Source organism: Pseudomonas sp. GX19020, from assembly GCF_023371075.1.
Lineage (GTDB): Bacteria > Pseudomonadota > Alphaproteobacteria > Rhodobacterales > Rhodobacteraceae > Pseudogemmobacter.
Genome location: NZ_JAMCCR010000009.1, coordinates 1 through 57,671, shown reverse-complemented (window position 1 = coordinate 57,671; position 57,671 = coordinate 1). Strand labels below are relative to the sequence as shown.

At 62.8% G+C, this 57,671-nt stretch carries 45 protein-coding genes (1 of these 45 running past the window's edge); 33 read left to right on the top strand and 12 right to left on the bottom strand.

Annotated features, from left to right (window positions below; genetic code table 11):
* The 14 genes from M3484_RS14555 to M3484_RS14485 form a co-directional block, all read left to right on the top strand.
* Positions 1 to 653, top strand: the 3' portion of a protein-coding gene (locus M3484_RS14555; RefSeq protein WP_249497428.1) for a P-loop NTPase family protein. The gene continues 37 nt to the left of window position 1, outside the view; only the last 653 of its 690 coding nucleotides appear in the window; its start codon lies beyond the left edge, outside the window; its stop codon occupies positions 651 to 653.
* 94 nt (positions 654 to 747) lie between these two features.
* Entirely contained in the window at positions 748 to 2,958 is a 2,211-nt protein-coding gene (locus tag M3484_RS14550) for an RNA degradosome polyphosphate kinase (RefSeq protein ID WP_249497427.1), read from the top strand.
* 87 nt (positions 2,959 to 3,045) lie between these two features.
* Positions 3,046 to 4,614 (top strand): Ppx/GppA family phosphatase, encoded by a 1,569-nt coding sequence (locus tag M3484_RS14545; RefSeq protein WP_249497426.1) that lies wholly within the window; start codon positions 3,046 to 3,048, stop codon positions 4,612 to 4,614.
* A 3-nt stretch (positions 4,615 to 4,617) separates the two neighbouring features.
* Positions 4,618 to 5,145: a GNAT family N-acetyltransferase gene (locus M3484_RS14540; protein WP_249497425.1), complete on the top strand. Its 528-nt coding sequence runs from the start codon at positions 4,618 to 4,620 to the stop codon at positions 5,143 to 5,145.
* A gap of 100 nt (positions 5,146 to 5,245) precedes the next feature.
* A complete protein-coding gene (locus M3484_RS14535; RefSeq protein ID WP_249497424.1) occupies positions 5,246 to 5,959 on the top strand; it encodes a molecular chaperone DjiA in 714 nt (237 codons plus the stop codon).
* 3 nt (positions 5,960 to 5,962) lie between these two features.
* Complete coding sequence (locus tag M3484_RS14530) at positions 5,963 to 7,045, top strand: endonuclease/exonuclease/phosphatase family protein (protein WP_249497423.1); 1,083 nt, start codon at positions 5,963 to 5,965, stop codon at positions 7,043 to 7,045.
* Between the two features lie 105 nt (positions 7,046 to 7,150).
* Positions 7,151 to 7,705, top strand: coding sequence for a hypothetical protein (locus M3484_RS14525; protein ID WP_249497422.1), 555 nt, complete (start codon positions 7,151 to 7,153; stop codon positions 7,703 to 7,705).
* 45 nt (positions 7,706 to 7,750) lie between these two features.
* Positions 7,751 to 8,338: a hypothetical protein gene (locus tag M3484_RS14520; protein WP_249497421.1), complete on the top strand. Its 588-nt coding sequence runs from the start codon at positions 7,751 to 7,753 to the stop codon at positions 8,336 to 8,338.
* A 27-nt stretch (positions 8,339 to 8,365) separates the two neighbouring features.
* Positions 8,366 to 11,938: a M10 family metallopeptidase C-terminal domain-containing protein gene (locus M3484_RS23690; protein ID WP_283258449.1), complete on the top strand. Its 3,573-nt coding sequence runs from the start codon at positions 8,366 to 8,368 to the stop codon at positions 11,936 to 11,938.
* A 366-nt stretch (positions 11,939 to 12,304) separates the two neighbouring features.
* On the top strand, positions 12,305 to 13,612 hold the full coding sequence (locus M3484_RS14505; RefSeq protein ID WP_249497420.1) for a nucleotide sugar dehydrogenase: 1,308 nt from the start codon (positions 12,305 to 12,307) through the stop codon (positions 13,610 to 13,612).
* 10 nt (positions 13,613 to 13,622) lie between these two features.
* Positions 13,623 to 14,594, top strand: a complete 972-nt coding sequence (locus tag M3484_RS14500; protein ID WP_249497419.1) for a Gfo/Idh/MocA family protein — start codon at positions 13,623 to 13,625, stop codon at positions 14,592 to 14,594.
* 1 nt (position 14,595) lies between these two features.
* The gene (locus M3484_RS14495; protein ID WP_249497418.1) at positions 14,596 to 15,501 is read left to right on the top strand and encodes a DapH/DapD/GlmU-related protein; all 906 of its coding nucleotides are present in this window, start codon (positions 14,596 to 14,598) and stop codon (positions 15,499 to 15,501) included.
* 13 nt (positions 15,502 to 15,514) lie between these two features.
* Positions 15,515 to 16,633, top strand: coding sequence for a DegT/DnrJ/EryC1/StrS family aminotransferase (locus tag M3484_RS14490; protein ID WP_249497417.1), 1,119 nt, complete (start codon positions 15,515 to 15,517; stop codon positions 16,631 to 16,633).
* Positions 16,634 to 16,676: 43 nt separating this feature from the next.
* Positions 16,677 to 19,829 (top strand): FkbM family methyltransferase, encoded by a 3,153-nt coding sequence (locus M3484_RS14485; RefSeq protein ID WP_249497416.1) that lies wholly within the window; start codon positions 16,677 to 16,679, stop codon positions 19,827 to 19,829.
* Positions 19,830 to 20,337: 508 nt separating this feature from the next.
* Here M3484_RS14485 and M3484_RS14480 read toward each other — a convergent pair.
* The 3 genes from M3484_RS14480 to M3484_RS14470 are packed head-to-tail and all read right to left on the bottom strand — an operon-like array spanning position 20,338 to position 23,092.
* Positions 20,338 to 21,285 (bottom strand): glycosyltransferase, encoded by a 948-nt coding sequence (locus tag M3484_RS14480; RefSeq protein WP_249497415.1) that lies wholly within the window; start codon positions 21,283 to 21,285, stop codon positions 20,338 to 20,340.
* Positions 21,286 to 21,311: 26 nt separating this feature from the next.
* Positions 21,312 to 21,980, bottom strand: coding sequence for an ABC transporter ATP-binding protein (locus M3484_RS14475; protein WP_092899593.1), 669 nt, complete (start codon positions 21,978 to 21,980; stop codon positions 21,312 to 21,314).
* Positions 21,977 to 23,092 carry a KpsE/RkpR family capsule polysaccharide export protein gene (locus M3484_RS14470; protein WP_249497414.1) on the bottom strand — a complete coding sequence of 372 codons (1,116 nt, stop codon included), beginning with the start codon at positions 23,090 to 23,092 and terminating at the stop codon, positions 21,977 to 21,979. The genes M3484_RS14475 and M3484_RS14470 overlap by 4 nt, the downstream gene beginning before the upstream one ends.
* A 312-nt stretch (positions 23,093 to 23,404) precedes the next feature.
* Between M3484_RS14470 and M3484_RS14465 the strand changes: the two genes are divergently transcribed.
* From M3484_RS14465 to M3484_RS14455, 3 genes are all read left to right on the top strand, one after another.
* Positions 23,405 to 24,244, top strand: a complete 840-nt coding sequence (locus tag M3484_RS14465; RefSeq protein WP_249497413.1) for an ABC transporter permease — start codon at positions 23,405 to 23,407, stop codon at positions 24,242 to 24,244.
* A gap of 89 nt (positions 24,245 to 24,333) precedes the next feature.
* Complete coding sequence (locus tag M3484_RS14460) at positions 24,334 to 25,695, top strand: glycosyltransferase family 4 protein (protein ID WP_349306279.1); 1,362 nt, start codon at positions 24,334 to 24,336, stop codon at positions 25,693 to 25,695.
* Between the two features lie 87 nt (positions 25,696 to 25,782).
* Positions 25,783 to 26,514, top strand: a complete 732-nt coding sequence (locus tag M3484_RS14455) for a DUF6270 domain-containing protein (RefSeq protein ID WP_249497412.1) — start codon at positions 25,783 to 25,785, stop codon at positions 26,512 to 26,514.
* Positions 26,515 to 26,525: 11 nt separating this feature from the next.
* On the opposite strand, the gene M3484_RS14450 is transcribed toward M3484_RS14455, so the two are convergent.
* Entirely contained in the window at positions 26,526 to 29,915 is a 3,390-nt protein-coding gene (locus M3484_RS14450) for a hypothetical protein (RefSeq protein ID WP_283258448.1), read from the bottom strand.
* Positions 29,916 to 30,166: 251 nt separating this feature from the next.
* Here M3484_RS14450 and M3484_RS14445 point away from each other — a divergent pair, with 251 nt between their 5' ends.
* A complete protein-coding gene (locus tag M3484_RS14445; protein ID WP_249497411.1) occupies positions 30,167 to 31,099 on the top strand; it encodes a glycosyltransferase in 933 nt (310 codons plus the stop codon).
* Here M3484_RS14445 and M3484_RS14440 read toward each other — a convergent pair.
* From M3484_RS14440 to M3484_RS14430, 3 genes are all read right to left on the bottom strand, one after another.
* Positions 31,096 to 32,145, bottom strand: a complete 1,050-nt coding sequence (locus M3484_RS14440) for a DUF2793 domain-containing protein (RefSeq protein ID WP_249497410.1) — start codon at positions 32,143 to 32,145, stop codon at positions 31,096 to 31,098. The genes M3484_RS14445 and M3484_RS14440 overlap by 4 nt on opposite strands.
* Before the next feature lie 165 nt (positions 32,146 to 32,310).
* On the bottom strand, positions 32,311 to 33,225 hold the full coding sequence (locus M3484_RS14435) for a DMT family transporter (RefSeq protein WP_249497409.1): 915 nt from the start codon (positions 33,223 to 33,225) through the stop codon (positions 32,311 to 32,313).
* Positions 33,226 to 33,246: 21 nt separating this feature from the next.
* Entirely contained in the window at positions 33,247 to 33,849 is a 603-nt protein-coding gene (locus M3484_RS14430; protein WP_249497408.1) for a LysE/ArgO family amino acid transporter, read from the bottom strand.
* Between the two features lie 95 nt (positions 33,850 to 33,944).
* On the opposite strand from M3484_RS14430, the gene M3484_RS14425 reads away from it, so the two are divergent.
* Positions 33,945 to 34,832, top strand: a complete 888-nt coding sequence (locus M3484_RS14425; protein WP_249497407.1) for a LysR family transcriptional regulator ArgP — start codon at positions 33,945 to 33,947, stop codon at positions 34,830 to 34,832.
* Between the two features lie 7 nt (positions 34,833 to 34,839).
* On the opposite strand, the gene M3484_RS14420 is transcribed toward M3484_RS14425, so the two are convergent.
* The 4 genes from M3484_RS14420 to M3484_RS14405 all read right to left on the bottom strand — a co-directional run bounded on the left by M3484_RS14420 (position 34,840) and on the right by M3484_RS14405 (position 39,640).
* On the bottom strand, positions 34,840 to 35,799 hold the full coding sequence (locus M3484_RS14420) for a lysophospholipid acyltransferase family protein (protein WP_249497406.1): 960 nt from the start codon (positions 35,797 to 35,799) through the stop codon (positions 34,840 to 34,842).
* A gap of 162 nt (positions 35,800 to 35,961) precedes the next feature.
* Complete coding sequence (locus M3484_RS14415; RefSeq protein ID WP_092899615.1) at positions 35,962 to 36,702, bottom strand: YebC/PmpR family DNA-binding transcriptional regulator; 741 nt, start codon at positions 36,700 to 36,702, stop codon at positions 35,962 to 35,964.
* Between the two features lie 128 nt (positions 36,703 to 36,830).
* On the bottom strand, positions 36,831 to 38,609 hold the full coding sequence (locus M3484_RS14410; RefSeq protein ID WP_249497405.1) for an SLC13 family permease: 1,779 nt from the start codon (positions 38,607 to 38,609) through the stop codon (positions 36,831 to 36,833).
* Positions 38,610 to 38,827: 218 nt separating this feature from the next.
* Positions 38,828 to 39,640 carry a TIGR00282 family metallophosphoesterase gene (locus tag M3484_RS14405; RefSeq protein ID WP_092899617.1) on the bottom strand — a complete coding sequence of 271 codons (813 nt, stop codon included), beginning with the start codon at positions 39,638 to 39,640 and terminating at the stop codon, positions 38,828 to 38,830.
* A 138-nt stretch (positions 39,641 to 39,778) separates the two neighbouring features.
* On the opposite strand from M3484_RS14405, the gene M3484_RS14400 reads away from it, so the two are divergent.
* The 14 genes from M3484_RS14400 (at position 39,779) to M3484_RS14335 (ending at position 56,455) form a co-directional block, all read left to right on the top strand.
* Complete coding sequence (locus M3484_RS14400) at positions 39,779 to 40,426, top strand: hypothetical protein (protein WP_249497404.1); 648 nt, start codon at positions 39,779 to 39,781, stop codon at positions 40,424 to 40,426.
* Complete coding sequence (gene ybgC / locus M3484_RS14395; RefSeq protein WP_249497403.1) at positions 40,419 to 40,817, top strand: tol-pal system-associated acyl-CoA thioesterase; 399 nt, start codon at positions 40,419 to 40,421, stop codon at positions 40,815 to 40,817. The genes M3484_RS14400 and ybgC overlap by 8 nt, the downstream gene beginning before the upstream one ends.
* A 136-nt stretch (positions 40,818 to 40,953) precedes the next feature.
* Positions 40,954 to 41,652: a protein TolQ gene (gene tolQ / locus M3484_RS14390; RefSeq protein WP_092899623.1), complete on the top strand. Its 699-nt coding sequence runs from the start codon at positions 40,954 to 40,956 to the stop codon at positions 41,650 to 41,652.
* An 18-nt stretch (positions 41,653 to 41,670) separates the two neighbouring features.
* A complete protein-coding gene (locus M3484_RS14385) occupies positions 41,671 to 42,132 on the top strand; it encodes an ExbD/TolR family protein (protein WP_249497402.1) in 462 nt (153 codons plus the stop codon).
* Positions 42,133 to 42,146: 14 nt separating this feature from the next.
* Positions 42,147 to 43,427 (top strand): cell envelope integrity protein TolA, encoded by a 1,281-nt coding sequence (gene tolA / locus M3484_RS14380; protein WP_249497401.1) that lies wholly within the window; start codon positions 42,147 to 42,149, stop codon positions 43,425 to 43,427.
* Entirely contained in the window at positions 43,427 to 43,918 is a 492-nt protein-coding gene (locus tag M3484_RS14375; protein ID WP_249497400.1) for a hypothetical protein, read from the top strand. The genes tolA and M3484_RS14375 overlap by 1 nt, the downstream gene beginning before the upstream one ends.
* Positions 43,919 to 44,048: 130 nt before the next feature.
* Positions 44,049 to 45,380 carry a Tol-Pal system beta propeller repeat protein TolB gene (gene tolB / locus M3484_RS14370; RefSeq protein ID WP_249497399.1) on the top strand — a complete coding sequence of 444 codons (1,332 nt, stop codon included), beginning with the start codon at positions 44,049 to 44,051 and terminating at the stop codon, positions 45,378 to 45,380.
* 119 nt (positions 45,381 to 45,499) lie between these two features.
* Positions 45,500 to 46,036, top strand: coding sequence for a peptidoglycan-associated lipoprotein Pal (gene pal / locus M3484_RS14365; RefSeq protein WP_092899633.1), 537 nt, complete (start codon positions 45,500 to 45,502; stop codon positions 46,034 to 46,036).
* Position 46,037: 1 nt separating this feature from the next.
* Entirely contained in the window at positions 46,038 to 46,862 is an 825-nt protein-coding gene (gene ybgF, locus M3484_RS14360) for a tol-pal system protein YbgF (RefSeq protein WP_249497398.1), read from the top strand.
* Positions 46,853 to 48,145 carry a tRNA lysidine(34) synthetase TilS gene (gene tilS, locus M3484_RS14355; protein WP_249497397.1) on the top strand — a complete coding sequence of 431 codons (1,293 nt, stop codon included), beginning with the start codon at positions 46,853 to 46,855 and terminating at the stop codon, positions 48,143 to 48,145. Before ybgF ends, tilS begins: the two co-directional genes overlap by 10 nt.
* 81 nt (positions 48,146 to 48,226) lie before the next feature.
* A complete protein-coding gene (gene ftsH / locus M3484_RS14350; RefSeq protein ID WP_249497396.1) occupies positions 48,227 to 50,134 on the top strand; it encodes an ATP-dependent zinc metalloprotease FtsH in 1,908 nt (635 codons plus the stop codon).
* A gap of 160 nt (positions 50,135 to 50,294) precedes the next feature.
* Positions 50,295 to 52,586 carry an NADP-dependent malic enzyme gene (locus tag M3484_RS23810; protein ID WP_249497395.1) on the top strand — a complete coding sequence of 764 codons (2,292 nt, stop codon included), beginning with the start codon at positions 50,295 to 50,297 and terminating at the stop codon, positions 52,584 to 52,586.
* Between the two features lie 251 nt (positions 52,587 to 52,837).
* The gene (locus tag M3484_RS14340; protein WP_092899639.1) at positions 52,838 to 54,727 is read left to right on the top strand and encodes a propionyl-CoA synthetase; all 1,890 of its coding nucleotides are present in this window, start codon (positions 52,838 to 52,840) and stop codon (positions 54,725 to 54,727) included.
* 264 nt (positions 54,728 to 54,991) lie between these two features.
* Entirely contained in the window at positions 54,992 to 56,455 is a 1,464-nt protein-coding gene (locus M3484_RS14335) for a sigma-54-dependent transcriptional regulator (RefSeq protein WP_249497394.1), read from the top strand.
* Between the two features lie 22 nt (positions 56,456 to 56,477).
* On the opposite strand, the gene M3484_RS14330 is transcribed toward M3484_RS14335, so the two are convergent.
* A complete protein-coding gene (locus M3484_RS14330) occupies positions 56,478 to 57,242 on the bottom strand; it encodes an NAD kinase (RefSeq protein WP_249497393.1) in 765 nt (254 codons plus the stop codon).
* Positions 57,243 to 57,671: the final 429 nt, after the last annotated feature.

The window sequence follows — 57,671 nt, the reverse complement described above, 5'->3', positions numbered from 1 at the left end:
AGAATCTCGGGCGCGAGGATTATATCGTCACCCCTGCAACCGCGCTGGCGCTTTGCGCGATTGACCGCTGGCGCGACTGGCCAGGCGGCAAGATGCTGCTGATCGGGCCCGAAGGGTCGGGAAAGTCGCATCTCGCCGCGATCTGGGCCGGATCAACCGCCGCGCCGCGCTTGGCCGCGCGGGATCTGGCGCAGCTGCAATCCGATCAGGATCTGCCCGAACTCGCCGCGTCCGGCGTGGTCGCGATCGAGGACGCGGACCAGATCGCCGGCGACCGCGCGGCCGAGACGGCGCTGTTCCATCTCCATAACCTGCTTTTGCCGCAGGGAAGGCTGCTGGTAACCGGCAAGACCCCGCCGCGCGACTGGGGCCTGACCCTGCCGGATCTGCTCTCGCGCCTCCAGGCTGCGGCGGTGACGCGGATCGAGGCGCCTGATGATGCGCTGCTGAACGGGGTGCTGGTAAAGCTCTTTGCCGACCGGCAGCTGCAGCCGCCGGCGAACCTGATCCCCTGGGCCATTGCGCGGATGCCGCGCTCGATCCGGGCGGCGCGCGTGCTGGTCAGCCGGATGGACGAGCTGGCGCTGGAGCGGGGCTGCGCCCCGGGCCTGCGGCTTGCGGCCGAGATCCTGGGCGAAACGCTGCCGGAATAATCCCCTGCCCGTAGCCGGATGACATTATTCGGTTACATATAAGTTTCATAAACTTCACAACCCTTCCCGGAAGCGCCGACATATAAGCCGCGAAATGACACAGGCAGATTTTCTCAAAACGACCGCCCCCGCGATTGTCACCCTCCCGGATGACGAGATTCATGGGCCGAAACGCTTTTTCAACCGCGAGCTCAGCTGGCTTGCATTCAACTGGCGCGTCCTGGAAGAGGCGGCAAACCCTGCCGTGCCGCTGTTGGAACGGCTGCGGTTTCTGTCAATCTCGGCGACCAATCTTGATGAATTCTACACCGTCCGCGTGGCGGGTCTGCGGGCCCTGAAACGCACGGGCAATAACGTCTTTTCCGAAGATGGCCGCACCCCCGCCGAACAGCTGGAACTGATCAGCGCCGATGCGCGGCGTCTGATGCAGGTGCAACAGACCACCTTCAAGAAACTGCGCGCCGAGATGGAAGAGGTCGGGATCATCCTGCTGACCCGGTCCAAGCTGAATGTGCGCGATCTGAAATTCCTTGAGGAATACTTTCTCTCGAATGTTTTTCCGGTGCTGTCGCCGCTGGCCATCGACCCGGCGCACCCTTTCCCCTTCATCCCCAATACCGGCTTTTCGCTGGCGCTGGAGCTGGAGCGCACCTCGGACCGGCGCCGGCTGAATGCGCTGCTTCCGATCCCGCAACAGGTCTCGCGCTTTGTCCAGCTGCCGGGCAATCCCGGCCAGGACCGGTTCCTGCCGCTGGAAGAGCTGCTGCTCCTGCATCTCGACATGCTGTTCCCCGGCTTTTCGGATCGCGGGCATTGCACCTTCCGCGTGCTGAGGGACAGCGATCTTGAGGTCGAGGAAGAGGCCGAAGACCTTGTCCGCGAATTCGAGACCGCGCTGAAACGCCGCCGTCGCGGCGAGGTGATCCGGCTGAAAATGTCGGCGGGCGCACCGCCCGAACTGCGGCAGCTGATCATGCAGGAGATCGACGCCGACGAGGATGAGGTGATCGAGGTGCGTGGCCTGATCGGCATCGCCGATCTGAAAGCGCTGGTGCTGAATTCGCGCCCCGATCTCTTGTGGCCGCCCTTCAGCCCGCGCGTGCCGGAACGGGTGCGCGACCATGAGGGCAATATTTTCGCCGCGATCAAGCAAAAGGATATGCTGCTGCATCATCCTTACGAAACCTTCGACACCGTGATCCGCTTTCTGGAACAGGCGGCGCGCGACCCCAATGTGGTGGCGATCAAACAGACGCTGTATCGCACCTCCTGGGACAGCCCCATCGTCTCGGCTTTGTGCGAGGCGGCCGAGGCAGGCAAATCGGTCACGGCGCTGGTCGAGCTGAAAGCGCGCTTTGACGAGGCCGCGAATATCCGCCAGTCACGTCGGCTGGAACGGTCGGGTGCCCATGTGGTTTACGGGTTCATGAACCTGAAAACCCACGCGAAGATCTCGACCGTGGTGCGGCGCGAAGGCGACAGCCTGGTCACCTATACCCATTACGGCACCGGCAATTACCACCCGATCACCGCCAAGATCTATACCGACCTCTCGCTGTTCACCTGCGATGCGGCGCTCGGGCGCGATGCGACCAAGGTGTTCAACTACCTTTCGGGCTATGTGCAGCCCCAGGGGCTGGAAAACCTCTCGATCTCGCCGATCTCGCTGAAACCCCGTTTGATCGAGCTGATCGCGGCCGAGGCCGATCACGCCCGCGCGGGCCGCCCCGCCGGGATCTGGGCCAAGATGAATTCGGTGATCGACGCCGATGTGATCGACGCGCTTTATGCCGCCTCCCAGGCGGGGGTGAAGATCAGCCTCGTGATCCGCGGCATCTGCGGGCTCCGGCCGGGCGTCAAAGGCCTGTCGGAAAACATCCGGGTGAAATCAATCGTCGGGCGTTTTCTCGAGCATTCGCGCATCGTCTGTTTCGGCAATGGCTTTGGCCTGCCGTCGCAAAAGGCGCGGGTCTTTATCTCTTCCGCCGACTGGATGGGCCGAAACCTCACCCGCCGCGTCGAGACCCTGGTCGAAGCGATCAACCCGACGGTCAAAAGCCAGATCCTGTCGCAGATCATGGCGGCAAACCTTGCGGATGAGGCACAAAGCTGGGTCCTCTCCGCCGATGGGCGCTACCGCCGCGATCTGGGGGCGGCCGATGGATCCCTCTTCAACTGCCACCGCTTCTTCATGGAGAACCCGTCGCTTTCGGGCCGGGGTACCGCCGGGGCAAAGGATGCGCCGCGTATCCTTTGCGGGCGCGACGAGGAGACGGGGGCTGCCGCGAAAACCGGGTCCGGCTGAGGCCTGATCCGGGGGTTGCGGCAGACTGACGGTTGACCTGGCCCCGCTGAGGCGCAAAACAGAAGACCTGATGATCCGTGAGATGCGATGAGCCCTGACACCCAGCCCCGCCCCGCCGCCGCACAGCATGAGGAAGAATGGGCCCCCTTTGGCCGCCCGCTCTTTCTGGACGACGGCGCGCGGGCGCTGTCCAGGGTCGGCGTGGTGGATGTGGGGTCGAACTCGGTCCGGATGGTGGTCTTTGATGGTGCGGCCCGCAGCCCGGCCTATTTCTACAATGAAAAGATCATGTGCGGGCTTGGCAAAGGCCTTGTTCAGACCGGCTATCTGAACCCCGAAGGCCGGGTCCGGGCATTGAAGGCGCTCAAACGCTTTGCGCTTCTGGCCAAAGGGATGGAGATCGGCCCCCTGACCGTGGTCGCCACCGCGGCCACCCGCGAGGCGAAAGACGGGCCTGAATTTCAGGCCGATGTGCTGCGCGAAACCGGGCTGAAGCTGCATGTGGTCGACGGACCCGAGGAGGCGCGGCTTTCGGCCCAGGGGGTGCTTTTGGGCTGGCCCGATGCCAAGGGCCTTGTCTGCGATATCGGCGGCAATTCGATGGAACTGGCGCGGATCGGCGATGGCAAGGTCGGCAAACGCGTCTCGACCCAGCTTGGCCCGTTCCGGCTGCTGCAGCTTGAGGGCGGCGTGAAAAAGCGCGAGGCCCATATCGACCGCGTGCTGAAAGACGTGCAGGCGCAGGTGAAATCCGAAGGCGAGCGGATCTATCTTGTCGGTGGCTCCTGGCGGGTGATCGCGCGCCTTGATATGGAGCGGCGGAACTATCCGCTTCTGGTGCTGCATGAATACCGCATGACGCCGGAAAGCCTTCTGGACACGCTGGACTGGATCGCGGCTTCGGATCTGGCGGTGTTGCGCGCCCGCACCGGCACCTCGGTCGAACGGATGGAACTGGTGCCGATCGCCTGCGAGGTACTGCGCGAGCTGATCAAAGTGCTGAAGCCGCGCGAGATCGACATTTCTGCCTATGGCATCCGCGAGGGGCTTTTATATGAGCAGATGCCCGAACGGCTGCGCGAACGGGATCCGCTGATCGAGGCGGCACGGCTGACCGAACGCAGCCAGGCCCGCATTCCGGGGCTGGGCAAAAAGCTATACGAATTCCTGCTGCCGCTGTTCAAAGGTGAAAGTGCCGAGCGGATGCGGCTGATCAAGGCGGCCTGTCTGCTGCATGACACCACATGGCGCGCGCATCCCGATTACCGCGCCGAGGCCTGTTTCGACAATGCGACCCGCGCCAATCTCGGCGGCCTCGATCATCCGGGCCGCGTCTTCCTGGGCCTGTCGCTCTTGCATCGCTACAAGAACAGCCGCGCCGGCAACCGGATGGAGGCGTTGTTCCGGCTCCTGAATGACGAGGATCTGCGCCTCGCCGAGGTGCTGGGCAAGGCTTTGCGCTTTGGGGCGATGTTTGCGGCGGATGATCCGGCCCAGGCCGGACGCCTGACCTGGTCGCCGAAAAAGCGGCTGCTCGGGCTGGAACTGACGCAGGACGGCGAGGATCTCTTTGGCGAAGTGGCCCAGGCACGGTTTGCCTCACTGACCACGGCGCTGAAGGCAAAATCAAAGGTCACCCCGGCCGTCAGGAACTGAGCGATGCCAGAAACCGCGCCGGATGCGGCCCCCGCAGATCTGCGCATCCTGGAGGCCGTGCCCGAAGACAGCGCCGCGATTGCCGCGCTCTGGGCGCCCTGGATCCGCGATACCGCGATCACCTTTGTCCCCACGCCGCGCAGTGCCTCCGAGGTCGCGGCTCTGATCCGCGACCGCAGCGCCGCCGGACACGGCTTTTTTGTCGCCCGTAACAGCGGCGGTGATCTGCTTGGATTTGCCAGCTACAGCCAGTTTCGCGCCGGGGCCGGTTATGCCCGCAGCATGGAACACACCGTGATCCTCGCCCCCGAAGCCCGCGGGCGCGGGGCGGGGCGCGCCCTGATGGCTACGGTGGAAGCCCATGCGAAAGCGCGGGGCGCGCATCTGATGGTGGCGGCGGTCTCGGGCGAGAACCCTTCGGCGCGGCTTTTCCACAAGGCACTCGGTTACCGCCATTGCGGCACCATCCCCGGCGCGGGGTTCAAATTCGGCCGCTATCTCGACCTGATCCTGCTGGCCAAGGAATTGTAAACCTCTGGTCCGTTAGCTTTGTCTCTCCGCGATATGAGAATGTCGTGATGGCGCATTATTCTGACCGGACATTCTCTTTTCCCCGCGATATCGTGATTGCATGTCAATCTGGACCCGCATTGCCGAAGCCCTTGCCGCCCTTGTCCGGGGCGAGCCACTTTCCGTGGTTTTTGAACGCCTGCGCGGCGAAACCAGCCCCGAGAAATCCATCGGGTTCACCATCGCGGTGATCGCCCTTGGCGCCAAAATGGCCAAGGCGGATGGCGAAGTCTCGCGCGAAGAGGTCACTGCCTTCCGCCGCATCTTCACGGTTCCCGATGGAGAAGAGGCCCATGCCGCCCGCGTCTTCAACCTCGCGCGCGAGGATATCGCGGGCTTTGACGCTTACGCCCGCAAAATCGCGCATCTCTTCAACCCCGAAGAGCGCCGGCTCTGCGCCGATGACCACCATGTGCTGCTTGATGTGCTTGAGGCACTGTTCCAGATCGCGCTGGCCGATGGCAATTACCACCCGGGCGAAGATGATTTCCTCCGCCATGTCGCGGGCATTTTCGGGCTGGATGACGGCTGTTTCAACGCGGTCCGCGCGCGTCTGGTCGAAGGCGCGCCGCGCGATCCGCATGATGTGCTGGGCATCCCGCATGGCGCCAGTATCGACATGGCCCGCACCGCCTGGAAACGGCTGGTGCGCGACACCCATCCCGATGTGATGACCGCGCGCGGCGTGCCACCCGAAGCGGTGCATCTGGCCGAGCGCCGGCTTATCGCCATCAATGCCGCCTGGGAGGAACTCTCCGGGCGCGAAGCGGCCTGAGCGATGCCTGCCGCTGCCCCCCTCCCTGCCAGGCGTCCGGGACTGCGCATCGCCACCTGGAATGTCGAATGGTTCGACCGGCTCTTCGACGATTCCGGGCGCGGCTATGAGGATCACCAGTCCTCGGCCCGCTATGGCATCAGCCGCGGTGCGCAGCTGGGCGCGCTCGGGCTCGTGTTCACCGCGCTGGATGCCGACGGGATCATGATCATCGAGGGGCCGGACACCACGTCGAAACGGTCGACCGTGCGCGCACTGGAATGGTTCGCACAGAAATACGGGCTCCGGGCGCGCCGCGTGGTGCATGGGTTTTCATCGGAAACCGAACAGGAAATCGCCTTTCTCTATGACCCCGACCGAATGCAGGCGCATCACGACCCGATCGGCGAGCCGACCGGCAAACGCGGGCCCGCGGGCGAGACCACCGAAGCGCCGCGCTTTGACGGCACTTTCCGCTATGATCTCGACACCGATCATACGCCCGACACCATCCGCTTTGCCAAACCGCCGCTGGAGCTGGTGCTGACCCTGCCCACCGGGCGCCGCCTGCGGCTGATCGGTGTCCATGCGAAATCGAAAAACCCGCATGGTGCGACGAATGAGGCCTCGCGCATCCGCATCTCTATCGAAAACCGCCGCAAGCAGCTGGCGCAATGTATCTGGATCCGCGAACGCGTCACCGAACATCTGACGCGGGGCGAGGACATCATCGTATTGGGCGATTTCAACGATGGCCCGGGGCTCGATGAATTTGAAAAGCTCTTTGGCCGCAGCGGGGTCGAGATCGTGCTGGGTCAGGATCGCGATCCGGCGCAGCGGCTCTTTGACCCCAATGCCGATATGGCGCTGTGTTCGCGTTTTGGCTTTTGCCCGACCACGGCGCGGTTTTACCTCGCGCCGCAAAAGCGCTGGTTCGAGGCACTGCTGGATTTCGTCATGGTCTCTCCGGGGCTGATGGTCCCGAAACCGGAATGGCGGATCTGGCACCCGTTCCAGGATCCCCGCATCATGGCCCTGCCAGAGCTGCGCGAGGCGCTGCTTCAGGCCTCGGATCATTTTCCTGTCACAGTTGATCTGGCCTTCTGAGCAGGCGACAGCCCGCCGCCGCAGCGAGTTGTGAATTGCGCGACCGGCAAGGCGCGCGCGATACTTATCCTGCCCCTGTTCGCGTCCCTCAGGAAAGGACCCCAAATGGCCAGCATTTTCAGGCGCATCTTCGTCCGGCGCGGGGCGGGCAGTATCGGGCTGAGAGCCGTCGGGCTGCGCAATATCGGTCTCGCGCTCTTCCTGCTGGCCATGGCGCCACTGCCTTTGCCGCATCTGCGCCCGGCTCATGCCGAGGCCGAAACCGGGACCGGCCCGCGCGAGGCGGAAACCGAAAAGGGCTTTTCGCTGATCGAAGAGGGGGCAAAGCTCCTTTTCCGCGGGCTGATAAGCGAGATGGAGCCCTCCATCACCGAGCTTGAAGGCGCTGTCCGCGAGATCATGCCGGAGCTTGAGGCGCAGATCGGTGCGCTCGGCCCGCAACTGCGCGAGCTGGCGCGGCTGATGAAGGACGTACAGAATTACGAGATGCCCGTGATGCTGGAAAACGGCGATATCCTGATCCGCCGGAAGGATCCGCTGCCCCCTGGCCGGCGCGACGACACCCGGCCCGAAGTGACACCGCCGGAAACGCCCCAAGATGCACCAAAGCCGCGCAACTGGCCGCCATTGCCCGGCCCGAATGGCGAGGTGGAGCTCTGAGCCAGCAGCAGATGGCGCAACCACCATCCGGTCAGAATTCTGCCGTTGATCGAATCACCGAAAGAAATAACTATCCCGGTGCTTCGTGCCGATGTTGAGCAAGGTGCCAAACGGATGCGTCCCGCCTGTTGCCTATCAAAACAAGCCCGCCCCCACCGTTGGTCAGCCCTGAAAGACGGCGCCAGACTTGCTGTAATATTCGGACTGGCAATTCCGCTTTCAGCTTTTTCAGTTGGCGCCCAGACCGCAGACCTGGTCAAAAACAGTATGGTGCACAAGGTGGCGGCGGATTCCATGACCACGACGACCTCAGTTTACTGCACCATTGCGGGGCGGACAGATGGAGACGCAGGCCGTATCGTCTGCTCAGAGCTGCTGGCCCTGCTGCAGACCACTCATCCGCAATATGGTTTTACACTTGCGGCCGGCGCCAGTGCGCCGCCCGCACTCGAGATCCGGATCCTGCTTGCGACGGACAATAATCTCAGCCTGGTCCTCAGCCTGACCGGCGCGGATGGCACGAGACTGGAAACAGAAAATTTCTCCGTTTCCGCCATGGATCGCAAACTGACGCCACAATTGAGAAACAACGTCTACCGCCGTGCCATCGCAGATATTGTGCCGGCAGGCTGACTCAGTTCATTTATTTCGGAGATCAGAATGTGCTTTTTGTGCTCCACCCAGTCCGACACTCCGGCAGACCTGCTATCCATCCTTGACACTCATACCGGCGGATCTGCCGGCGGCACTCTTCCGGCTCCTCCCGCCGGCAATGGCAGTTCGGCGCCCTATACACTTGACCAGATCGCCGGCTATCTGACCGACGGATACTGGGGCTTTAACGGCGGATCCTGGCGCGCTTTCGATATCAGCGCCGCGCGCATTCTCACCTACAGCACATCGATGCTCTCGCCGCTGGCGGCGGCAATTGTCGAATATTCGCTGGACGTCTGGAGCGCAGCGACCGGTATCAGTTTCGTGAATGTTGGCGTGGTGCCGTCGGGTTTCACCGAGACCACCGATGTGGGCGGCAGCACCGGGACTGCCACCGCAATCGGCACCAATACTGTCATTCAGGGAACCATCGGCACAGTAAACGATAACGATTTTTATCGGGTTACGCTTGTCGCCGGCCAGACCTACATGATCTCGCTGTCGCGATCCGGCGGCTCCACGATTGATCCCTATCTGGAACTTCGCAACGGCACCGGCGCTCTGATCAGCAGTGCCGACGATCCCTCTTCCGCCGCAGCAGGCGAATATATCACCTTCACCGCGCCCACCACCGGCACCTATTATCTTGTGGCCCGGGATTATGGCACGCGCACCGGTTCATATGAGCTGACGGTTCAGGTGGCCGCCGACCTGACCTTTAACGATGCCGATGTCAGCGGTGCCTATGCCTGGTCCGATATGACAGGCAACAGGATCATCAATTCCTTTATCAACGTCCATGACAGCTGGGATACTCTGAACCTCAACGGATATATGGTCCAGACCTATATCCACGAGATCGGCCATGCGCTCGGCCTCGGACATGCCGGGCCCTATAACGGGACAGCAGTCTGGGGCACTAACAACCTTTACGATAATGACAGCTGGTCGGCCACGATCATGTCCTATTTCAATCAGGAAAATAACCCGAATGATCCCGCGGCATACGCCTATCTCGCGACGATCATGCCGGCTGATATCATCGCAATCCAGAATCTCTATGGCGCGGGATCGCTGGGCTATCAACCGGGCAACACGATCTGGGGGCCTGGCGGCAATATTGGCGGTTACTTCCAGCAATTGCTGAACATGTGGGGCGGCCTGACGGCGGCAGATCCCCTCATCTATGCGGGCAACGACTTTGCCTTCACCGTTTATGACACTGGCGGGAACGATACGCTTAATTTCTCGGTATTCGGCCAGAACCAGTTAATCTCTCTCGTCGCGCTTCAATATTCGAATATTGGCGGCGGCACCGGCAATGTGGTGATCGCGCGCGGCACTGTGATCGAAAACGCTATTGGCGGCAGCGGAAATGATACCATCATCGGGAATGCAGAAGCCAACCGGCTTGAAGGCGGATCGGGCAACGACCTCCTGAACGCGGGGGCTGGAAATGATACGATCATCGGCGGCGCGGGCACCGATACGGCGGTGATGGGCGTGGCCTCAGGCTCGATCACTGTCACCGGCAATGCGTCCCAGGTGGTGATCACCTCCAGTATGGGGGTCGACACTTTTATCGGCGTCGAGAATTTTCAGTTCACGAACGTAACCCTGACCCTGGCACAGATTCTGGCACTTATCGAAAGCGGCGGGCCCAACACACCCACGGCGGGGAATGACACACTCACCGGCACAGCCGGCAATGACACGATCAATGGTCTTGCCGGAAATGACATCATTTACGGGCTTGGCGGAGCAGATGTGCTCTACGGCAATCTCGGTAATGACAGCCTCTACGGCGGTGACGGCGACGACTGGCTTTACGGCGGCGCGGGCGCTGACCACCTTTACGGCGGCGCGGGCCGTGACCGCGCCCATTACGGCGAAGCGACTGCGGCGGTGCGGGCCGATCTGCAGGTGACGACAAACAACAGCGGCGCTGCGGCCGGCGACCAGTATTTCAGCATCGAGGATTTGGCCGGCACCGCCTATAACGACACGCTGCTGGGCGATGCATCCGGCAATATGATCCTGGGCGCGGCAGGCGTCGACGTGATCTATGGCCGCGCAGGCAATGACACGCTTTATGGCGGCGATGGCGATGACTGGCTTTATGGCGGGGATGGTGCCGACTGGCTCTATGGTGGCGCGGGCCGTGACCGGGCGCATTATGGCGACGCGATCGCAGCCGTTCGGGTCGATCTGCAATCACCGGGAAGCAATACCGGCTTTGCTGCCGGAGACCGCTTCTTCGAGGTCGAGGATCTTGTCGGGTCGGCCTATAACGACACGCTCCTGGGGGATGCCGGCAACAACATGATCCAGGGCGCAGGCGGCATTGATGCGATCTATGGCCGCGCAGGCAATGACACGCTTTACGGCGGCGATGGCGATGACTGGCTTTATGGCGGGGATGGTGCCGACTGGCTCTATGGTGGCGCAGGTCGTGACCGGGCGCATTATGGCGACGCGATTGCAGCCGTTCGGGTCGATCTGCAGTCACCGGGCAACAATACCGGCATTGCCGCCGGAGACCGCTTCTTCGAGATCGAGGATCTTGCCGGATCGACTTATAACGACACGCTCATGGGGGATGCCGGCAGCAACATGATCCAGGGCGCCGGCGGCATTGATGTTATCTATGGCCGCGCGGGCAATGACACGCTTTACGGCGGCGACGGAGATGACTGGCTTTATGGTGGCGATGGTGCCGACTGGCTCTATGGTGGTGCCGGCCGCGACCGGGCGCTTTATGGCGACGCGACTGCAGCCGTTCGGGCCGATCTGCAATCGCAGGGTCTGAACAGCGGTTTTGCGGCGGGCGACCGCTTCTTCGAGATCGAGGATCTTGTCGGGTCGGCCTATAACGACACGCTGCTGGGGGATGCCGGCAACAACATGATCCAGGGCGTCGGCGGCATTGATGCGATCTACGGCCGCGAGGGCAATGACACGCTTTACGGCGGCGACGGAGATGACTGGCTCTATGGCGGCGCCGGGGCAGACTTGCTCTATGGCGGCGCGGGCCGTGACCGGGCACATTACGGTGACGCGACCGCCGCCGTTCGGGCCGATCTGCAATCACCGGGCAGCAATACCGGCTTTGCTGCCGGAGACCGCTATTTCGAGATCGAGGATCTCGTCGGATCGGCCTATAATGACGTGCTTCTGGGCGATGCCGGGAACAACATGATCTCTGGCGGGGCTGGGAATGACACGCTCTTTGGTCGTGAGGGCAATGACACCCTCATCGGCGGCGCGGGAAGGGATGTGTTCGTGTTCAACACGGCTCCGGGCGTAGCAAATGCCGATCTCATCAGTGATTTCAACATTGCCGATGACTTCATCCATCTCGACGACGCGATCTATTTCAGCCTGACTGTCGGCGCACTGGACGCGTCGCGCTTTGCGGTTGGAGCGGCAGCCACGACTGCGGCCCATCGCATCGTCTACAATCAGAGTTCCGGCGCGATCTTTTACGATGCGGATGGCTCTGGCGCGGGTGAAATGGTGCTGATCGCAACCGTGACGGCAAACACTGCTCTCACTGCCGGTCACTTCCTGATCACCTGATCCACAGGCAGCGCGCGTCCCGATGGTCACATTTCCAGCCCGACCATCGGGACCCGGCAAACCCGAATTCCTTTCTGACAGCACCTCCTGACCAAACCGGGCAGTTAGCACTTTCAACACTGCGCATTTCCCCGGGCGACAGGTGCAGTGTAGAAGCATTGCGCGACGTCGTTGTTGCGAAAATGTCGGGGCCACAAGCAAAGCTTTGCTCAGGTCAAAATCCCCAGGGTGGCAGAGACAGCGCAGAGAGTATATTGCCCGGAAAGGCAGCTTTTCGGCTCCATACTGCTCCTGCGCAGCCGCTCCGGATCTTACGGAATGGGGATCAGGTGTTCTGGCAGCAGGGCCACCGACAGGTAGAGTTTTATGATCAAGAAACTAGTAGATAGTATCGCGAACCATCGGGCGAAAATCGGCATCCTCGGCCTCGGCTATGTTGGGATACCACTCGCGCAGCGCATCAATGAAGTCGGCTTTCCGGTATTGGGTCTTGATGTTTCAGCCGAGCGGATAGAGCAGCTGAATAGCGGCCAGAGCCCGATAAAGCATATCCCGCACCAGGCAATTGCCGCCATGCGCGAAAGCGGCTTCGAAGCGACAGCTGACTTTTCCCGCGCCGCCGAATGCGATGCGCTGCTCATCTGCGTCCCGACCCCGCTCAACAAATTCCGCGAGCCGGATCTGAGCTTCGTGACAGCCACCATGGACAGTATCGCGCCGTATCTGCGGGCGGGCCAGCTTCTCTCGCTCGAAAGCACCACCTGGCCCGGCACGACCGACGAAGTGCTGCTGCCCTATGTCACCGATGCCGGTCTGATCCCGGGCGATGATTTCTTCCTGGTCTATTCGCCCGAGCGCGAAGATCCCGGCAATCCCAACTTCCACACAAGGACCATCCCGAAAGTGGTCGGCGGCCATACGCGGGCCTGTCTTGATGTCGGCAGTGCTCTTTACGGCGCCTTCATTGACCGCGTCGTGCCGGTCAGCTCGACCCGCGCCGCCGAGATGGTCAAGCTGCTGGAAAATATCCACCGCTCGGTCAATATCGGCCTTGCCAATGAGATGAAGCTCGTCGCCGAACGGATGGGGCTCGATATTTTCGAGGTCGTCGACGCGGCGGCGACCAAGCCCTTCGGCTTCACCCCCTTCTATCCCGGGCCCGGCATCGGCGGTCACTGCATCCCGATCGACCCTTTCTACCTGACCTGGAAGGCGCGGGAATACGGGCTGCATACCCGCTTCATCGAGCTGGCCGGCGAAATCAATGCCGCGATGCCCGACTATGTCATCTCGCGGCTGGTTTCGGCGCTGAACGCGCGGCAGAAATCACTGGCAGGGGCAAAGGTGCTGGCGCTTGGCATCGCCTATAAGCGCGACGTGGATGACATGCGTGAAAGCCCTTCGGTTTTCGTGATGGAACGGCTGCGCGAATGGGGGGCTCTGGTCGATTATTCAGACAGTAATGTGCCGGTCTTCCCCAGGATGCGGGAACATCAGTTCGATCTGAAATCTGTGTCACTGAGCCCGGAGGTGATCGCCTCATATGACGCGGTCGTGCTGCTGACCGATCACAGCGATTTCGATTATGAGATGATCCGCAACAATGCGCGCCTTCTGATTGATACCAGGGGCAAATATCGTGGTCAGGTCGCCGAGAATATAAGCCGGGCGTAAGGGGACTTCGATGTCGGATGTGAAAATAGCGCAGATCGGCTGCGGCTACTGGGGCAAGAACCTTGCCCGGAACTTCGCCGAAATCGGCGCGCTCGGCGCAATCGTCGATGACCACCCTGCCACGGCAACGGCGATCTCGGCCCAGCACGGCGTGCCCGCGAGAACGCTGGACGAGGTTCTGGCCGATCCGGAAATCCAGGGCCTTTCCTTCGCCACCCCGGCCGAAACTCATGCCGGCCTTGCCGCAAGGGCACTGGCGGCCGGTAAGCATGTCTATGTCGAAAAGCCGATGGCCCTGACGGCTGCGGAATGCCGGCAGATGATTGGCGCTGCAGCGCAGGCAGACCGCGTGCTGATGGTCGGTCACCTGCTGCAATACCACCCGATCTTCGTGGCGCTGCGCGACCGCGTGCATTCCGGGGATCTGGGTGAACTGCGCTATATCTATTCGAACCGGCTCTCGCTTGGGAAGTTCCGCGTCGAAGAGGATGTCCTCTGGTCGTTTGCGCCGCATGATATCTCGATGATCCTTGCGCTGGCGAACCGGCCGGTCGCGCAGGTCTCGGCCCAGGCGGCGGCTTTCGTCAGCCCCGGAATTGCTGATATGGCCACCTGCCAGATCGGTTTCGGCGATGGGCTGCGTGCGCATGTCTTCACCTCCTGGAGCCATCCTTTCAAGGAACAGCGCCTGGTGGTCGTTGGCAGCACCGGCATGGCGGTGTTTGAGGACAGCCAGCCCGACTGGGACCGCAAGCTCGCGCTCTACCGCCACCGGATCGACACCAGCGGCCCGGTGCCGATCCCTGAATCGGTGCCGGCGGAATATGTCGCAGTGCCGAGGGGCGAGCCACTTAAGGATGAATGCCGCGAATTTGTCGCGGCCATCGCGCAGGGCCGCGCCGCTCGCACCGACGGGGCCGAGGGCCTCGCAGTGATCGACGTGCTGGAACGCGCCTCACAAGCGATCAAAGCCGGCCACTGAGATGTTTACCGGCAATCGCATCAGGCTTTCGTGCATCGCTGCGGATCTGGGGCTTTCTCTCTGGCGTGACGGCGAAATCGCCTGTGTCGGTAAAGTGCCGACGCGGCTCGACGCCCGGCTGGTGCCCGCCGGCAAAGCCATCCATCTGAAAGATGCCGCCAGCGCAAGCGGCATCGCAGCCTATGTCGTGCCGGAAGATCTCGCCGCTTCTGTGCCGCAGGCGGCCGGGGTTATCCTCTCGGATCAGCCCGTTGCCACCGCGATGGCTGTGCATGAATATCTCTGCGATCTGCCCGGCTTTCTCTGGACCGACTTTCCCAGCGAAATCGACCCGGCCGCCATCATCATGCCCGGAGCCTTCGTCGCGCCGAAGAATGTGCGGATCGGCGCCGGAACAGTCATCGGCCCGAATGCCGTCATTCTGGAGCGCAGCCTGATCGGCGCAAACTGCCAGATCGGCGCGACCGTGGTGATCGGGATGGAGGCATTTGAGCAAAAGGCAGGCGTCAGCCCGAAAGCGCTTTTGCGCCAGGCGGGCGGCGTCAGGATCGGCGACAATGTAAGCCTCCTGCCCGGCTGCACCATCGCGCGTTCGACTTTTGGCGGCTTTAACCACATCGGGGCCGAAACCAAGATCGACGCCCAGACCTATATCGCGCATGACTGTGTCATCGGCGAGCGGGTGACGATCTGCGCCTGTTGCGATATTTCGGGCCGGGTCGAAATCGGCGATGACGCCTATCTTGGGCCAAACTGCACCATATCCAACGGCTTGCGCATCGGCCGCAAAGCAACAATCAGCCTTGGCGCTGTGGTCACCCGCGATGTCGAAGACGGCACCAGGGTCACCGGAAACTTCGCCATGCCGCATGACAACTGGCTGAAACTCATTCGCGATTACAGATAGACAGGGGCTCACCATGCAGTTCATCGACCTCGCCGCGCAGCAGGCACGGATCAAGGACAGGATCGACAGCCGGATCCAGGCTGTGCTGGCGCATGGCGGCTATATCATGGGCCCGGAAGTGAAAGAACTGGAGTCGCAGCTCGCCGCCTTTTCGGGGGTCAGACACGCGCTTGGCTGCGCCAATGGGACCGATGCGCTGCAACTGGCCTTGATGGCGCTTGGGGCTTCGGCTGGGGACGCGGTCTTCTGCCCGACATTCACCTTCGCCGCCACCGCCGAGATCGTGCCGCTTTTCGGGGCCAAGCCGGTCTTTGTCGATGTGCTGGAAACCAGCTTCAACATGGACCCCGCCAGCCTCGAACGCGCCATCGCCGAGGCAAAGCGCCAGGGTCTGCGCCCCGCCGGCATCATTCCGGTCGACCTTTTCGGCCTGCCCGCCGATTACGACGCGATCGAGGCGATTGCCGAACGCGAAGGCATCTGGATCGTGGCCGACAGCGCCCAGGGCTATGGCGGTCTTTATAAGGGGCGCCGCACCGGCTCCATCGGAACCATCGCCACCACCTCTTTCTTCCCGGCGAAACCGCTGGGCTGCTATGGCGATGGCGGTGCGGTGTTCACCAATGACGATGAGCTCGCGAAGCTGCTCGACTCGCTCCGGGTTCATGGCAAAGGCAGTGACAAATATGACAATGTGCGCATCGGCCTGAACTCGCGGCTCGACACGCTGCAGGCTGCGATTCTGCTGGAAAAGCTGGCGATCTATAAGGATGAGATCGAAAGCCGGCAGCGGGTGGCGCAGCGCTATAATAATGCACTGGCCAATCACTTTGCGGTTCCGGTGGTGCCAGAGGGCACGGTCTCGGTCTGGGCCCAATATACGCTGCTGGCAAAAGACACAGCCGAACGCGATGCGGCGCTTGCAGCGCTCAAGGCGGCCGGCATTCCCGGCATGGTTTACTATCCCCGCCCTCTGCACACCCAGACGGCTTATCAGGATTTTCCGAAAGACCCAAAGGGCCTGCCGGTCGCCGAAAGCCTTGCCGGCCGCGTTTTCAGCCTTCCCATGCATCCCTATCTGACCGAAGCTGATCAGGATCGCGTCATTAACGCGCTTCGCGAGGCGTCATAATCTGGCGCCGGCGGTCTGGCAGGGAATGGGAAAGGGGATACGGATGGCAGATGATGTCTTCACCATTTCGGACGGTGATACGACTTATAAGCATTACCTGCCGGATCATGAACTGGACTACGTGCAGAAGTTTGTGCGCCAGAACGCCACCCCATATGAACTGGACATGCTCCGGGATATGGCAACAAGGCTGCATCCCGGAGATATTGTCTTCGATATCGGCGCGAATGTCGGCAATCACACGCTGTATCTGGCGAGCCGGGTTGGCTGTCATGTTGTGGCATTCGAACCGAATACCCATCTGGCCGAGGCCATCAGCCAAAGCGCCAGGCTGAACAACCTTTCCGAGCTGATCACTGTTAAAAATGTCGGTGTCGGCGACCGGCGCGGCAATGCGCATTTCGTAAAGGAAATTCCCGAAAATCTCGGCGGTCAGAGCATTGAGATGGGGGCCGGGACGATCTCGGTGATCCCGCTCGACTCACTGAAAAAGCCCGCGCCAGTGCGTATGCTGAAGATTGATGTCGAAGGGTTCGAGATCCCGGTTTTGCGCGGCGCGAAAAAGCTGATTGCCCGTGATCGGCCGGTTATCTACGCCGAATGTCAGAATGAGGCGCAGTTCCGTGAAGTATCGGCGCTGCTTCTCGACATGGAATACCTCGTGCATTCGCAATTCAACGCCACGCCGACTCATCTCTTCATTCCGGCCGAGCAAACCAGCCTGACCGCCTATTCGCGTGAGGTTGTAACTGAAAAGACAGGCGAGATTTACAGGCTGAACGAGCGCTACACGGAAACGCGGGGCTCACTCGTCGCGGCCAGCAACAAGTATTACAATCTGGGCCTGCGCATGAATGAGGTCACCGAAGCCGCGACGCAAAAAGATGCGCAGTTCAGAGAGACCCTTGCTGAGCGCGATGCGAAGATCGCGAAGGTGGAGCAGGAGATCGTTGCGCTTGGCAAAATTGCAAGCGAGCGCGACCTGAAAATTGCCAGCCTCGCGCAGGACTCCGACAAGCTGGCGGACCAGCTGAAAGTGGCGACGAAAGAGGCAGGCGAGACGCGGCAACTGCTGCAGATCGCCGAGGCGGCGAAGCTTTCGACCGAGCAGAAACTCGAAGCTGAGCGGAGCATTGCGTTGACGGAACGCAGCGCTGCCCTTGCCGAGCGCAATGCGGCAGCGGCGGAGCGCAATGCGGCCATAGCAGAGGGCATCGTCGCGCTGGAGCGGCAGAACGCCCTTCAAAGAAAGCTGGAGACCGCCGAGGCGGCTTATGCAGCAGCCCAGTCCCGCCTCTCCGCGCTCGGATCCGAGCGCGATGCGGCGCGGGCGCAAGCGGATACATTCCGCCAGGAGCGTGATGCCGCGCAGGCCGAAATCGACATCCTGGCAAAGAAAAGCGAGGCTCAGAGTGACGCGCTGCGCAAGCTTGAAGACCGTCTGACAACCGTGCAGGCGCAGGCCGCTGAAGACCTCAGCGCGGCCCGCGCCTATGCTCTGAAGCGCGAAAATGTTGCACTCGGTGCGAAGCGCCGCATGGAGCTGGAGCTCCAGGCCGCACATGCCATAACCCGCAAAGAACTAAACGGCGCCCGCAGGGACCTGGAAAAGCGGCAGACGGCGCTTGTCGGTTCCCAGAAAGCCCTGGCTTCAACCCGCAAGGCACTCTCGGAACGCGCATCGCTGCGGCGCCACTTCAGGCTTGTGCTGCGCAAGCGTCTTCGTCTCGGCAGCGAAAAACCCGCACCGACCACGGGCGGCAGCGCTTTCGCAGAAGGGGTGCTCAGATTTCACGACACACGTGTCATGCGCGCGCTCTCGGACACTCTTGCCCCCCGCGGGCTGCGCCGCAAATTCGGGAACTGGCTGCGCCGCAGGGCAAAGCCGCACCCGCCGACACGGCACAACCCGATCGCGCAGCAGCCCTCTGCGGCCAGTCTGTCGGGCAATGTGGTCCCGGCCACCGCGTCCGTTCTGGCCATGACGGCCTCCGAGGCACCCGCGGCGGATCTTGCGCTGACATCCGCGAAGCAGCAGTCGGGCGCGCTTGGCGAAGCGCTGGCGAAAGCGGATTTCATCGTTCTGGTTAACGCCTATCCCGCAGGCGATGGCGCTTATGGCGGAGAATTCATCCGGACCCGTGTCGATGCCTATGCCGAAGCGGGGCTGCTTGGATGTGTGATAGAGTTGAACGCGCGCAACCGCGACCTGCAGCAGGATCCGACCGGAAAGGTTCCGGTTTTCCGGATGCCCGCTCATGAGGCAGAAGCGCTTGCCCGCAGGCTGAGCACGGTCAGGGGCATAGTCCTGGTTCATTCGCCATCGCCCCAGATGCAGCAGCTGCTGCCACAGCATATTGATGGCAAGCGGTTGGTCTACTGGTTCCACGGTTTTGAGCTGCGCGATATCCGCCGGCTGTCTTACAACTTCACCACCGAGGAACGTGAGACGCGGCGCGCAAGCCTTGATCTGACCAACCGGCAACGCTGGGAGGCGGCGCGCGCGACCTTCGCCAATCCCGATATACGGGTGATCTTCGTATCAGATTACCTGCGTGGCATCGCCGGTCGCGATGTCGGCAGTCTGCCCACGCGCTCCTCCGTGATCCACAATTTCATCGATGGGGATTATTACAGTTTCGTACCGGCCGCCCAGCGCGGCAGCGGCAGGATCCTGCTCCTGCGCCCGTTCAAGCAGCGCAATTATGCCGGCGACATTGCGACCCGAGCCGTGAAGCTTCTGGCGGATCGCCCTGGATTCGAGCGCCTCAGCTTCACCATTCGCGGCTTTGGTCCGCTTTACGCCGAGAATACCGAATTCCTTCGCGGCATGAGCAATGTCACCTTACAAGAGCAATACAGCAGCCGCGAAGAAATGAAGGCGCTTTACGCGAGCCACGATATTGCGCTTTGCCCGACGCGGCATGACACCCAGGGTGTGAGCCTCGGTGAGGCGATGGCCAGGGGCATGGCCTGTATCTCGAACGATGTCACAGGTATTCCGGAATTCGCCGGTCAGGGAGCCGCTGTTCTGGTGCGCCCGGACGATGTGCGCGGCTATGCGGATGCGATCTGGGATCTGGCGCATGACAAGCAGCGGATCGGCAGAATTGGCGCTGCCGGCGCGGAGCGTGTTCGCAGGCAATGCGGCCTGGATGCCACTATCCGCCGTGAAATCGCATTGCTCAGGGAATGACGCGAAGATCAGTATGACCCGGTCACCCCTCTGAGACAGACCGGGCCACCACGTCAGGTGCCGGTTTCTGGCGGCTCTTTTTCTGGTGGATCATACAGTTTCCAGAAGCCTGCCATTTGCAGGCCCGGCGCAGATCCCGCGCTGCAAGACCAGGCTGAGCGTTGCGACTTGCAGTATCCGGCTGCCGTCCGAGCGCTTCGAGATGGATAATATTATCCGTGACGGAAAGCTGGCCGAATGACAGCCGGTCCTCGACTGGCTTGCCGGGGAATGTGGGGTCGTTTTCATCCATGACAACGACTGCGACACGCCGACGAAACTATTCGATGACATGGCTTATGGGCCGGATGTGCTGATCCTGAGCGATGGCGAACAGGGTGCCGGCGCGGCCGGTCCGCTGGTCAAAGGTGTCGAGCGGGTGTTCTGGGCAAATAACACGCCCGAGGCGATTGCCGCATTTCTCGGGGATTATCGGCCCTCGTCAGAGCGGCGGGCCCCGCGCACATCATCAGACCCTGCGGCGGATCCAGTGGCGCAGCTTTGGCAACAGGCGTGTCTTGAGCGCGTAAAGCCAGGGTGCGGAATTGGCCAGCATCATTGCCCTGTCGATCCGGCTCAGCCCGCCGACGAAAAGAAGCGCCAGCCACCTTCCGCGGCTGCGGAGCTCTTCGGCGCGAATGATGGCCTCAAGCCGGCGTCGCCCGGACGCGGTGATCTCGCGGTCAAAGCGTTCCAGCGCCAGCGCATAGGCGGCATTCCTCTCGCGCAGATTGCGGTCGGCTTCGGCAAAGCTGCGCAGCGGACCCACGGAATTTCCGGCGTGAATGCGGTAATGCAGCCCGAGGCAATCCAGCGGAACCACCTGCAGATCCAGCGCTATCGCCAATGCCCGCAGCCAGCTGTCCTCGTTCGGCAGCTGTTCTGGAATCGGGAAGTAGCGCCCGGCAAAGGCGCGGTTGAAACTGACCGCGCCGCCTGCGATGTGATCCTCCATTCCCGGTCGCGGAAAGAGGATACCGGCCAGCCCGGGATGCGTGTCTGAAAAGCTGCGGTAGCGACATTGCGCGACACAGGGGGATCGCGCTGTCATGCCGGCTGTCACGGCCGCCAGACGGGCCGGCAGGGCGCTGCCGACAAGCAGGTCATCGCCGGCGAAGAATATAAAGGCGTCCCCCCTTGCGGCGAGAAATGCCAGATTGAGCGCCGCTGCCTTCCCCCGGTGGCCATTGCGGATCACCTGCATCGGAATCGCCGACCCGGCTGCGAAATCAGCCGCTATCGCCGCGCTCTCATCCTCGGAGCCGTCATCGACCAGCACGATCTCACATAACAGGCCCGATGGGGGTTCTATTGACGCGAGACAGGATTTCAGAAAGGCGGCCTCATTGCGCACCGGCGTGAGTATCGTAAGCACTGGCTCATCTTCGGAAGAGGAGTGCTGAGCTGTCGTCGTCATTGGTGCTATGTCCAACTGCACCCGGATCAGACGACCGGACGCGCCTGCATGTTACGATTGTGATGCGCGATCGCGTCATCCACATCATCGTAATAGGTCAGGATACCGCGTTCCAGCACGGCACCGGCGCTGCACATGCTGCGCAACATCGTATCGTTGTGAGAGACCACGATGGCCCCGGCATTGCTCAGCCGATCTTCCATCACTTCGTTGCATTTCGCCCGGAAGGAGGCGTCACCGACGGATGTGACCTCGTCGATCAGGTAGTAGCTGAAGGGGATGCTCATCGAGACGCCAAAAGCGAAACGGGCACGCATCCCCGAACTGTAAGTCCGGAACGGCATGTCGAAACTGTCGCCAAGCTCGGCGAAATCCGCGACGCTGCGCGCCAGGCTGTCGCTGTCGACCCCATAGATCCGGGCAATGAAGCGGGTATTCTGTGTCCCGGTCAGATCCGGGTGAAAACTGCCGGCAAAGCCGATCTGCCAGGAAATCCGGCCGCTGCTCATAACCTTGCCGCTGTCGGGCCGCATGGTGCCGCCGATGACTTTGAGCAATGTGGATTTTCCGGCGCCGTTGCGGCCCAGGAGCGCAACCGAAGTGCGCGAGGGGAAGACAGCATTGATGTTGCGGGCCACGTAATTCAGCCTGTGTCCGCGACGAAACGCTTTGGTCACCCCTTTGAGAACGATCATCCCCGGTCCCGCAGAGAATAGCCGATCATCACCAGCAGCGCCCATCCCAGCAGACAGATCGCGGCAAAAATCCCGGTGATCATCGCCCGACGCGGATACAGAGGACTGTCGGCCAAAGTCGGCTCGATATGGACGGCAACATAGCGGCTGCGGCGTTCGGCTTCGGCGCGCGCGATATCATAGGCCGCAGTGGCGGAGAGAAACGCCTTCTCGGCGAATTCCCGCTCTACGGTCAGCGCCTCGAAGGTTCCCACGATCTGCACAAGGCTTGAAGTGTCGCCATCGCTTACCGAGTTGCGCTCTTCTTCGATCCGCTTGCGAATGGCCGCGATACGGGAATCTGACTGGCCGATCCGCGGATCGCTCTCTGGCGGATTATTGGAAAGCAGCATGTCCTTGGCCAGCAGGGCCTCTACCAGCTGCTGCTGCAAGATGCCCATGACGCCGCCATTGCTCGCGAGATCCAGCGTCGGGTCAATGATGTTGGTGGTTGCGCGGAAGGTGCTCAGATTACCGCGTGCCGCTTTCAGGCGCTCCCGTGACTCTTCGAGGTCGACCTCGGCATAGCGCAGGGCATCTTCACGGGCAATCAGGCTCAGCCGGTCGGTCAGTGCCTGGGTTTCGCGCAGAATGGCGCCATTGATGGCCTGGGCCTCCTGGGGCGTGAATGCGAGGCTTTCGATGCGCAGGACACCGCTGCCCTTTTCCAGCCGCACAGAGATCATGCGCTTCCAGTAATCGCGCATCTCTTCGATGCTCGCTCCGTCAGGAAGGGTGAAATACCTGTCTCCCCGGTCACGGCCAAAAATCGCCCGAAGGTCCAGGTCTTTGTTGATGTCTTCAACGATTTTCTGGCTGCTGAGATATTCGTGAACGATCTCAGAATCAGACGAAGAGCCGGTCGCGATCTGCCCGAGACCGCTGAGCGCCTCAAGCGGGTTCACGTGCTGCTCGGAGCGCAGCGAGAAAGACATTTGAGAGGAATACTGATCCGCCGCGATCAGATAGAGATACCCAGCAACGAGTGTCACCGGCAGCAGAACAATCGCGAAAAAGGCGACAAGCACTGCCAGATGCCGCCGCCGCAGCCGGGCGGGCTGAGCCGTCGCCATGACTTTTGGCTTTTTCACCACTGTGGGCGACGGGCCTGGCGTGGGAGACTGGCCCGGCCCGGGCACCACGGCCGGGATCGGCCTGACAGCGCGAATAACCGGATCATTGACCGGAGCATGAACCGGCGCCGGGAGAGCGGGATTTTCCGTAAGCACCCGAAGAGGGGCACGGATAACAGGTTCAGCAGCCACAGCTGTCCCTTCCTCAATACCATCCGCGGGGCGTTGACTGCACCCACTTGCCTGATCTACCCTTGTAAACGTTGCAGGGGCCTGTTAGCAAGTCTGGACATCAGGATCGAGAAAATCGAGATGACCGACCAGCCGAATCCGGGCATGGTTCCGCTTACCAAAACTCCAGAACTTCACGAAAGTGGCGACTTTCGCCTCAGATTTCAGAGTCTGCGTGTAATTCTGGCTTTGCTCGTCCGGGAAATGATCACGACGTTCGGGAGATCTAGGCTCGGTTACCTCTGGGCCGTGCTGGAGCCGGTCGGCGGTATCGTCGTGCTGACGCTTGGTTTTTCAATTCTGTTCAAACAGCCGCCTGTCGGTACCAGTTTCTCTTTGTTTTACGCGACAGGGTTCATTCCCTTTGCGTGTTACACAAACAGTTATGCCCAGATAGCGACGGCACTGAAAGCAAACCGGATGCTGCTTTTCTATCCGGCGGTCACTTTCATGGACGTGATTTTCGCCCGTCTCATCCTGCTGATCATGACCCAGTTTACCGTGGCTTTCCTCGTCTTCACCGGCATCGTGCTGCTTGAGGATACCGGAAGCCAGATTGATTTCGGCAGGGCCGTGGGCTCCCTCCTGATGGCGGTGGGGATCGGCACGGGGATCGGCCTGATCAACGCGGTTCTGTTCGAGATGGCTCCCTCCTGGCAAAACCTGTGGAGTATCCTGAACCGTCCGATTTTCTTCCTGTCCTGCGTTTTTTACTCTTTCGATGCGATGCCCGAACAGGTGCAGGTATTTCTCTGGTGGAATCCGCTGGTTCATGTGGTGGGTGAGATGAGGATGGCGTTCTACCCCGAATACCAGGGTGACTATCTCTCTCCGCTCTATGTCGTCTGCCTGATGATGCTGCTCATTACTATTGGCCTTCTGAACATGCGCGCTATGCGCAAGTTCATCATGAATAACTAGATGATACGCATGAGCGATAAAGACGTCCGGATTTCACCCTTGCCCTGCGCCTGCGATCGCACCCTGAACCGGTTGGATTGAATCAGGCAATGCGCGTCTCGATGATCGTCCCCAACCCCTGCGCGCCGGATTTTCGCGTGATGAAAGAGGCCGAAAGTCTCGCGGCGGCGGGTCATGAAGTATGTGTTTTCTGTGTTGCCATGCCCGGACTGCCTCAGGACGAAGTGAGGGCCGGCGTGCGCTATCAGCGCCTCGAATGGAAAGGTGCATCACCGAGGCAGGCGCTTGAACAGCTTTTCCGGCGGCGCCTAAAAGCCCCGCCTGCGACACAGCCCGGGGGGCCGACCTCAGTGCCGTCTGTCGGCCACCCGAACCCAACGCCCAATTCCGGCAGGCTCGCTAAACTTTTGGGCGCGGAACGTGCGGCAGTCATTCGCGCCTGGCTGCGCGACCAAAGCCAGACATTGCATCAGCCCTGGCTCGCGGCCAGTTTCGGTCGGTCTTTCGAGGCGGCGCTGACCGCCTCGCGGGCCGATGTGATCCATGCGCATGATCTGCCCGCCTTGCCGGTTGCCTCCCGGGTGGCGATGAATACCGGCGCGGCCTTCATCTTCGACAGCCATGAGCTGGAAACCCATCGCAATCCCCCGCTCAGTCCGGCGCGCAGACGGCAGGTGGAGCGTCTGGAGGCGCGGCTGCTGCCCAGGGCCGCCGCCGTGATCACGGTCGGGGACAGCATCGCCGACCACCTTGCGACGCACTATGGCATCCCCCGCCCGCTGGTGCTTTACAACACCCCGCGGGCAGCTGATCAAAGCCCTCGTTCCGACCAGGATCCCGGGTTGCGGATGCGGGCAGGCCTGCCGGAGGACAGCTTCCTTCTGGTTTACACCGGAAATGTTGCGATCAATCGCGGGCTGGAAACCGTTGTCGCTGCGCTTGGCCAGTTGCGGCAAAACGCGCCGGAGCACGGTTTCGGGCGCCCGGTCTGCCTTGTCACGGTTGGACGCAGCCCGCCATCGGTGGCCGCCCGCCTCTCCCGCCTCGCGCAAGAGGCCGGTGTCCTTGACAGGCTGGCAATGCTGCCCCCGGTCCCGCCGGAAGACGTCTCCCGCGTGATAGCCTCCGCTGATGCCGCGATCATTCCGATCATCCCGGTGGCTTTGTCCTATCAATACGCCATGCCGAACAAATTGTTCGAGGCGCTGATGGCCGGCCTGCCGGTAATTGGCTCCGATCTCGCCGAAATGGGGCCTTTTCTGCGGGACCGGCAGCTTGGCCTGACCTTCCCTGCGGGAGACGCATCCGCGCTGGCGGAGACAATACTGACAATGGCCCGGGCGACGCCTGGCACCTTCCGGAAGCTCGCAGCCGAAAGCATCGGCTGGGAAGCACAGGCAGAGCGTCTGGTTGAGTTCTATCAGCAGCTCGGCCAGGAACGGTGCGATTAAGCCCCTGCCTGCGCGATATGGCCCCCTCCACGCTTGACCGGAATGTCAAAAGGGTGAAGCAATGGGCGCAATTGCAGGAGATGCAGCATGGCACAAGATCCGAGCGTTTTCATCCTGGGCTCATGCGTCACTCGCGATGCTTTTGAGCTGGTGCCACATGGCTACAAGCTTGCAGGCTACATTTGCCGCACCTCTTTCGGCAGCGGCTTTGCGGCAAAACCTTTCAGCCTCTCTCTGGAAGAAATCGATCCCGCAAATGAAATGGTCAGCCAGTTCCAGCGCACGATGGTGCACACGGATCTGACCAAGGCGTTGACACAAATGCTCTGCGATCTGCCTGCGGATACCACTATCATCGTCGACCTGATCGACGAGAGATTTCAGTTGCTGGAACGCGACGGAACCATCGCAACCAATTCAGTCGAGATGCAGCGTCCAAAGCCGCTGGCGCGCTACCCCGATATCAGGGTGATCAAGGCAAATACAGATGAGCATTTCGCCCTGTGGTCAAAGGGGGCGGACGAGTTCGCCGCGCTGGTGGCCGAACAGAAGCTCCGCGTTGTTCTCAACAAGGTCCACTGGTCGGCAGGCGATACGGGGGGCGGACGCTTCGATGCCACCCATGTGCAGACCCACAATGCCCATCTTGACCGGATGTATGCCTATCTTGAAAGCCGGATGGCTGTTGCTTCCGTCTCTTACCCCATATCCTTTGTGTCCGATCATGAGCATAAATGGGGCCTCTCTCCCTTCCACTATTCCCGCGACATTTATGAGCACCTGATCGGAGAGCTGAACCGGATCACGCTTGCTGGCTGACACGTCCCGGTTCAGATGATCAGAAAGTGATCGGCGGTGAGCAGCGTTCCTGGCGTGACGCTTGCAAAAATCAACATCCCGGCTGCCCCGCTGCCATCCGGGTCATAGTAAATCTGCCCACTTGCCTGATTATAGACAATCCGGTGCGCGTCTGTGGTCGCGCTTTCACCGATAGTGAAGCGCGCGGCCCCGAGAAGTCCCAGGTTCAGAGCTGTGAAGACCGCATCATCGAGCAGGATCATATCCTCCGCCGGGTTGAAATCGGCGATCCGGTCGGCATTTGCGGCGCCTGGCGCAGAGAGAAACAGAAAGACATCGCGCCCGGGGCCGCCATGCAGCCAGTCGTTGCCGTCGCCGCCATACAACCAGTCATTGCCATCGCCGCCATAAAGCGTGTCATTGCCGTCGCGGCCATAGAGCACGTCATTGCCGCCCGCGCCCTGGATCTCATTGCCCGATGCATCGCCCAGCAACATGTCGTTGAAGGCCGATCCGACGAGATCCTCGATCCCGAAGAACCGGTCGCCGGCGGCGATGCCGGTATTGGTCCCGGGCGCTTGCAGATCCGCCCGCACCCCGGCAGGCGCATCGCCATAATGCGCGCGGTCGCGCCCCGCGCCGCCATAGAGCCAATCCGCCCCTGCGCCGCCATAGAGTGTATCGTCGCCATCGCCGCCATACAGCGTGTCATTGCCGTCGCGACCATAGAGCACGTCATTGCCGCCCGCGCCCTGGATCTCATTGCCCGATGCATCGCCCAGCAATATGTCGTTGAAGGCCGATCCGACGAGATCCTCGATCCCGAAGAAACGGTCGCCGGCGGCGATACCGGTATTGGTCCCGGGCGCTTGCAGATCCGCCCGCATCCCGGCAGGCGCATCGCCATAATGCGCGCGGTCGCGCCCCGCGCCGCCATAGAGCCAATCCGCCCCTGCGCCGCCATAGAGTGTATCGTCGCCATCGCCGCCATACAGCGTGTCATTGCCGTCGCGGCCATAGAGCACGTCATTGCCGCCAGCGCCCTGGATCTCATTGCCCGATGCATCGCCCAGCAATATGTCGTTGAAGGCCGATCCGACGAGATCCTCGATCCCGAAGAAACGGTCGCCGGCGGCGATACCGGTATTGGTCCCGGGCACTTGCAGATCCGCCCGCACCCCGGCAGGCGCATCCCCATAATGCGCGCGGTCGCGCCCCGCGCCGCCATAGAGCCAATCCGCCCCTGCGCCGCCATAGAGTGTATCGTCGCCATCGCCGCCGTACAGCGTGTCATTGCCGTCGCGGCCATAGAGCACGTCATTGCCGCCTGCGCCCTGGATCTCATTGCCCGATGCATCGCCCAGCAGCATATCGTTGAAGGCCGATCCGACGAGACCCTCGATCCCGAAGAAACGGTCGCCGGCGGCGATACCGGTATTGGTCCCGGGCGCTTGCAGATCCGCCCGCACCCCGGCAGGCGCATCCCCATAATGCGCGCGGTCGCGCCCCGCGCCGCCATAGAGCCAATCCGCCCCCTCGCCGCCGTAAAGCCAGTCATCGCCATCGCCGCCATACAGCGTGTCATTGCCGCCGCGACCATAGAGCACGTCATTGCCGCCCGCGCCCTGGATCACATTGCCCGATGCATCGCCCAGCAGCGTGTCGTTATAGGCCGTTCCGGTCATCGCCTCGATGGACAGATAGACCTGCCCCTGCACCGGCCCGGCAATGCCGGCGCGCATCTGGAGATCGACCCGGATCGCGGCATTGATTTCGGAAAAATCAATGTGATCGAAACCATTACCGCCCTGGATCGTGTCCTGGCCAGTACTTGCGAGGAACAGATCATCTCCATCCGTCCCGACCAGATAATCCGCACCGGGAGTGCCTGCGATCATGCCATCCGGTGTGAGCATTGTGTAATCACCATGCCAGAGGTCGAACAACCCGGCGCTTGCAAAGCTGGCAGCCGTCAGGGGAAGACCATTGGCGGAATAGACGATCAGCTCTTCTTTGCCGTAGCGGATCCTGGCCCCACCTGCGAGCGACGTTATGGTCAGGTCGCTCAGACCGTAGAACCTGCCCCAGGCGCTCAGATCGAGCCGGTCGATACCGGGCTGGTAGTCGTGAATGTAATCCACCACCCCGTCGGACGAAAGCACGAAGAGATCCGCGCCCGCGCCGCCATAAAGGCGGTCGACGCCCGCCCCGTCAATCAGGATGTCATCGCCGGCGCCACCATAAAGAACATCATCGCCGGCGCCACCCGAGATCAGATCATGCCCCGCGCCGCCGGTGAGCGTGTCGGCCGCGCCCGTCCCCATCAGGGGGGCCGGAAGCGCGCCGGTCTCGACATAGAGCCGGGTGACGCCTGTGCCTTCGCCGGCCACATAGATCCAGAAGCCGGTCGCCCCTGGCTGCAAGGCCAGCGCTGTGATGTTTTGCAATGCCAGCCCGTCCTGCTGCAACATGGTGGCGGCGATGACGAACCGCCCCCCCGGCAGGATCTCGAAAACATGCAGACCGCCATCGCCGCCGCCGGCGACCAGAAAGCTCCGCCCTTTGATGTTGATGGTCTCAAGCGTCACCACGGCCCGGAACCGTGTATCAAGCGTATCTATGATCTGATCCGCTACCGTCATCGTCCCTCCTGGCGAGAGCGCCAGCAGCGTGATCGACGAACTGCTGCCTGAGGCGACCGCCAGATAAGGGCTGCCATGCGCTTCACAAAAGCGCACCGCCGAGGGGGCGCTGATGCCCAGCCCGTCGCTGGCACCAATGCTCCCCGCTACGGTCGGCAAGCCGTTTGCCGCAAGGCGCAATATGTCGATCCGGTCTACAGACTGCGATGTCACCGCGACGAATTGAGTAGACCCGATGCCGAAGACGGCCATGCCCGATATATTGATACCGGCAAGGTCCGGCCCCAGCTGCAATGCCCCGAGCCGCGTCATCACGCCATTGGTGGCCGCGACTGAATAGGTCGTGATCAGCCCGCTGCCGGTGGTGGCGGCATAGAGCAGGGTCTGATTGCCCGATGTGACAAGGGCCTGGGCCGAAATGATCCCTGCCGGCCCACCGGCGGGGCGCGACGATCCGCGCAGCGTCCCGTCCGCATTCAGCCTGAACGAGACAAGCGTGCTGTCCTCGAGCCCCGAATAGATCAGATGCTGGGTCGAGCCGAGCTGATAGAGATCCAGCGTCGGCGGAGCAGAGAGCGTCCCGCGCGCGGCGATCTGGCCCTGACTGGTCAGCAGCATCCCGCCCGCGCCGATCTCGAAGCTGAGCAGCCCGCCCCCCGCCCGTGTCGTCGTGTAAAGCATCAGCCGCGATCCGACCGTCGCCAGCAACATGTCTCCGATGCCCGAAATCAGATTCAATGGCGCATCGACAAAGGTTTGCAGTGCTCTCACCTGAAACATAGATACATACCCGTTCTTCCCCGGGCACCATCTTCACCTGGCGGGCTTGCTGCTTCCTTTTGACATTCGGGCGATATCAGGGCTTTGGTGAATGGTTTTAGCCAAACTTTATCAACACGCCAGGATCAGATCTGCGGAACCGCGCCCGGAACCGAGGCCGGCATTGCCTCCGGTGCCTCTTTCGGCGAAAGTTAGCGAAAGGCAGACGCGTTGCAGACCGGGGCGGCGCATCTCCTGCCACCGGGAAGACGATGCGCCAGAAAGACGATCATGTGACCATCGTAATGGCCACCCGCAACGGGGCGGCCTGGCTGGCTGAACAGCTGAACAGTTTCGTCACGCAAAGCCATAGCAGCTGGTCGCTTTTCGTCTCTGATGACGGGTCAACCGATGGCACCCGCGAGATTCTCGCTGCTTTCGGCCGCAAATATCCGCTGACCCTGGTGGAGGGGCCGCGCAAAGGGGCGGCGGCGAATTTCCTCTCTGCGCTTTGCCATCCGGATCTGCCGCAGGGGATCATCGCGCTGGCCGACCAGGACGATGTCTGGCTAAAGGGAAAGCTCGCGCGCGGGCTGCGCCGGATCGCGGCGGCAGAGGGTCTGATGGGCGGGGCGGCGCCAGTGCTTTATGCGGGCGAGAGCATGCTTGCCGACGGGGCGCTGAACACGCTCAGCCAGTCGCGGTCAGGACGAACCAGACCGGGTTTTGCGCCCTCACTCGTGCAGAACCTTTTTGCCGGCCATTCGATCATGCTCACGCCAGAGGCGCTGGCGCTGGTGCGCGAGGCGGGGGTTCCCGACAGCGTCAGCTGGCATGACTGGTGGCTTTACCAGCTGATCGCGGGATGCGGCGGCGGCCTGGCGCTCGACCCGACGCCGGTGGTGATCTACCGCCAGCATGGTGAGAACGCGCTTGGGGGCGCGCGGGGCACGGCGGCCGGCAAGCGTCGGCTGGCAATGCTGCTGAATGGCGAATGGGGCCGGATGATGCAGGGCCAGGCGGTCGCGCTGAGGGCGCGCGAGGCCATGCTGACAGCCGATGCGCGCGCCACGCTGGACGGATTTCTCCACGCGCCGGCTTTTGGTCCAGGGCGCGCGCTTGCCTTTCGCCGCCTCGGCATTCATCGCAGCTCGCGTTCCGGCGATGCGGCGATGGCGATGGCGGCGATGCTGGGCCGGCTTTAGAACCAGCGCCCGACGGCCATCGCCCTGACGCCGATTGCGCCGCTCTTCGCGACCATGGCCAGCACCCGGAGCGAAACCGAGCCCTCCGCCGGCGCCGCAGCCGCAAGCCAGGCGTCCACCGCATCCGCCATGCCCGTGACCACAGGGGTCGATCCGACAAGGAACGTTTGCGGAAAGATCCAGATCAGCGCCGCTGAGCTAAAGCCCGAGCCGAGCGCGGTGGAGGCATTGGTCACAGCGAGGTCATTCTTCCAGCAGATCTGGGTGCCATCGGCATAGCGGATAAAATCGCCATTCGCATTCGATCCGCGCTCGATAACCGCGCCCGTCGGCACGCCGCCGGTCTGGCTGACGGTGCCCAGAATATTGCTGCGCGCAAAGACCTGCGAGCCGGCGCGGGTCAGGCCCTGAGGAAAATCGGGCACACCGGTTGCCGCCGCAACCTGCAACCCGGTGAACCAGGTGGACCCATTGGCGCTGACCTTGACCGAGAAATCGCTGCCGCCCGCCGTCCCCATCTCGGCCCGCCCCGACCAGGCTGTCTGGAAGAGCAGGCTTGCGGTATCCCCCGCTGCCGCCTTGTTCAGCTTGAGCTGCATCCCCGCGCCCTGGTGGGTCATCAGGACCGCCTCGGAGGCCACCGCGAGCCGGTTCACCGCATCGGGCGTCGTGCTGACGCCCAGCCGGGCAAAGCCTCCCTCGCCCTCATTCGGGGTCTTCCAGGTCAGGCCGTCATAGACCGCCTCGCGCGCCTCACCCAGCACCCAGGCCCGCCAGCCGGGCAGCGGCGCATGGAACTGCCAGCCGGTCCCGGTCAGGACCGCAATCCGCCCCTCCTGCCCGACCCAGAGGCCGGTCGCAGTGCCCGCCACAAGATGCCGGTCGCCGGGGGTCGCCGTCACCGGAGGCGCGGTGCGGTTGCGGTCCAGCACGGCAAGCTGCACCACCGCATCCAGTGCCAGCAGCGCTTCGTTATGGGTCACGTGTTTCTGCGCCTGGGCAGGCAGGATCAGCGGCAGGCCAAGAATATCGGTGGTATCGGACATATTTGCCTCCATGCGGGGTCAGCGCCGCAGTTAACCGCGAGGCTGTCGCGCACCCGCGGGGCAGAGGCTAGGAAGGCAGGGTTTAACGCGGCCTGGCCCGGCGCGCGCCAAGTCTGCGCCGCGCGCAACAGCGCGGGTTGCAGGTCTCGGGCCGGAAGGTTCAGCTCAGGTGGCGGGGCCGCTGGTGCCGGCACCATCTGCCGCCCGGATCACCCGGCGCGCATTGGCCTCGGCGCGGATGTTGAAGCTGATCGCGCCGATGATCACCGCACCGCCAAGGATCACAAACGGGTCGATCCCCTCATGGAAAAAGACCGCCCCCATCAGCGCCGCCCAGATGATCTGCAGAAAGCTGACCGGTTGCGTCACCGCCAGCGGGGCCGCGGCAAAGGCCCGCGTCATCGCATAATGCCCCAGCGTCGCAAACCCCGCCCCAAGCGCCAGCGCCGCGATCTGCCACAGCGCGACCGGCTGCCAGTCGATCAGCGCCAGCGGCAGGAGCCCGATCGCCGATGTATAGGTCATCATCGCCACAATAACCCCCGCCGGGGCAAGTGCGCTCAGCCGTTTCGCAATGACATAGCCGCCCGCGAACAGGAATGCCGCCCCCAGCTGCGCCCAATGACCCATGGCAATCTCGCGCAGCCCGGGGCGCAGCACGATCAGCGCCCCCGCAAAGGCAACCAGCGCCACAAGGATGCGCCGCAGGCTCAGCCCCTCGCCCAGCAGCAGCCCGCCAACGATCAGCACGATCACCGGGTTGAGAAAGCCGATGGCTGAAACTTCGGCCACTGGGATCCTCGCCATGGCATAGAACCACAGGATCACCGCGCCGACATGGAAGATGCCGCGATAGCCGAACAGCTGCCAGACCCGTGCCGGATAGCCCGCGCGCAGGATTGCGGGCAGCATCGGCAGGAAGAACACCAGCCCGACAGCAAAGCGCAGAAAGGCCGATTGCGTCGCCGGCAGCGAGGTGCCGACATATTTCACTGCTCCGTTCACGCCAACCATGGCAATGCCCGAAACCAGCATCCAGATGATCCCCGCAACCGGGCGGTCGGCCTGTCTGTTCCACATCCCTCCCGGTTGCGCCGGTTTTCAGGAAAAGGCAAGGGAGAGCGCGATGGCCCACATCACAAGGCCCACGCCGATCTCCAGCACGACCCAGGCGCGGGGCTCTGCGAAGACCGGCGCAAGAAAGCGCGCGCCAAAGCCAAGCGCCGAGAAAAAGCTGAAGGACCCCGCCGCCGCCGCGATCCCGAAGGCAAGGCGGTGACCGTCATGCTGCGCCGAAACCGAGCCGAGCAGCAGCACCGTATCAAGATAGACATGCGGATTGGCCCAGGTCAGCAAAAGGATCGTTGTCACCACCTTGCCGCGCGAGACCCTGGCCGCTGCCGAGGGCACGAGGGCCTCGCCCCCCTGCATCGCGGCGCGAAATCTCAGCGCGCCATAGACCACCAGAAAGGCCACCCCTCCCCATTTCATCACCGGCAGCGCCCAGGGTGCGGCGCGGCTCATCGCGCCGAAACCGACCACACCCAATGTGATCAGCAGCGCATCCGAGATCGCACAGATCGCCACCACAAGGCCGACATATTCCTGCCGGAGCCCCTGGCGCAGCACAAAAGCATTCTGCGCCCCGATGGCGAGGATCAGGCTCAGCGCCGTGAAATAGCCTGATATCAGCGCCTCGAACATCTTCGTCCTCCCGGGTTACACCGGCTTCGCTACCGCTTGCAGGCGACATAAATCCAGTTAATGTTTCTTTGCCTGATTAAGCGTGGCTTATTCCGATGCTCGACCCCGGCTGGCTTGCCGCCCTCTCTGCCATTCACCGGCGCGGCGCTTTTGACCTCGCGGCGGCGGAGCTTTCCGTGACGCCCCCGGCGATCTCGCAACGTATCCGGGCGCTGGAGGAACGGGTCGGCATGCGACTGATCCGGCGCGGCCAGCCCTGCGAGGCGACGCCGGAAGGCCTGCGGCTGATCCGCCATTTCGATGAGATCAGCCTGCTGGAACGGCAACTGGCCAGGGACCTGCCAGCCCTGTCCTCCGGGCCCGCGCCGCTCAGGATAGCAGTCAATGCCGACAGCCTGGCGACCTGGGTGCTGCCGGCGCTGCGCGCCTGCGAGGGTGATTTTCTCTTCGATCTCGTGATCGACGACCAGGATGTCAGCCAGGACTGGCTCAGACGCGGCGAGGTGATGGCGGCGGTGACATCCCATCCGGGCCCCCTGCAGGGCTGTGACACGGTGGCACTCGGGTCGCTGCGCTACCTGGCCACCGCGAGCCCGGATTTCATGGCGCGCTGGTTTGCAGGCGGCATCACGGCAGCGGCGCTCGCCCGCGCGCCCTCGCTGATCTATTCCGGCAAGGACCGGCTGCAACAGACCTGGGCCGCGCGGATTGTCGGGCCGGTGACGCTGCCCTGCCACCGGATCGGCGCGAGCCAGGCTTTTGTCGACGCCGCGCTGCTGGGGCTGGGCTGGGCGATGAACCCGGAAACCCTGGCGCGTGCCCATATCAACGCCGGCAGGCTGCAGGAGGTGGTGGCGGATTCGGCGCTGGATGTGGCGCTTTACTGGCAGTTCCCGCGTCTGGTTGCCCCGGCCCTTGCGCCACTGACCCGCGCGATCCGGCAGGCAGCGGCGGAAGTCCTCGTGCCCCCCTCTGCCGCCTGAGGTGCCCTTACCATTTGATACGCGACGGGAAGATGAACTCTTCCTCGGGCTTTGGCCCCTTCACCCCTGCCAGGCCGAAGGTGAGCCGCCTGAGTTCGCCGGTGGCTGCCGATTTCAGCCCCGGATCCAGCTTGACCGGCGCGCCGATGGCGATGCGCAACGGCTTTTTCGCGCGCCTCAAAGTCTCGCGGAAGATCAGCGCCACGCGGAGCGGGTAGGAATAATGGCTCGCGATCTGGAAGAGGCGGGAATTCTGACCATGAAACCAGATCGGCAGCACCCGGACCCCGGGCCGCGTCGCTAGGCGCGAGACGAAAGGATGCCAGGCCGGGTCAGCCGCGCGGCGCGAGAGTGGCTTTGGCGCGGTCGAGACGCCCCCCGCCGGGAAGATCACCAGCACATGCCCCGCCTCGAGCCAGTCGCTCGCCGCGCGGCGCGTCTCGGCCGAACTGCGCCGCGCCTCCGGCCCATGGCTGAAATCTACAGGCAGTACGAGGTCCTTCGCTTCGGGCGCATGGGCCAGCGCGGCATGAACCATCAGCTTCACATCCGGGCGGATCCGGGTGATCAGATCGCCGATCGCCAGCCCGTCCGCGATGCCGAAAGGATGGTTCGCCACCACCAGCAGCCCGCCGGTTTTCGGGATCAGCCCCTCATCCCCGGCGGTATATTCGGTGCGCAGGCCCAGGACGCGCATCGCCTCGGCGAAAACCGGCGCCTGAGCATCCCGGCCCGGATCGGTGCGCCAGTCGCGATAGAGGCGCTCGATCCGGGTCTGGCCCGAAAGGCGCTCGACCGCGCGGATCAGCCGGCGGCGCAGCGGGCTTTGATCGGGATGCGAATAGGTGAAGACCGGGCCCGCAGGGAGCGCGCCGGGAAACCTGTTTTGCAGATCATCACAGGCCCTGCCGGATGGGTGCATTGGCAAGGCCGTAAAGCTGTCATCCCCATGCACCATCTGCCCCATGCGTTTGTCCCGTCTTGCACCGGACGCGGGAAGCGCGTCCTTCTGGCACCGCAAATTACAACCGCGAGGTGACACCGAGGTGACGGTGGCGCCCATCAGAACGCAGGCAAGAAAAAACCCCGGCACGATGGCCGGGGTTCTGATCGTCGGAAAAGACGGATCTCAGAGCTGTGCGGCGACGTCGTCGGGCACATCGAAATTATGGGTGACGGTCTGGACGTCGTCATCCTCTTCCAGAAGATCCACCAGCTTCATCAGTTTTTGTGCAGTGTCGAGATCGACCTCGGTGCGCGATTGCGGGCGCCAGACGAGTTTGGCCTCGGTCGATTCGCCAAGCGTGGCCTCCAGCGCGTCCGAGACTGAGGAGAGGTCTTCGACCTTACAATAGATCCAGTGGCTCTCGTCATCGGTCTCGACATCTTCGGCGCCGGCCTCGATTGCGGCCATCATCACCGAATCGGCATCGCCGGCCGAAAGCGGGTACGAGATCTCGCCCAGACGGTCAAAGCTGTGCGAGACAGACCCGGTCTGGCCCATATTGCCGCCCGCCTTGGTGAAATAGCTGCGCACATTCGAGGCGGTGCGATTGAGATTGTCGGTCAGAGCCTCAACGATGATGGCGATACCGCCGGCACCGTAGCCTTCATAGCGGATCTCGGTATAATCCGCCGCATCGCCCATCTGGGATTTCTTGATGGCGCGGTCGATCACATCTTTCGGCATCGAGACCGCTTTGGCGGCTTTCACCGCGAGACGCAGACGCGGGTTCTTATCAGGATCCGCATCGCCCATCTTCGCGGCGACGGTGATCTCTTTCGAGAGCTTCGAGAACATTTTTGAGCGGATGCCATCCTGCTTGCCCTTGCGGTGCTGGATGTTCGCCCATTTCGAATGGCCTGCCATAGGGGCCTCATTCCTTCGATTTCGCTGGTGGGGTTCTTTACACCGGCCCTCGGGGATGCGGCAAGAGCAGGGGGACCAGTCCCCCGGCCCGCCTGGGATATTTTTGGACAGAAAATGAAGAAAACGGCTCAGAGCGGCCAGAAAACGGGGATCAGGGCAGAGCAAAGGAACATCAGGATGATGTTGAGCGGCAGGCCGACGCGCATGTAATCGGAGAACCGGTAGCCGCCGGGACCGTAGACCATCATATTGGTCTGGTAGCCAACGGGCGTGGCGAAGGCGAGTGTGGCCGAGAACATCACCGCGACCACCAGCGGGCGCGGATCAATTCCGAGATTTCTGGCAAGCTCGATGGCGACGGGGGTATAGATCACCGCGACCGCGTTGTTCGACAGAAACTCGGTCAGCACGAGGCCGAGAAAATAGACCGCAAGGATCAGGAAGAAAGGCGAGAGCCCCTGGAGCCAGGGCGCGGCGGCATTCACGATCATTTCGACGGCGCCGGAACGGTCCAGCCCCTCGCCCACCGCCAGCATGGCGAAGATCATCGCCAGCAGGCGGCCATCGACAAAGCTGAAAGCCTCGTCGCTGTCGACGCAGCGTGAGACAAGGATCACCGCCACGGCGAGGAAGGCCAACAGCTGGATCGGCGCCACGTCAAAGGCCGAGAGGATGACGATGAAGGCAAGGGCTCCGACCGCGATGGGAGCTTTCGCACGGCGATAGGGCTTTTCGCGCGGGCGGGTGATATCGACGAGGTCCATATCCGCGGCAAGGCGCTGGATGTCCTCGATCGCGCCTTCCAGCAGCAAGGTATCGCCGACCCGCACGATCAGATCATCCAGCTGGCGGCCGATATTCTGGTTGCGACGATGCGCGGCCAGAACATAGACGCCATAGCGGCGGCGCAGGCGCAGATCGCCCAGACGCTGCCCCTCCATCCGGCAGCCGGGGCCGATCAGCACCTCGACCGTCTCGGTTTTGACCGAGGAGAGCTTATCGACCAGATGCACCTCGCGGCGGCGGTCGAATTCCATCAGATCGGCCAGTTCGGCGCGCAGCACAACGCGGTCTCCGGGTTCCAGCCGCACCGGCGCGAGGTCACGGCGCAGTGAGGCGTCGCCACGCAGAACGTCGATCAGCCGCACGCCGTTCCGGCGAAACAGATCAACCTCCAGCGGCGCCTGGCCGACCAGCGGGCTGTCTTCCGGGATCGCAACTTCGGTGAAATATTTCATCTTGCGCCGGTCGGTCAGCAGCATCCCCATCGACTGGCGCACAGGCAAAAGCCGGTTGGCAAAGAGACCAAGAAAGATCGCGCCCACAACCGTCACCGCAAGTCCCAAAGGCAGGATCTCAAAGAGCGTGAAATGCGCCATCCCGGCCTTGACCGCCACCCCGTCCACCAGCAGGTTGGTCGAGGTTCCGATCAGCGTCATCATCCCCGCCATTACTGTCATATAAGAAAGCGGGATCAAAAGCTTGGACGGAGCCGTGCCCATTTTCAGCGCCAGTTGCATGACCACGGGGATCATCACCGCCACCAGAGGCGTGTTGTTCATGAAAGCCGAGGCCACCGCGATGAATGAAAACAGCGCAATGATGGTCAGACGCGGATTGCCCTCGACCGACTTTTCGGCGGCATGGATCACCTGCTCGATGGCGCCGGTGCGCACCAGCCCGCCCATCACCAGAAACATCAGCGCAATCGTCCAGGGCGCCGGGTTCGACAGCACTGATTGCGCCTCGGACAGGGGCAGGAAGCCAAGCAGCATCATCACCGCTGCGGCAGCAATGGCCGTGACCTCGACCGGGATGATCTCTGAGACAAAGAGGCCGAACATCACGACAAGGATGGTCAGCGCCACCCAGGGCTGCGCGGCGGCGGAGATTTCAAACCAGAGCATCATGACCTTCAACTGAACTGGCGGCTTTATAGGATGCGCCCCCTGTTCGGGGAAGAAAATTCTACAAAGCCGGTCGTCTTTGGGTCTGATCTGGTGTCGCCCCGGCCCGGACAGGGCCCGAGACGCTCAGAACGGGGCAGATGCCGCGCCTGTCGGAAACAGCCAGGCCTCGCATCCCGCCACTGCCTCCGGCAATGGCAGAGGCCAGGGTTGCGCGATCAGGGGCCGGATTGCTGCAAGCGGCCGCCCTGGCGGACCATCACCACCCGGGTGGCAAGACCGGTCCGGTCATCGGTCTCGACATAGACCCCGGAAAGCGTCGCCTCGCCCGCAGCCGGCTCGAACCGGGTCTTCGACATGCCGGTGACGAAACGGCGCATCGGCTCCAGCTTTTCCATGCCGATAACCGAATCGTAATCACCGCACATCCCGGCATCGGACAGATAGGCCGTGCCGCCCTTCAGGATCTGCGCATCGCCGGTGGGCACATGGGTATGGGTGCCCACAACAAGGCTCGCCTGACCATCACACCAATGCCCGAGCCCCATCTTTTCGGATGTCGCCTCGGCATGGACATCAATGATCGCCGCCTGGACCGTGACGCCCAGCCGATGCGCCTTCAGCACCGGATCCACGGCGGAAAACGGATCGTCGAAAGGTTGCTTCATGAACACGCGGCCCAGCACCTGCGCCACCAGCACCTTGCGCCCGCCGGCTGCGTCAAACACCCGCGCGCCCCGTCCTGGTGCAATCCTGGAATAGTTCAGCGGCCGGATCACCCGCGGCTCAACCTCAAGGAACTGCGCCATATCCTTCTGGTCAAAGGCGTGATCCCCCAGCGTGACCACATCGGCCCCCGCCGCCAGGATCCCCTTCGCATGGTCAGCCGAAAGCCCCATGCCGCCGGTCGCGTTCTCGCCGTTCACCACGACAAAATCGAGACCCCAATCCGCGCGCATCTTTGGCAGGCCGGCCGTTATTGCCGCCCGCCCGCTGCGCCCCATCACATCGCCAAGAAAAAGCAGTTTCATGACAATCCGCCTTATGCCTCTGCCCCCCTTCCTGCAAGCCCCCTTGCTCCTGACTTCAATACTCTCCCGCCAGAGCTAACCGCAGCCAGTCAGCAGCACCCTGTTGAGCCCCGGAGCGGAACCCGCTAACCAAAGGCCATGTCGCCAGATCAGATCCAGACGCTCTTCACCCGCCGCGATGGCAGCTTCCTCTGCGCCCGCTGGGGCCGCCCCATCGTGCCGGTGATCTTCGGCACCGATGATGCGACGCTTGCGACCGTCAAGGGGGCCATCGAGGCAATCGTCGCCCTTGCCGGCCACAGCATGGCGGAAACCGACCCCGAACTCGGCGCCAATCTGATGGTGTTTTTCTTCCGCGACTGGGCGGAACTGCCGCAGGTGCCGAAGCTCGACCATATGATCCCCGGCCTCGGACCGCTTTGCGAGCGGCTCAGCGGCGAGGGTGCCAATCGCTACCGCACCTTCCGGTTCGACGAGACCGGCGCGATCAAGGCGGTGTTCCTGTTTCTCAGGATGGATGAGCATCTCTCGGACATGCCCGCCCAGGACCTCGCACTGGCCCAGGGAGCAGAGGCGATGCTTTCCTTCGCCGATGGCGCTTTCAGCCAGATTTCCCCGCTGGCCCGCAGCGAAGGCAACGTGATCCTGCATCCCGATCTCGCGCTCCTGATCCGCGCCGCCTATCACCCGATCCTGCCCGCAGTTGCCCGCGACCCCGGCCATGCGCTGCGGCTGATGGCAAGGATGCTCCCCGCACCCGACAGTATTGCAGCTCCCGATGCATGAATTCAGCCTCCGCGTCTGGTATGAAGACACCGACCTTGCCGGCATCGTCTATTACGCCAATTACCTGAAATTCATCGAGCGCGGCCGCAGTGACTGGGTCGCCGCCTGCGGCATCGACCAGATCGCTTTGCGCGACCAGCAGGACATCGTCTTCGCCGTCCGCCGGGTCGAGGCCGATTACCTGCGCCCTGCGAAATTCCAGGACGCCCTGACCGTCACCACCACCCTCACCTCGGTCACCGGTGCGCGCATCGTGCTGGACCAGGAGGTCCGGCGCCAGGACGAGACGCTGTTTCGCGCCACTGTCACGCTGGTCTGCCTGACCGGCGCCGGCCAGGCCAGCCGCATCCCGGCAGAAATCCGCGCGCGGCTCGCCCCTTCGCTGCACTGAGCCGCCGCAAAGCCGCAACTGGCGCCCTGCTCACGCCACATTCGCTAAGATGTGTTGGCATTCCCCTTGTAACGCTGCTAGAATCAGGTCTAACGACCGGCGAATACTGACCGGCGATCTTAAACGAGCAGGCGCAATGGACCCCACAACCCTCGCGACAGCCGCGCAGGAGATTGACTTCTCGCTGCTGGCCCTCTTTGCCCGTGCGACCTTTACGGTCAAACTGGTGATGATCCTTCTGATCGGCATGTCTTTCTGGGCATGGGCAATCATCATCCAAAAACACATCCTGTTCCGCAAATCCCGCGCAGAAGCCGCAGCTTTCGATCAGGCCTTCTGGTCGGGCGAGCCGCTGGACGAGCTTTACGAGCGGATCGGGCCGGAACCCCAGGGCGCATCTGAGCGGGTCTTTGCAGCCGGGATGCTGGAATGGCGCCGCAGCCACAAGCAGGACGGTGCACTGATCGCCGGTGCCCAGGCCCGGATCGACCGCGCCATGGATGTCGCCATTGCCCGCGAAAGCGAAAAGCTGAACAAAGGCCTTTCCTTCCTCGCGACCACCGGATCGACCGCGCCCTTTATCGGGCTTTTCGGCACGATCTGGGGGATCAAGCACTCGTTCGAGGAAATCGCGATCTCGCAGAACACCTCGCTCGCCGTCGTGGCCCCCGGCATCGCCGAGGCACTGCTGGCGACCGGCATCGGCCTGATCGCGGCTATTCCGGCGGTGGTGTTCTACAACAAACTGAACGCAGACAGCGAACATATCCAGGGCAACTGGGAAAGCTTCGCCGATGAATTCGCGACCATCCTGTCGCGCCAGCTGGATTCCTGATCCATGGGCGCCGGGGTGATGAAAAAATCCGGGGGCGGTGGCCGGCGCGGTCGCCGTCGCGGATCTTCCGCCGCGATGAGCGAGATCAACGTCACGCCCTTTGTCGACGTGATGCTGGTTTTGCTGATCATCTTCATGGTCGCAGCCCCGCTGATGACGGTGGGTGTGCCGATCAAACTTCCGGAAACCGCCGCCCGGGCGATGGCCGAAGAAAAGGAAGAGCCGCTTTCGATCACCCTGACCGCTGATGGTCTGGTGATGATCATGACCAGCGAAGTCGACCCGAACGAGCTGATCCCCCGCCTCAAGGCAATTGCTGCGGAGCGGAGCTCAAACAAGGTCTATCTGCGCGCGGATGGCAATCTGGCTTATGAGCGTGTGGCCCAGGTGATGGGCGCGCTGAATGCCGGCGGTTTCAATGATATCGGTCTGGTGACCGACAGCCAGGGCCCGAGCTTCGGCGCCGGCGCGGCCAACTGAGACGGATCGACAGCATGGAAGGGCGCTTCAAATCAGGCACCATCCTCTCAGGGGCAGGCCATGCCGGCCTGATCCTCTGGGTGATGATCGGCGACTGGTTCTTCTCGCCTTCTCCACCGGCCGAGCCGATGTCGATGTCGGTCTCGACCATCAGCCCGATTGATTTCGCAGCACTTGAGGCCGCCGCGCCGAAACCCAGTGATGACACGGCAGAGCCGGGCGAGACCATCGCGACCCCGGATCCGGTGGAGCCGTCGGTTGACGAGCCGGTATCCGAGCCGACAGCGGAACCGCAGCCCCAACCTGAACCTCAGCCAGAGCCGACACCGGCGCCGCGGCCTGACCCCACGCCCGAACCGACCCCCCAGCCCATCCCCGAGCCGGTGATCTCAAATCCCGCGCCGCCCGATGCCATTTTCGCGCCCGAAGAGCAGCCGATCCCGACCATGAGCACCTCGCCCCGGCCGAAACCCCGGCCGGCAGAGCGCGTCGCCCCGAACCCGGTGGTCGCGCCCGAGGACACCCTGACCGCAGAACGGCCGCAGGACCAGGTCACCACCTCGGAGGAGCCGACCCCCGAGCCCCCGCGTGAGGACCAGCAGGCGACCACCGAGGTAAACAGCGGCGATGTGCTGATCACCGAGGCCAACCAGCAGGACCGCGACGCGGAGCCGCTGGGCCCGAGCACCTCGCCCCGGCCGAAGCCGCGGCCGAATCGCACGGCACCGACGCCCGAGCCTGCCCGGGAGCCCACGCCGGAACCTGCAGGCGAGACCCAGGACCAGCGCGATGCCCGCATCGCGGCTGAGGTCGCCGCAGCCGACCGCGCACAGGCAGAGGCCGAAGCCAAAGCCCGCCGCGAGGCCGCCGCCCGCGAAAAGGCCGCCGCCGATGCCGAGGCGGCAGCAATCGCAGCCGCTGTCGCCGCAGCCAATACCGGCTCGGGCGGCCAGGGCCAGGCGGCCAGCGGCCCGCCGCTGAGTGGCGGTGAAATGGGCGATATCGCAGCCGCGATCGGGTCGAAATGGAATGTCGGAACGCTGAGTGCGGATGCGATGGATGCCGTGGTCGTGCTGCGCGTGACCTTTGACGAAAGCGGCAGGCCCGGCAGTGATATGCCGCTGATCGAATCTCGCGGCCCCAGCCAGCAGGCGATCCAGGCCGCCTATAACGCGGCCCGCAGTGCGATTGCCCGCGCCTATCAGTCGGGGGGCATTCCACTGCCGCCGGGCAAATACGAGACCTGGAAAGTTCTCGAATTCGAATTCGATGGCAGCGGGATGAGGCTGCGGTGATGGCCATTGCCGCAGCCCCCCAGACGCGCCCGGCTCTGCTGGGCCCGGCGGCTCTTTTCGCGCTGGCGACTTTGTCCGGCGGCCCGGCCCTGGCTGATCGCGCGCCCCGCAACAATGCGGTGGTCGAAATCTTTACCTGCGCCAATCTGCTGTCCGATAACGACATCAGCCCCGAAGCGATGCATCAGATCGGCCGCGCGGTAGCGCTGGTCCATAACAGGGGCACGCTGCCTCCGGGGTCTGAACGCGCCCGCGTCGTGCTGCGGCTTTGCTTTAACAAAAGTCTCGGGCAGCCGATCATCGAAGTGGCCGATTATTCCGGCCCGGTCGGAGAAGTGGCCGATGCCACGCAAAAGGCCGCGATGCGCAGCCTGGAGCGGGCCCTCGCAGCCGGCACCCTGACAAAAGCACTTGGCGCGCTGGCCGGGGGAAGACCCGAGGCTGCGGTGGTCGATCTTGTCTTTGGTCCGACTCAGGCGGAAAATCAATGACAGATGGCCCAATGACACAGATGTCAGATGACACAGGAACCCTTTTACGCCGTGATGAGTTTACGGCGGATGTTTTAACCATGAGCCGCAAACCCGGCACCAGACCGGACGAGATCGGAGCGAGAGGCAGATGACCTTCACCAGAAGAAGCTTTGCGACCACCCTGCTGGCCGGGGCCGTGATGGTCCCCGCCATGGTGCGCGCCCAGAACAGTCCGACCCGGATCAGGATCGGCACCGGCGTGATCGAGCCGATGCCCATCGCAGTACCCGCCTTCGTCGATGAAGGCGGTGCCGGGGATCTCGCGCGCAATCTCGCGCAGGTGGTGACATCGGATCTGGACGGCACCGGCCTCTTCCGCACCATCAACCGGGATGCCTATATCTCGCGGATCCAGAGCTTTGACGGCGCGATCGCCTATGAAGACTGGCGCGTGATCAAATCGGAGGTCCTGGTCGTTGGCGCGGTCTCGGCAGCCGGAGACCGGATCACCGTCAAGGTCCGCGCCTATGACATCGCGAATGGTCAGCAGTTCGAAGGTGCCGCGATGCAATTCGCCGGTACCAAAGCCGGCTGGCGCCGCATGGCGCATAAGGTTGCCGACCTCGTCTATTCGACCCTGACCGGCGAAGGCCCCTATTTCGACAGCCGTGTGGTCTATGTCGCTGAATCCGGTCCGAAAAACGCCCGTCTCAAGCGTCTTGCGGTGATGGATTACGACGGCGCCAATGTGCAGTATCTGACCGACAGCTCGTCCATCGTGCTGGCGCCGCGCTTCTCGCCCTCGGGCGACCGGCTGCTTTACACCAGCTATGAGACCGGCTTTCCGCGCATCACGCTTCTGAACCTCGCCAATCTCAAGCGCCAGACGCTGGCGGAACAGCCCGGCACCATGACCTTCGCGCCGCGCTTTTCGCCCGATGGTGGCTCGGTCGTGTTCAGCCTGGAACGCGGCGGCAATACCGATATCTACAAGATGAACCTGTCCTCGGGGCAGACCCAGCAGCTGACCAATGCGCCCTCGATCGAAACCGCGCCCTCCTATTCCCCGGATGGCAGCAAGATCTGTTTCGAAAGCGACCGCACCGGCGGCAGCCAGATCTATGTCATGAATGCGAGCGGTGGCGAGGGGCAACGGATCTCGGGCGGCGCGGGCCGCAACAGCACCCCGGTCTGGAGCCCGCGCGGCGACCTGATCGCCTTTACCAAGCAAAATGCCGGCCGGTTCCACATCGGTGTCATGCGCACTGACGGATCGGAAGAGCGCCTGCTGACCGCGTCCTTCCTTGATGAGGGCCCGACCTGGTCGCCCAATGGCCGCGTGATCATGTTCACCCGCGAGACCGAGGGCGGCGGCGGTCAGGCCTCGCTCTGGTCGGTCGATACTTTCGGCAGAAACCTGAAACAGATCCCGACCGAAGGCGCGGCGTCCGACCCGGCCTGGTCACCCCTGTTGCCGTAAACCGCCATTTTCGGGCCTGGGCGATCCTGCCGGATTCCCCAGCCCCCCGGAACCTGCTAACCTGGGCGGCGAAACACTGATCCGCGCTGGCCCGAAAGCCGAATTATAAGGACGAAACGATGAGCTTTACCCCGAAAGCCCTTCTTCTTGTGGCCGCGCTTGGCCTTGCAGCCTGTCAGAACCCTGACCGTTACGGTGCGGGTGGCCCAGGTGGTACGGGCGGCACCGGTGGCACCGGCGGGTCGGGCTATATCGACACGAACGGGCTCGGCGATCCGAATGATCCGCGCTCCATCGCCTATTTCAACCAGACCGTCGGCGACCGCGTGCTCTTTGCGGTTGACCAGTCCACCGTCTCGGATCAGGGCCGCCAGATTCTGAACGGCCAGGCCAACTGGCTGAACCAGAACCCGGGCTATGCGATCATCGTCGAAGGCCATGCCGACGAACAGGGCACCCGCGAATACAACCTCGCGCTTGGCGCGCGCCGCGCGGCATCGGTGCAGCAATACCTGCTGTCGCAAGGCGTTGCAGGTTCGCGGATGCGCACGATCTCTTACGGCAAGGAACGCCCGATCGAGGTTTGCTCGACCGAGAGCTGCTATTCCAAGAACCGCCGCTCTGTGACGGTTCTCTCGGTCGGCGCCGGGTCGTAATATGATGCGGGCGAGGTTCCTTCTTCCCCTGCTGGCCCTTGGTCTCGCCACACCGGCGGCGGCGGAAAGCCTCGCCGATGTGCGGGCCGAGCTGGGCCAGCTCGCCGCTGAATTCAACTCGCTCAAGAGCGAGCTCACCACCACCGGCGCTTCGGCGCGGGTGGGCGGTGTCGATGCCCTGGCGCGGATGGACAGGCTTGAGGCCGAGCTGATGCGGCTGACCTCGCGCACCGAAGAAGTCGAGCTGCGGCTGAACCGTGTCGTCCAGGACGGCACCAACCGCATCGGCGATATCGAATTCCGCATCTGTGACGCGGATCCGTCCTGTGATCCGATGAATATGGGCGCGACCGCGCCACTTGGCGGTGGCAGCTCTGCCGCAGCCGCCCCCGCTGCGCCCGCTGCCCCGTCTCAGGGCAGCACCTCCTCCGCACCAGCGCTTGCCGTCGCAGAACAGGCAGATTTTGACCGGGCCAAGGGGGTGCTCGGTCAGGGTGACTTTCATGGTGCTGCGGCGCTCTTTGAGACCTATGCCAAATCCTATCCTGGCGGGCCGCTGATCCCCGAAGCGCATTACCTGCGCGGCGAGGCCCTGCGTCAGGCCGGCCAGACCGCACCGGCCGCACGCGCCTATCTGACCGCCTATAACACGGCGCCGGATGGGGCGATTGCCCCGGATGCGCTGCTGAAACTCGGCGAGGCTTTCGGCCAGCTGGGCGAGCGTGATCAGGCCTGCGTCACCCTGCAACAGGTGCCGCTGAACTTCCCGACCAGCCAGGCTTCGGCCCAGGCCACCATCGCCATGCAGGGGCTCGGTTGCCCCTGAGCCCAGAGTATCGCTGGCTTGAACAGCATGAGCCGGCCGACCGCGGCCTGCTCAGATCATGTCTGCCCTTTGAATTCCGGCATCACGCCGGCGCTGCGAAAATCGGGGTCGCAGTCTCAGGCGGTGGCGATTCAGTAGCGCTTTTGCATCTGGTCGCCCGGGCCGCGCCGCATTGGGGCCTGAGCGCCGAAGCCGCGACCGTCAATCACCACCTGCGCCCTGAAGCCGCTGATGAGGCCGATTTCGTATCGCAGGCGGCGGCGGGCCTTGGGCTGGCGCATCAGACACTTGACTGGAGCTGTCATCCTGCCACCGGCAATCTGATGCAGGCTGCCGGGCAAGCGCGGCTTGATCTGCTGGCAGCCTGGGCGAAATCACGGGGGATCGCGCATATCCTCCTCGGCCATACCGCCGATGATCAGGCCGAAACCTTTGTCATGGGCCTCGGCCGCGCCGCCGGCCTCGACGGGCTGACCGGGATGCGCGCGCGCTTTGATCACAATGCTGTCAGCTTCTGGCGGCCCCTCCTGGGCTGGTCACGGGCCGAGCTGCGCGCCTTCCTGAACCGTCATGGCTTTGCCTGGTGCGATGACCCGACAAATGAAGATGACCACTATACCCGCGCGCGTATCCGCAAGGCGATGCCCGGGCTGGCGCCGCTTGGTCTGACGCTTTCCAGCCTCAGCGAGACCATCAGCAATCTGGCCGATGTGCAGGATCTGCTCCGCCATACCACCGCGGACGCCTTCGCCCGCTTTGGCCGCGAAGAGGCCGGGGCGCTGCATTTCGCCCATCGCCCCTTCACCGAGAGCCCCTTCGAGCTGCAGCGCCGCCTGATCATCGCCGCGATCCGCTGGATTTCCGGCACCCGCCACCCGCCCCGTGCCGATTCCGTGCATCAGGTGCTCAGCGAACTCTGGCGTCATCGTGGCAGCACACTGGGCGGCTGCCTGATCCGTGTAGGCCCGCAGGAAATCCGTGTGACCCGCGAACCGCAGGCCGTTGCGGGTCCGCTCGCATGGCATCCCGGCGTGACCTGGGATCATCGCTGGCAGGTAACCGGCCCGTCCCTGCCCGATGCAACCCTGCGCGCGCTTGGCACAGATGGGCTTGCGCAGTTGCCGGACTGGCGCAGATCCGGCATCCGGCGGGATGCGGCCCTTGTCTCGCCCTCACTCTGGCAGGGCGACCGGCTGGTTTCCGCCCCCCTTTTCCCGCAATTTGCCGCCAAATGGCAGGCCAGCCTTTACCCAACCTTTGGAAGTTTCATCTTATCGCATTGAACCCAGGGCCTGGATTGCTAAATTAGTACAAAATGCGGCCCTGCCCCTCTGGCTCAGCTGGCCGCCTGTCGGGAGAAATACGTGAACAACGCGCGCAACATCGCATTCTGGGTGGTCCTGCTCTTGCTGGTCCTGGCGCTTTTCCAGGTCTTCTCTGGCGGCCAGTCAAATATGGGCGCCCGTTCGCTGAGCTGGTCTGAGTTCATCACCCAGGTGGATCAGGGCCGGGTTGCCTCGGTGACCCTTGACGGCGAGCGGGTGACGGTACGCACCAAGGATGGTGGCGCCTTCTCGACCATCAAGCCCGGTGACGAACAGGTGACCGACAAGCTGATCGCGAAAGGGGTCGAGGTTCAGGCCAGCCCGCAGCAACAGGGCTTCCTGTCGTCGCTGCTGGTGACCTTCCTGCCCTTCATCCTGCTGATCGGCATCTGGATCTTCTTCATGAACCGGATGCAGGGCGGCGGCAAAGGCGGCGCGATGGGCTTTGGCAAATCGCGGGCAAAACTGCTGACCGAAAAGCAGGGCCGCGTCACCTTTGACGATGTGGCCGGCATCGATGAGGCCAAGGAAGAGCTGGAAGAGATCGTCGAATTCCTGCGCAACCCGCAGAAATTCTCGCGCCTTGGCGGCAAGATTCCGAAAGGCGCGCTGCTGGTCGGCCCGCCCGGCACCGGTAAGACGCTGCTCGCCCGTGCCATTGCAGGCGAAGCAGGCGTGCCCTTCTTCACCATCTCCGGCTCGGATTTCGTCGAGATGTTCGTGGGTGTCGGCGCGTCGCGCGTGCGTGACATGTTCGAACAGGCGAAGAAAAACGCCCCCTGTATCGTCTTTATCGATGAAATCGACGCTGTCGGCCGCGCCCGTGGCGTCGGCATGGGCGGCGGCAATGATGAACGCGAACAGACGCTGAACCAGCTTCTGGTCGAAATGGACGGTTTCGAGGCCAATGAAGGCGTGATCATCGTCGCGGCCACGAACCGCAAGGATGTGCTTGACCCCGCGCTGTTGCGTCCGGGCCGCTTTGACCGCCAGATCAATGTCTCGAACCCCGATATCAAGGGTCGCGAAAAGATCCTCAACGTCCATGCCCGCAAGATCCCGCTGGGTGCCGATGTCGATCTGCGCACAATCGCGCGCGGCTCGCCCGGCTTCTCGGGGGCTGACCTTGCGAACCTCGTGAATGAGGCCGCGCTGACCGCCGCACGCGTGGGCCGCCGTTTTGTCACCATGGCCGATTTCGAACATGCGAAAGACAAGGTCATGATGGGGCCGGAACGCCGCTCGATGGTCATGTCGCAGGAAGATAAGGAAATGACCGCCTATCACGAGGCCGGTCACGCGATTGTCGGGATCAAACTGCCGAAATGCGACCCGGTCTATAAGGCGACGATCATGCCGCGCGGCGGTGCGCTTGGCATGGTAATGAGCCTGCCCGAGATGGACCGCAATTCCTGGCACAAGGACCAGATGAAGGACCGGATCGCCATGGGCATGGCCGGCAAGGCCGCCGAGATCAAGAAATGGGGCGAAGACCGCGTTTCCTCGGGTGCCTCGGGCGATATCCAGAACGTCTCGGCCGTGGCGCGTGCCATGGTCATGCGGTGGGGCATGTCGGACAAGATCGGCAATATCGACTATTCCGAAGCGCATGAGGGCTATAACGGCAATACCGGCGGCTTCTCGGTTTCGGCCGAAACCAAACGGCTGATCGAGGATGAGGTGAAAGCCATCGTCGATGAGGGCTATGCCCGCGCGATGCAGATCCTCACCGAGAATGAGGAAGAGTTCGAGCGCCTGGCCCAGGGCCTGCTGGAATATGAGACCCTGACCGGCGACGAGATCCGCAAGGTTCTCGCGGGCCAGAAACCCGGCGATGATGACGGTGCAGAAGACGCCGGCGAAGCTGCGGCTTCGGTGCTGGCGATCCCGAAAACCCGCACCTCGCGGGGGCCAAAGCCCGGAGATGCCGAACCCTCGCCGACCTGATCCTGTGGATCTGTTTTTCATCAGCCGGGAAGCGCCGACCGCGCCTCCCGGCTTTTGCATACCTGCTTTACGGCAGGTGAAGGTGCCTTTGGCTCAAGAGATGATTGGAAATGACATATCACTCGTTTAAGGGTGAACCATTCTGGTGGGGAGGATAGCCATGTCGAGCGGAATGCAGGATGAAGCAGCCCAGGCAGCGCGTCAGGCGGCGCTGAATTACCACGAATTCCCCAAGCCGGGTAAGCTGGAGATCCGCGCGACCAAGCCGCTTGCCACCGGCCGCGACCTGTCGCGCGCCTATTCGCCCGGCGTGGCCGAGGCCTGTCTCGAAATCAAGGCCGACCCCTCCACCGCCTCGCGCTACACCGCGCGCGCCAACCTGGTTGCCGTGATTACCAACGGTACAGCGGTGCTGGGGCTGGGAAATATCGGCGCTCTGGCCTCAAAACCCGTGATGGAAGGCAAGGCCGTCCTCTTCAAGAAATTCGCCAATATCGACTGTTTTGACATTGAGGTGAATGAAAGCGACCCGATCAAGCTGGCCGAAATTGTCTGCGCGCTGGAGCCATCCTTCGGCGCAATCAACCTTGAAGACATCAAGGCGCCGGATTGTTTCATCGTTGAACAAATTTGCCGCGAACGGATGAACATCCCCGTTTTCCACGACGACCAGCATGGAACAGCGATCGTCGTCGGTGCGGCAGCGACCAATGCGATGATCGTCGCCGGCAAGAAATTCGAAGATATCAAACTGGTATCCACCGGTGGCGGCGCGGCAGGAATCGCCTGCCTCGAAATGTTGGTGAAACTCGGGGTCAAACGCGAGAATATCTGGCTTTGTGACCTTGAAGGCCTCGTCTATCAGGGCCGCGAGACGCAGATGACGCCGCAAAAGGCGGCTTTCGCACAGGGCAGCACCCCGGCGACACTCGCCGAGGTCATCAGGGGCGCCGATATGTTCCTCGGCCTTTCCGGCCCCGGCGTGCTGACGGCGGAAATGGTCGCCACAATGACCGCAAAGCCGGTGATCTTCGCGCTCGCAAACCCCACGCCCGAGATCCTGCCCGCCGAGGCCCGCGCCGTCGCCCCGGACGCGATCATCGCCACCGGGCGGTCGGATTTCCCCAACCAGGTCAATAACGTCCTGTGCTTCCCCTTCATCTTTCGGGGCGCGCTGGATGTCGGCGCCACCACCATCAATGACGAAATGGAGCTCGCCTGTATCGAAGGCATCGCCGCGCTGGCACGCCAGACCACCTCGGCAGAGGCCGCTGCCGCTTATCAGGGTGAACAGCTGACCTTCGGCCCGGATTATCTGATCCCGAAGCCGTTTGACCCGCGGCTGATCGGCGTTGTTGCCTCGGCCGTGGCCTGTGCGGCGACCAGTTCCGGCGTGGCGGCCCGGCCGCTGACCGACCCCGATGCCTATAAGCGCAAGCTCGACGGCTCGGTCTTCCGCTCGGCACTTCTGATGCGCCCGGTTTTCGAGGCGGCCCGCACCGTCACCCGCCGCATCGTCTTTGCCGAAGGCGAAGATGAGCGCGTGTTGCGCGCCGCGAATGCGATGCTTGAGGAAACCACCGACGTTCCGATCCTGATTGGCCGCCCCGAAGTGATCGAGGCACGCTGCGAACGCTATGGTCTCGCCATCCGCCCGGGCCGCGATTTCCATCTTGTTAACCCAGAAAATGATCCGCGCTACCGCGACTATTGGGGCACCTATCACGAACTGATGGCGCGGCGCGGCGTCTCGCCCGACATCGCGCGCGCGGTGATGCGCACCAATACAACCGCCATCGCCGCCGTCATGGTGCATCGCAACGAGGCCGACAGCCTGATCTGCGGCACCTTCGGGCAATATCACTGGCATCTCAACTATATACGCCAGGTTCTCGCCCGCGACGGACGTCACGCGGTGGCGGCACTTTCGATGATGATTCTCGAAGATGGCCCGCTTTTTGTCGCCGATACCCATGTGAATGCCGAGCCCACCGCGCAGCAGATCATGGAAACCGCGATGGGTGCCGCCCGCCATCTGCGCCGCTTCGGCATCACGCCGAAAATCGCATTCTGCTCGCAAAGCCAGTTCGGGAATATGGACAACCGTTCGGGCCGGGTGATGCGCGAGGCGCTGGAACTGCTCGACGCGCGCGAACCCGATTTCGCCTATGAGGGCGAGATGAATGTCGACACCGCGCTCGACCAGGAGCTGCGTGAGCGGTTGCTGCCGGGCGCTCGGTTCGAAGGTGCCGCGAATGTGCTGCTGTTCGCCTCGGCCGATACGGCGTCGGGGGTGCGCAACATCCTCAAGATGCGCGCCGGCGGACTGGAGGTCGGGCCGATCCTGATCGGAATGGGCAATAAGGCGCATGTGGTGACGCCGGCGATCACCGCGCGGGGCCTGCTGAACATGTCGGCCATCGCCGGCACACCGGTTTCGCATTACGGCTGAACCGGCGCTGACACTTGCAGCGGGGAGAGAATCACCTCTCCGCTGTAAGGCGCGTCCTGCACCGGAAATTTGCAAACCTCTCGGGATTTCGCGTCGTACATACCGGCAAATCCAAATTTGCAAATATTTCGCAACCCATTATCGCGAATTCTGCAAACCAACGCGATTCCGGCAGCACCGTTGCCGGTAACAAAGTTGCGCCCTTCGACACCCTGGCATAACAAACGCTTAAGTCAGGAGGAGGAGCAGGGATGGGGTATCGCGACGTCTACGCGCAATGGAAATCCGACCCGGACGGGTTCTGGATGGAGCAGGCCCAGGGCATCGACTGGGCAAAACAGCCCTCCCGCGCGCTGAATGCCGACCACGCACCGAATTACGAATGGTTCGCTGACGGGCTGGTGAATACCTGCTGGAACGCGGTTGACCGGCATGTCGAAGCCGGGCGCGGCGAACAGCTGGCGATCATCCATGACAGCCCGGTCACCCATCTGAAAAAGGGCATCACCTACCGCGAATTACAAAAACGCGTGGCCAGCCTCGCAGGTGCGCTGCGGGCCAAAGGCGTGACCAAGGGCGACCGGGTCATCATCTATATGCCGATGATCCCCGAGGCGCTGGAAGCGATGCTGGCCTGCGGCCGGCTCGGCGCGATCCACTCGGTCGTCTTCGGCGGGTTTGCAGCCAATGAACTGGCGGTGCGCATCAATGACTGCACCCCCAAGGCGATCATCGCAGCATCCTGCGGCATCGAACCCTCGCGCATCGTACATTACAAACCACTGCTGGATGCCGCCATCGACCAGGCCGTCCACAAGCCTGACTTCTGTGTTATTTTTCAGCGTGAGCAAGAGGTTGCCCAACTGATCGAGGGCCGCGATGTCGCCTGGCACAGTTTTCAGTATGGCGTTGAGCCCGCCGAATGCCTGCCCGTCGAAGGCAATCACCCGGCCTATATCCTTTACACCTCCGGCACCACCGGCGCGCCGAAGGGCGTGATCCGCGCGACCGGCGGCCATCTCGTCGCGCTGAACTGGACCATGAAGGCGATCTACGACATGGACCCCGGCGAGGTCTTCTGGGCCGCGTCAGACGTGGGCTGGGTCGTTGGTCACAGCTATATCTGCTACGCGCCGCTGATCAGAGGCTGCACCACCATCGTATTCGAGGGGAAACCCGTCGGCACGCCGGATGCCGGCACCTTCTGGCGGGTGATCGCGGAAAACAAGGTGAAGAGCTTCTTTACCGCACCGACCGCGCTCCGGGCCATAAAGCGCGACGACCCTGCCGGGGAATTCGTCAAAGATTACAATATGAAGCATCTGAAATACTGCTTCCTCGCCGGCGAGCGCGCTGATCCCGACACCATCGCCTGGGCGGCGCGGCATCTGAATGTGCCGGTAATCGACCATTGGTGGCAGACCGAGACCGGCTGGGCCATTGCCGCCAATCCGATGGGTATTGAAGCGCTGCCCATCAAACCCGGCAGCCCTTCGGTGCCGATGCCCGGATATGATATCCAGGTGCTGGATGAAGGCGGGCATCCGGTGGCCTCCGGCACGCTTGGCGCAATTGCGGTGAAACTGCCATTGCCTCCCGGCAACCTGCCCGGGCTGTGGAATGCCGAAGACCGTTTCAAAAAGAGCTATCTCTCTCATTTCCCTGGCTTTTACGAGACAGGAGATGCCGGTTATATCGACGAAGACGGCTATCTCTACATCATGGCCCGCACCGATGATGTGATCAATGTGGCAGGCCACCGGCTTTCGACCGGCGCGATGGAAGAGGTGCTGGCCTCGCATCCGGATGTCGCCGAATGTGCGGTGATCGGGGTGGCCGACACGCTGAAAGGCCAATCACCCCTGGGCTTTTTGTGCCTGAACAAGGGCACCAGCCGCCCATATGACGATGTGGTGAAGGAATGCGTGAAACTGATGCGCGACCGCATCGGCCCGGTCGCTGATTTCAAACGCGCGCTGGTGATCGACCGCCTGCCGAAGACCCGATCGGGCAAGATCCTGCGCGGCACCATGGTGAAAATCGCCGATGGCACCGAATGGAAAATGCCCGCAACAATCGACGACCCCGTGATCCTCGACGAGATCACAATTGCGCTGAAATCCATCGGCCTCGCCGGCTGATTCCGGCGGATTTGCGAGTTGCGGCGCTGTGTCCTGACCGGCACGGCGCCCTTCTCACATCGGAACCAGGCGGGAATCCGTCCTTGACGCCGGGTCCGACTGCCTGAATGACGCGAGGCACTGGACCTGACACTCTGGTCGTGCCAGCTTACGCCATTGTGGAAGAAAGAAATTTCATTCCATGAATATTATTTCCCTGGCCTGTTTGATGGCTGAATTGATGTGCTCCCTGCCAGATTGGCAGACAGTCCGGGTGTGAGTCAGATGCGGATACCTGTTCTGCTGGTTGAAGATACGCCATCGTTGCAATTTGTTTACCGTTCCGTCCTGACTGCTGCCGGAATGAATGTGCATCCCGCCGGCAGCGCGTCAGAGGCGCTGCAGCTGCTGCATCAGGTGAAACCCGGGGTGGTCATTCTCGATCTCATGTTGCCCGATCGCGATGGTCTGGCGCTGATGTCCGAAATGCTGGCCATCAACCCTGACCTTTGTGTTGTGGTCATGTCGGCGCAGGGATCGGTCGACCGGGCCGTGGCGGCGATGCGGGCGGGGGCTTTTGACTTCCTGCTTAAACCCTTCGAAGAAAACCGGTTTCTCGCGGCAGTCCGTGCCGCGGTTCTGGCCGCCGAGGAAACCGCCCCCGGCCAGCCGGCGCCGAAACGACGGGCGGAGACCGCCGCCAGCAGCGATCCTGCCGCCAGCATCGGCTCCTCCGAGGCGATGAAACAGGTGCATCGGGTGATTTCATCGGTTGCGGGCTCCATCGCCACTGTTTTCATCACCGGCGAAAGCGGCACCGGCAAAGAGCTTGCAGCCATCGCCCTGCACACCCAATCGCCGCGCGCGCGCGGCCCGTTTATTGCTCTGAACTGCGGCGCAATCCCGCATGACCTGCTGGAATCCGAGGTATTCGGCCATCTGAAAGGCAGTTTCACCGGCGCCATCGCCGATAAGCCCGGTGCAGCAATGGCGGCGGATGGTGGGACGCTGTTTCTTGACGAGGTCTGCGAGATGGCACCGGCGCTGCAGACCAAGCTTCTGCGCTTCCTGCAGACCTCGATGGTGCAGCCGCTCGGCGCAACCCGACCGCAAAAGGTTGATGTCCGGATCATCTGCGCCACCAATCAGGACCCGCTCGATGCGGTGCGGCGCGGGCAGTTCCGCGAAGACCTCTATTACCGCCTGCATGTGGTGCCTCTGCATATGCCACCTTTGCGGGATCGCGGCCGCGACGCCGCCGAAATCGCCGAGGTCGCGCTGCGCCGCTTTGGCGGTGAGGAGGGTAAGAGCTTCGCAGGAGTCGCGCCCGAGACACAGCGGATCCTGTTGCGCTACCGCTGGCCGGGCAATGTGCGTCAGCTTTTGAATGTTATGCGCAATATCGCGGTGCTGCAGCCGGGCGGCCTTGTGACGCCGGATATGCTGCCCGTCGAAATGCTGCGCGAAGACCCCGGTCAGCATAGGGGGGCCTCACCTCCAGACGCGCCTCTCGGGACCGCGGGTGGGACCACCGGGTCCCGGGCGGCCGGCTTTGCGCCAGTCGCTGCGCGTTTTGACGACGCCGGGCCCGTTTTCGCAGGAAAAACCCTGGCCGAGATCGAACGCATGGCCATCGAAGCGGCGCTTGCGCGTCATCAGGGCTCGGTTCCAAAAGCGGCCCATGATCTCGATATCTCGGTCTCGACACTGTACCGCCGGATCGAAGCCTGGAAGTCAGGCCAGAGCTGACGGCGCGCAACCCATAGAAATATCAGACAAACTGCTCTCGGATCAACCGTTCCTCCAGGCCATGCCCGGGGTCGAACAACAGGCGATAGCTGATTTCGGAATTTGAACGGACCACGACCGAGATCACATCGCGGACCGAATTGCGGCTGTCGGCATCGGCCATAACCGGGCGCTTATCCGAATCGAGAACATCAAAGCGCACTTCGGCTGTCTTCGGCAAAAGCGCCCCACGCCAGCGGCGCGGGCGGAAAGCCGACATCGCCGTCAGGGCCAGAACATCGGCGCCGATCGGCAGAATCACCCCATGCGCCGAATAGTTATAGGCGGTCGACCCGGCCGGTGTCGCCACCAGCGCCCCGTCACAGACCAGCTCCGCCATCCGTTCACGACCGTCAATCGAAACCCGCAACCGCGCCGCCTGCGGTCCCTGCCGCAGGAGCGACACTTCATTGACCGCAAGCGCGTTGGTGACCTTGCCGCGCACGTTTTCGGCCTGCATCGAAAGCGGATTGAGCAACGCCTCTTCGGCCAGTTGCAGCCGTTCGGGCAGCCCGTCATCGATATAGGCATTCATCAGAAAGCCGATGGTGCCGCAATTCATGCCATAGACCGGCAGATCGCGCCCCGATTGCGCATGCAGCGTCTCAAGCATGAACCCGTCACCACCCAGGGCGACCACAATCGAGGCACGACGCAGGTCGGTCTGCCCATAGCGGGCCGTCAGCCGCGCCAGTGCCGATTGCGCCGCCGGGGCCTTCGAGGCCGTAAACCTGATTTTTGGCTGCATCCCACCTCTCCGTCAGGTCGCAACCCTGACCCCGGCGGGGCGGAAACTCAAGGGCTGGCACACCCTGTCTTTCACCCGGGCAGTGTCCCGGGCCCCCCCCTGGCCTCATTGTTCCCGCCAGGAAGTTTCCGGGGCAGGCAGCAGGCACCTGGGAACAGCCGCCATCCCGGGCGCAACCAGCCCTGATTTCGTCACCATATCGCAACGGGTCGCTTTCCGGCCTTTCCCTGGCGGGGTACGTGTTCTAAACAACCGGCAACCAAAAATACCATCCCGCATGGCCCAACGGAGACGAGTATGACCGCCCAGACCCGCGATTCCGGCTTTTTCACCGAATCTCTTTCCTCGCGCGACCCCGAACTTTTCGGAGCGGTGCGCTCTGAACTTGGCCGTCAGCGCGATGAGATCGAGCTGATCGCGAGCGAGAAT

What these genes read in the sequence shown, in the direction of transcription:
- M3484_RS14550 (WP_249497427.1), top strand. Translation starts at nt 748, where the DNA reads ATGACACAGGCAGATTTTCTCAAAACGACCGCCCCCGCGATTGTCACC.
- M3484_RS14545 (WP_249497426.1), top strand. Translation starts at nt 3,046, where the DNA reads ATGAGCCCTGACACCCAGCCCCGCCCCGCCGCCGCACAGCATGAGGAA.
- M3484_RS14540 (WP_249497425.1), top strand. Translation starts at nt 4,618, where the DNA reads ATGCCAGAAACCGCGCCGGATGCGGCCCCCGCAGATCTGCGCATCCTG.
- M3484_RS14535 (WP_249497424.1), top strand. Translation starts at nt 5,246, where the DNA reads ATGTCAATCTGGACCCGCATTGCCGAAGCCCTTGCCGCCCTTGTCCGG.
- M3484_RS14530 (WP_249497423.1), top strand. Translation starts at nt 5,963, where the DNA reads ATGCCTGCCGCTGCCCCCCTCCCTGCCAGGCGTCCGGGACTGCGCATC.
- M3484_RS14525 (WP_249497422.1), top strand. Translation starts at nt 7,151, where the DNA reads ATGGCCAGCATTTTCAGGCGCATCTTCGTCCGGCGCGGGGCGGGCAGT.
- M3484_RS23690 (WP_283258449.1), top strand. Translation starts at nt 8,366, where the DNA reads ATGTGCTTTTTGTGCTCCACCCAGTCCGACACTCCGGCAGACCTGCTA.
- M3484_RS14505 (WP_249497420.1), top strand. Translation starts at nt 12,305, where the DNA reads ATGATCAAGAAACTAGTAGATAGTATCGCGAACCATCGGGCGAAAATC.
- M3484_RS14500 (WP_249497419.1), top strand. Translation starts at nt 13,623, where the DNA reads ATGTCGGATGTGAAAATAGCGCAGATCGGCTGCGGCTACTGGGGCAAG.
- M3484_RS14495 (WP_249497418.1), top strand. Translation starts at nt 14,596, where the DNA reads ATGTTTACCGGCAATCGCATCAGGCTTTCGTGCATCGCTGCGGATCTG.
- M3484_RS14490 (WP_249497417.1), top strand. Translation starts at nt 15,515, where the DNA reads ATGCAGTTCATCGACCTCGCCGCGCAGCAGGCACGGATCAAGGACAGG.
- M3484_RS14485 (WP_249497416.1), top strand. Translation starts at nt 16,677, where the DNA reads ATGGCAGATGATGTCTTCACCATTTCGGACGGTGATACGACTTATAAG.
- M3484_RS14480 (WP_249497415.1), bottom strand. Translation starts at nt 21,285, where the DNA reads ATGACGACGACAGCTCAGCACTCCTCTTCCGAAGATGAGCCAGTGCTT.
- M3484_RS14475 (WP_092899593.1), bottom strand. Translation starts at nt 21,980, where the DNA reads ATGATCGTTCTCAAAGGGGTGACCAAAGCGTTTCGTCGCGGACACAGG.
- M3484_RS14470 (WP_249497414.1), bottom strand. Translation starts at nt 23,092, where the DNA reads ATGGCGACGGCTCAGCCCGCCCGGCTGCGGCGGCGGCATCTGGCAGTG.
- M3484_RS14465 (WP_249497413.1), top strand. Translation starts at nt 23,405, where the DNA reads ATGACCGACCAGCCGAATCCGGGCATGGTTCCGCTTACCAAAACTCCA.
- M3484_RS14460 (WP_349306279.1), top strand. Translation starts at nt 24,334, where the DNA reads ATGCGCGTCTCGATGATCGTCCCCAACCCCTGCGCGCCGGATTTTCGC.
- M3484_RS14455 (WP_249497412.1), top strand. Translation starts at nt 25,783, where the DNA reads ATGGCACAAGATCCGAGCGTTTTCATCCTGGGCTCATGCGTCACTCGC.
- M3484_RS14450 (WP_283258448.1), bottom strand. Translation starts at nt 29,915, where the DNA reads ATGTTTCAGGTGAGAGCACTGCAAACCTTTGTCGATGCGCCATTGAAT.
- M3484_RS14445 (WP_249497411.1), top strand. Translation starts at nt 30,167, where the DNA reads ATGCGCCAGAAAGACGATCATGTGACCATCGTAATGGCCACCCGCAAC.
- M3484_RS14440 (WP_249497410.1), bottom strand. Translation starts at nt 32,145, where the DNA reads ATGTCCGATACCACCGATATTCTTGGCCTGCCGCTGATCCTGCCTGCC.
- M3484_RS14435 (WP_249497409.1), bottom strand. Translation starts at nt 33,225, where the DNA reads ATGTGGAACAGACAGGCCGACCGCCCGGTTGCGGGGATCATCTGGATG.
- M3484_RS14430 (WP_249497408.1), bottom strand. Translation starts at nt 33,849, where the DNA reads ATGTTCGAGGCGCTGATATCAGGCTATTTCACGGCGCTGAGCCTGATC.
- M3484_RS14425 (WP_249497407.1), top strand. Translation starts at nt 33,945, where the DNA reads ATGCTCGACCCCGGCTGGCTTGCCGCCCTCTCTGCCATTCACCGGCGC.
- M3484_RS14420 (WP_249497406.1), bottom strand. Translation starts at nt 35,799, where the DNA reads ATGGGGCAGATGGTGCATGGGGATGACAGCTTTACGGCCTTGCCAATG.
- M3484_RS14415 (WP_092899615.1), bottom strand. Translation starts at nt 36,702, where the DNA reads ATGGCAGGCCATTCGAAATGGGCGAACATCCAGCACCGCAAGGGCAAG.
- M3484_RS14410 (WP_249497405.1), bottom strand. Translation starts at nt 38,609, where the DNA reads ATGCTCTGGTTTGAAATCTCCGCCGCCGCGCAGCCCTGGGTGGCGCTG.
- M3484_RS14405 (WP_092899617.1), bottom strand. Translation starts at nt 39,640, where the DNA reads ATGAAACTGCTTTTTCTTGGCGATGTGATGGGGCGCAGCGGGCGGGCG.
- M3484_RS14400 (WP_249497404.1), top strand. Translation starts at nt 39,779, where the DNA reads ATGTCGCCAGATCAGATCCAGACGCTCTTCACCCGCCGCGATGGCAGC.
- ybgC (WP_249497403.1), top strand. Translation starts at nt 40,419, where the DNA reads ATGCATGAATTCAGCCTCCGCGTCTGGTATGAAGACACCGACCTTGCC.
- tolQ (WP_092899623.1), top strand. Translation starts at nt 40,954, where the DNA reads ATGGACCCCACAACCCTCGCGACAGCCGCGCAGGAGATTGACTTCTCG.
- M3484_RS14385 (WP_249497402.1), top strand. Translation starts at nt 41,671, where the DNA reads ATGAAAAAATCCGGGGGCGGTGGCCGGCGCGGTCGCCGTCGCGGATCT.
- tolA (WP_249497401.1), top strand. Translation starts at nt 42,147, where the DNA reads ATGGAAGGGCGCTTCAAATCAGGCACCATCCTCTCAGGGGCAGGCCAT.
- M3484_RS14375 (WP_249497400.1), top strand. Translation starts at nt 43,427, where the DNA reads ATGGCCATTGCCGCAGCCCCCCAGACGCGCCCGGCTCTGCTGGGCCCG.
- tolB (WP_249497399.1), top strand. Translation starts at nt 44,049, where the DNA reads ATGACCTTCACCAGAAGAAGCTTTGCGACCACCCTGCTGGCCGGGGCC.
- pal (WP_092899633.1), top strand. Translation starts at nt 45,500, where the DNA reads ATGAGCTTTACCCCGAAAGCCCTTCTTCTTGTGGCCGCGCTTGGCCTT.
- ybgF (WP_249497398.1), top strand. Translation starts at nt 46,038, where the DNA reads ATGATGCGGGCGAGGTTCCTTCTTCCCCTGCTGGCCCTTGGTCTCGCC.
- M3484_RS23810 (WP_249497395.1), top strand. Translation starts at nt 50,295, where the DNA reads ATGTCGAGCGGAATGCAGGATGAAGCAGCCCAGGCAGCGCGTCAGGCG.
- M3484_RS14340 (WP_092899639.1), top strand. Translation starts at nt 52,838, where the DNA reads ATGGGGTATCGCGACGTCTACGCGCAATGGAAATCCGACCCGGACGGG.
- M3484_RS14335 (WP_249497394.1), top strand. Translation starts at nt 54,992, where the DNA reads ATGCGGATACCTGTTCTGCTGGTTGAAGATACGCCATCGTTGCAATTT.
- M3484_RS14330 (WP_249497393.1), bottom strand. Translation starts at nt 57,242, where the DNA reads ATGCAGCCAAAAATCAGGTTTACGGCCTCGAAGGCCCCGGCGGCGCAA.